The sequence below is a fragment of the Ruminococcus albus AD2013 genome (assembly GCF_000526775.1).
Taxonomy (GTDB): Bacteria; Bacillota; Clostridia; order Oscillospirales; family Ruminococcaceae; genus Hominimerdicola; species Hominimerdicola alba_A.
This window is the reverse complement of sequence record NZ_JAGS01000001.1, coordinates 2,708,833-2,765,069: the sequence shown is the minus strand read 5'-3', so window position 1 is coordinate 2,765,069 and position 56,237 is coordinate 2,708,833. Positions and strand designations below refer to the sequence as shown.

Here is a 56,237-nt window from a genome sequence, read left to right as displayed (position 1 = left end):
TTCTTCGACGGTATGTACTAATTTCCCCTGAAACGAACGGCAGGTGAGAACCTGTCGGGAGACTTCGGAAAAGCTCACATTCAAGAGTTCCCGCGGAACTCCGTAAACACCGAGGATAACGCGGAAAGGCTTTGCGAGGCGGCGAGGACCGCTTTTGATACGACCGCAAAGCGTAGGTATGGAAGGGTACTTGGCGTAACGCTTTGACCTTTTCGCAAAACCATATTAAGGAGTGAATTATAATGGCAATAAAGACTTACAAGCCCACGACTCCCGGTAGAAGAGGCATGACTGTCATCGACTATTCCGGTCTGTCTAAGGTTGAACCTTGCAAGTCCCTTCTCGAACCTCTGAAGAAGAATTCGGGAAGAAACAGCTACGGTAGAATCACTGTTCGTCACAGAGGCGGCGGAGTTAGAAGAAAATACCGTGTAATTGATTTTAAGAGAAACAAGCTCGATATGAACGCTACTGTTCAGACTATCGAGTACGATCCTAACAGATCTGCATTCATCGCACTCGTTCAGTACGAGGACGGTGAGAAGAGATACATCATCGCACCTAACGGTCTTGCTGTTGGCGATGTTATCAGAGCAGGCGCTGATGCTGATATCAAGCCCGGCAACGCTCTGACACTGGCAGATATCCCTGTTGGTACTTTCATCCACAACATTGAGCTGTATCCCGGCAAGGGCGCTCAGCTCGTTCGTTCCGCTGGTAACATGGCTCAGCTGATGGGCAGAGAAGGCGCTTACGCTCTCGTAAGACTTCCTTCAGGCGAAATGAGAAAGATATCTGTTAACTGCATGGCTACAATCGGTCAGGTAGGTAACATCGACCACTCTAACGTAAACATCGGTAAGGCAGGTAGAAAGCGCCACATGGGCTGGAGACCTACCGTAAGAGGTTCCGTAATGAACCCCTGCGATCACCCTCACGGTGGTGGTGAAGGTAAGTCACCTGTTGGTAGACCTTCTCCTGTTACTCCTTGGGGTAAGCCTACTCTGGGTTACAAGACCAGAGCTAAGCACGCTCGTTCCGATAAGTTCATCGTAAAGCGCAGAAACGGCAAGTAACCTGAAAGGAGGACAATGATAAATGGGCAGAAGTGTTAAGAAGGGTCCTTACGTTCAGGAGGCTCTTTATAAGAGAGTAGTTGCTATGAACGAAGCAGGCGAGAAGAAAGTCCTCAAGACATGGAGCAGAGCTTCCACGATCTTCCCTGACTTCGTAGGTCATACATTCGCAGTACACGACGGCAGAAAGCACGTGCCTGTATATGTAACCGAGGATATGGTAGGCCACAAGCTTGGCGAGTTCGCTCCCACAAGGACCTACAAGGGCCACGCAGGCTCCAAGACCTCGAACAACGGTAAGAAGTAATTAAGGAGGATCAGACATGGAAGCAAAGGCTATACTGAGAACAGCTCGCATTGCTCCTCGTAAGGTACAGATCGTCCTTGATCTTATCAGAGGTAAGGATTACGAAATAGCAATGGCTACTGTTAAGAATACACCAAAGGCTGCAAGTGAATATCTGGAGAAGCTCCTCAAGTCCGCAGCAGCAAACGCAGAGAACAATCACAACATGGATAAGAACAACCTCTATGTTGCTGAGTGCTACGTTTGCCCCGGACCTATCATGAAGAGGATCATGCCCAGAGCTCAGGGCAGAGCATATAGAATTCTGAAGAGAACATCTCACATCACTGTTGTTCTCAAGGAAAAGGATTAAGCTGAAAGAGGAGGTAAACTATGGGCCAGAAAGTTAATCCGCACGGACTTAGAGTCGGTGTGATAAAGAATTGGGATTCCCGCTGGTTTGCAGATAAGAGCACTTTCGGCGACACTCTGGTTGAGGACTACAACATTCGTAAGGATATCATGAAGGACCTCAACAGAAGATCCAAGAACCCCGCTGACAAGTGCGTTTACGCAGGCGTTCCCAAGGTTGAGATCGAGCGTTTTACCGGTAAGGACGGCGCTCAGAAGGTTAGAATACACATTTACTGCGCTAAGCCCGGTATGGTTATCGGTAAGGGCGGCGCTGAGATCGATAAGCTCCGCGAGAGCATCGAGAAGAAGATCGGCAAGAGCGTTGCTATCAACATCGTTGAGGTAAAGAACCCCGACATCAACGCTCAGCTGGTAGCTGAGAAGATCGCTCACGATCTGGAGGACAGAATCTCCTTCAGAAGAGCTATGAAGCAGTCCATCGGCAGAGCAATGAAGCTGGGCGCTAAGGGTATCAAGGTAAAGGTAAGCGGTAGACTTGCCGGTGCCGAGATCGCTAGAAGCGAGAGCTATCACGAGGGTACTATCCCGCTGCAGACCATCAGAGCAGATATCGACTACGGTACTGCTGAGGCTCACACAACTTATGGTCGTCTGGGCATCAAGGTATGGATCTACAGAGGCGAAGTTCTCAAGGGTGAGGTTGCTGCAAGCGACAGACGCGACGTAAGCGACAAGAACGATAAGAAGCGCAGACCTCGCAGAGACGACAGGTCTAAGGATAACCGCAGAGACTTCAACAAGGCTCGCGGCATGAAAAGAGAAGGAGGTAACGCATAATGCTGCTTCCAAAGAGAGTTAAGTTCAGAAAACAGCACAGAGGTCGTATGACCGGTAAGGCACTGAGAGGAAACAAGGTTTCTTACGGTGATTTCGGTCTTCAGGCTCTCGAGCCCGCATGGATCACCTCTAACCAGATCGAGGCTGCCCGTATCGCTATGACAAGATACATCAAGAGAGGCGGTCAGGTTTGGATAAAGATATTCCCTGACAAGCCTGCAACAAGAAAGCCCCTGGGTACCCGAATGGGTAAAGGTAAGGGCGCTCCCGAGTACTGGGTAGCTGTTGTTAAGCCGGGCAGAGTAATGTTCGAGATCGCAGGTGTTCCCGAGGAGACTGCTAGAGAGGCTATGAGACTCGCTATGCACAAGCTCCCTATCAAGTGTAAGTTTATAGTAAAAGAAACGGGTGGTGAGCAGTAATGAAGGCTAATGAGATCAAGGAAATGACCGCAGACGAGCTTAACACCAAGCTCGCTGAGCTTAAAGAAGAGCTGTTCAATCTTCGTTTCCAGCACGCTGTGAACCAGCTGGAGAATCCCAAGAGACTTCAGGCTGTGAAGAAGGACATTGCTCGTGTTAAGACATTCATTCGTAAGCATGAGTCCGAAGCTCAGTAATAAAGGAGGAGGATCACTGTGAGCGAAAGAAATCTGAGAAAAACCAGAGTCGGTACTGTTGTATCGAATAAGATGGATAAGACTATCGTAGTTGCCATCAAGGATAACGTTCAGCACCCTCTGTACAAGAAGATCATCAAGAAGACTGTTAAGCTGAAGGCACACGATGAAAACAACGAGTGCGGTATCGGCGATACAGTAAAGGTAATGGAGACAAGACCTCTTTCCAAGGATAAGAGATGGAGACTTGTCAACATCATCGAAAAGGCTAAGTAATACATTTATGAGTGCAAGGTACTTTGGCAGAGCGGTCGCCGCTTCTGCCGCGGTACTGAGTCCCAGTGATTTGAAAGGAGGAGCGCTTCAATGGTACAGATGCAGACTTACCTGAAGGTTGCAGATAACTCCGGTGCTAAGGAGCTTATGTGCATCCGTGTTCTCGGCGGTACGAGAAGAAAGTATGCAAACATCGGTGACGTTGTAGTTTGTTCTGTTAAAAAAGCAACACCAGGCGGAGTTGTTAAGAAGGGCGATGTAGTTAAGGCTGTCATCGTTCGTTCAGCAAAGGGTCTGAGAAGAGCGGACGGTACTTATATCCGCTTCGATGAGAACGCTGCTGTAATAATCAAGGAAGACAAGAATCCCAGAGGTACACGTATATTTGGACCTGTGGCTAAGGAACTGAGAGATAAGGATTATATGAAGATCCTGTCCCTGGCTCCCGAAGTTCTGTAATGGAGGTGTCGTTGAAATGAATAAGGTACACGTTAAAACCGGCGACACAGTCGTTATCCTGTCCGGTAAGGACAAGGGCAAGCAGGGCAAGGTACTTCAGGTTGCCCCCAAGGAAGGCAAAGTGATCGTTGAGGGTCTGAACGTTGCAAGAAAGCACGTTAAGCCCAGAAACGCTCAGCAGCAGGGCGGTATCGTTGATGCTGAGGCAGCTATGTACGCTTCCAAGGTAATGGCAGTTTGCCCCAAGTGCGGCAAGCCCACAAGAGTAGCTCACAAGTTCCTGGAAGATGGAACTAAGGTAAGAGTTTGCAAGAGCTGCGGCGAAGAATTCTAAGAAGGAGGAGTTAGACATGGCTGCAAGACTTAAAGAACAGTATGTTAGCACAGTAGCTCCTGAACTGATGAAGAAATTCGGCTACGCTAACGTAATGCAGATCCCTAAGCTGGATAAGGTAGTTATCAACGTCGGCTGCGGCGCTGATAAGGATAATAAAAAGGTCATCGATGCTATCATGACCGATCTGGCTGCTATAACCGGTCAGAAGCCCATCGTTTGCAAGGCTAAGAAGAGCGTTGCTAACTTCAAGCTGAGAGATGGACAGATCATCGGTGTTAAGGTTACACTGAGAGCGGAGAAGATGTATGAATTCGTTGACAGACTGTTCAACGTTGCATTCCCCCGCGTAAGAGATTTCAGAGGTATCAACCCCAATTCCTTCGACGGCAGAGGAAATTACTCCACCGGTCTGAAGGAGCAGCTGATCTTCCCTGAGATCGAGTATGATAAGATCGACAAGGTTAGAGGTATGGATATCAACTTTATCACTACCGCTAAGACCGACGAAGAAGGCAAGGAGCTGCTCAGACTGATGGGCGCACCTTTCGCTGAGAAGTAATGAGGAGGATACGTTAAATGGCAAAGAAGGCTATGATAAATAAGCAGCAGGCTGCTCCTAAGTATTCCACTCGTGCTTATAACAGATGCAAGATCTGCGGCAGACCCCATGCATATCTGAGAAAGTTCGGCGTTTGCCGTATCTGCTTCAGAGAGCTGGCTCATGACGGTCAGATCCCCGGCGTTAAGAAGGCAAGTTGGTAAAAAGGAGGTAGGCACAATGCAGATTACAGATACTATTGCAGATCTGTTAACAAGAATACGTAATGCTAGCACTGCTAAGCATGCGACTGTCGATGTACCTGCATCTAACATGAAGAAGTCTATCACACAGATCCTCGTAGATGAGGGCTATGTAAAGAACTTCACCGTTATCGAAGACGGCAAGCAGGGTATCATCAGGATCACACTCAAGTATGATGAGAACAGAAATTCCGTAATAACAGGGCTGAGAAGAGTTTCCAAGCCCGGTCTGAGGATCTACGCAAGCTGTGAGGATATGCCTAAGGTAATCAAGGGCATGGGTATCGCAATCGTATCCACCTCCAAGGGCGTTATCACCGACAAGAAGGCAAGAGAGCTGAATGTCGGCGGCGAAGTCCTCGCATTTGTATGGTAATAAGGAGGGCTGAGAAATGTCAAGAATAGGATTGAAGCCCATTACTGTTCCCGCAGGTGTAGAGGTAAAGGTTGCTGATGGCAACGTAGTTACAGCTAAGGGTCCCAAGGGCACACTTACAAAAACATTCCATAAGGATATGATCATAAAGGTTGACGGCAGCACTGTTACAGTTGAGCGTCCTTCCGAGGATAAGCTCCACAAGAGTCTGCACGGTCTGACCAGAACACTCGTAAACAATATGGTTGAGGGTGTTGCAAACGGTTTCTCTAAGAAGCTCGAGATCGTTGGTGTTGGTTACAGAGCACAGAAGCAGGGCAAGAACCTGGTTATGAACCTGGGTTTCTCTCATCAGGTTATCTTTGCGGAGACTGACACTATCAAGATCGAAGTTCCCGATCCTAACCACATCGTAGTATCGGGCTGCGACAAGCAGGAAGTAGGTCAGTTTGCTTGTGAGATCCGCGAGAAGCGTCCCCCCGAGCCTTATAAGGGTAAAGGTATCCGCTACGAAGGCGAGTACATTATCCGTAAGGAAGGTAAGGCCGGTAAAGGCGCTAAGAAGTAATAAAAGGAGAGAATCACTATGGTTAAAAAGCTTGACAGAGCTAAGGCTAGAATCAAGAGACATCAGAGAATCCGCAACAAGATCAGCGGTACTCCCGAATGCCCTCGCCTCAACGTATTCCGCTCCTCTAAGCATATATATGCACAGATCATTGACGATGTTAACGGCGTAACACTGGCTTCCGCTTCCTCTATGGCTAAGGGCTTTGAGGGCAATGGCGGCAACAAGGAAGGCGCTCGCAAGGTCGGCGAGATGATCGCAGAAGCTGCTAAGGCAAAGGGAATTGAAAATGTCGTATTCGACAGAGGCGGTTTCCTTTATCACGGCCGTGTGCAGGAGCTTGCAGACGGTGCCCGTGAAGGCGGACTTAAATTCTAAGGTAGAGGAGGAAATACAATGGCTTTAATAGATGCTTCAAAGATCGAAGAGCTGCAGGAAAAGGTCGTAGCAATTAACAGAGTATCCAAGACTGTTAAGGGCGGCCGTATCATGAAGTTCTCCGCACTTGTAGTAGTTGGCGACGGCAACGGTATCGTTGGCTTCGGCATCGGTAAGTCGGGCGAAGTTCCCGACGCTATCAGAAAGGCTATTCAGGACGCTAAGAAGAACCTGGTAAAGATCTCCCTGAAGGGTACAACAATTCCTCACGAGATCGTAGGTAAGTTCGGCGCAGGTGAGGTTCTCCTCAAGCCCGCCGCTCCCGGTACAGGTATCATCGCAGGCGGCACTGTGAGAGCAGTGGTTGAAGCAGCCGGCATAAGAGATATCAGAGCAAAGTCGCTTCGCTCTAACAATCCTTACAATGCAGTAAGAGCAACAATCAACGGTCTGACCAGCGTAAGAAGCGCTGAGGCTATCGCTGAACTGAGAGGCAAGACTGTTAAGGAAATATTTGAATAAGGAGGATAAACAGTATGGCTAACCTGAAAATTCAGCTGACTAAGAGCCTGAGTGGCAGAAGCGAAAAGCAGATCGCCACTGCAAATTCTCTTGGTCTGAGAAAAATCGGGGATACGACCGAGCAGCCCGACAACGCTTGTACACAGGGCAAGATCAAGCTGGTATCCCACCTTATTAAAGTAACCGAAGCGTAAGCAGGGAGGTGCGACAACATGAAGCTTCACGAATTATCACCTAATCCCGGCGCAGTAAGAGACGTTAAGCGTGTGGGCAGAGGTCACGGTTCAGGAAACGGTAAGACTGCAGGTAAGGGTCACAAGGGCCAGAAGGCTAGATCCGGCGGCAGCATCAGACCCGGCTTCGAGGGTGGTCAGACCGCTCTTGCAAGAAGAATTCCTAAGCGTGGATTCAATAATATATTCGCAACTAAGTATGCGATCATCAATGTATCCGATCTTGAAAAGTTCGTTGACGGCACAGTAGTTGATTTTGAACTGCTGAAGGCATCCGGCGTCCTCAAGGAGGAGTATGATGGAGTAAAGGTCCTCGGTAACGGAGACCTCACCAAAAACCTTACCGTCAAGGCTGCTAAGTTCTCAGCAGCAGCTAAGGAGAAAATCGAAAAGGCAGGCGGGAAGGCTGAGGTGATGTAATTGTGATAGAGACATTTCGTAATGCCTGGAAGGTTCCGGAATTAAGAAGAAAGCTTCTATTTACATTTTTCATCATCGTAATATACAGGATAGGCGGTTCCGTTCCGGTCCCCTACCTCGATTCTGCAGCACTGAACACATGGTTCCAGGGCAGCAAAGATTCAGGTGACTTCTTCAGTTACCTGAACGTCCTCTCGGGCGGTAACTTCTCAAAGGCAACACTGATGGCTCTGTCCGTTGGTCCTTACATCAACGCTCAGATCATCATTCAGCTGCTGACCTACGCACTTCCTCCTCTGGAGAGACTCTCCAAGGAAGGCATGGAAGGCAGAAAGACTCTGAACAAGATCACCAAGTACACAGCACTTGGTATCGCACTGTTCCAGGGCTGGGCTTACTACAGAACTCTGATGAACGTTGACGGTCAGCAGATCGTACTGTACACAGGTCAGACCTTTGAAAGATACTTCACTGAGATCATCATTGTCCTCTGCTTCGTAGCAGGAGCTTCGCTGACTATATGGCTGGGCGACAGGATCAATGAAAAGGGAATAGGCAACGGCGTATCCATGCTGCTGTTTGCAGGTATCATCGCAAGAGGACCTGATGCTGTTATCAGCCTCTGCAAGATGATGGCTACAGGCGACGCTAAGAATATGATACTCGTTCCTATCATCATCGTAGTATTCATCCTGATGATCGCGTTCATAATCTTTATGAACAACGCTGAAAGAAGAATACCGATACAGTATGCCAAGCGCGTTGTAGGCAGAAAGCAGTACGGCGGTCAGAACACATTCATCCCGATCAAGATCGCGATGAGCGGCGTTCTCCCTATCATCTTTGCGATGAGCTTTATGTCTATACCTGCAACACTCAAGCTTTTCACAGGCGCACCTAAGCAGGGTACATTCTACGCAGGTCTCCTGAAATGGTTTGAGTATGATCATCCGTTCTACGCAAGTCTGTACTTCGTTCTCATAATCGCGTTCAACTACTTCTACGTAAGTATGTCATACAACCCGATCGAGATCGCTAATAACCTCAGACAGAACAACGGCGGCGTACCCGGTATAAGACCCGGTAAGCCTACCAGCGACTACTTCCAGAAGATACTCAGCAAGATCACTCTGGTCGGCGCTGTGTTCCTGGGTATAATCGCTATCTTCCCTATCATATTCACCGTTATCACAAAGATGAATATCGCAATGGGCGGTACCTCTATACTCATCGTTGTAAGCGTTGCGCTTGAAACAGCAAGAACTATGGAATCTCAGATGATGATGCGTCATCACTCGGGCTTCCTGAAATAATAAAGTCCGATCGAGAAAGGGGTAAGACTAATGAACAATATCATTCTTTTGGGCGCTCCCGGTGCCGGCAAAGGCACTCAGGCAGAGAACATCTGCAAGGAGCTGAACATTCCTACCATTTCCACAGGCAATATGCTCAGAGCTGCTGTTAAGGCAGGCACAGAGTATGGTCTGAAGGCGAAGGCAGCTATGGACGCAGGCGCACTTGTTTCCGATGATATCGTTATCGGTATCCTCAAGGACAGAATTGCTGAGCCTGACGCACAGAATGGCTTCATTCTCGACGGCTTCCCCAGATCTGTTCCTCAGGCCGAGGCTCTGGACGCTATGGGCGTTCAGATCGACAAGGTCATTGAGATAGACGTTGCTGATGAAACAATTCAGCAGAGACTTTCTGGCAGAAGAGTTTGCCTCGACTGCGGCGCTACCTACCATGTAGAGTTCAAACCCTCCAAGGTAGAAGGCATCTGCGATGTATGCGGCAAGCCCATCGTTATCCGTAAGGACGACGAGCCCGAGACTGTTAAGAGCAGACTGGACACATATCATAAAACTACCGAGCCTCTCAAGGGTTACTACGAGAAGCAGGGTAAGCTGACCTCTGTAAAGGGCCGCGAAACTGTTGAGGAGACTTCCGCAGCAGTTATGGCAGTTCTCAAAGGTTGATTGTAATAGAAAGCGCGATATAAATGATATGTATTAAATCCAATAAGGAAATTGAAAAGATGCGTAAGGCAGGTCAGCTGACCGCCGGAGCATTAAAGGCAGCAGGTGAAGCACTAAGACCGGGCATGACTACTCATGAACTGGACAAAGTGGTAGAGAAGTTCATTCTCTCCCACGGTGCTAAGCCGGGATTTAAGGGTTACGGCGGATTTCCCGCTGCAGCCTGCATATCCGTGAATGACGAAGTTATCCACGGTATCCCCGGCGGCAGGAAGATCATGGAAGGCGATATAGTTTCTGTTGATACAGGAGCTTTCGTGGACGGATATCATGGTGATTCCTGCATGACATTTGCCTGCGGCAAGATCTCGGACGACGTACAGGCACTTCTTGATTCCACCGAGCAAAGTCTTTATGAGGCCATCAAAATGGTGAAGCCCGGAGTAAGGATAGGCGACATCGGTGCCGCTATACAGAAGTACAATGAAGACAGAGGTTTTTCAGTCGTCAGAGAATACTGCGGACACGGACTGGGCAGAGATCTTCACGAAGATCCCGAAGTTCCTAACTACGGTAAAGCAGGTCATGGCGTAAGGCTTCAGGCAGGCATGGTCATCTGTATCGAACCTATGATAAATATGGGCGGTGCAGGAATAAAGGTAATGCCTGACGGCTGGACAGTCAAGACACTGGACGGAAAATGGTCCGCACATTTTGAACACACTATCGCTGTTACACAGGACGGCTGCGTGATACTCAGCAAACTGTGATGACAGAGGGTGTTATACAGGTCGGTTCACTGGTATGGGCGACAGCAGGCCGTGAGAAAGGCTCCTGCTATGTTGCAGTGGGAGTAGACGGCGGCTTTGTGTATATCGCGGACGGCAGACACCGAAAAGTCGGCAGTCCGAAAAAGAAAAACATAAAGCACATTTCACCTGCGGACGCTCCGTTATATACGGGTGATCTGACTGACAAGAAGTTAAGACGGCTGATCTTTCGGTACCTGACCCATACCGATCGGCAGCAGACAAGACCTTAGAGTGGGGAGGTTTTTTAATGTCGAAAGAAGATGTACTTGAAGTTGAGGGAACAGTCGTTGAGGCACTGCCTAACGCGACATTCCAAGTTGAACTCACAAACGGTCATAAAATTCTTGCTCATATTTCGGGTAAGCTGCGTATGAACTACATTCGTATCGTGCCCGGTGATAAGGTCACAGTCGAGATGTCGCCTTATGACTTGACAAAGGGAAGAATAACCTGGAGAGCTAAGTAAGCAAAGCGGTTGCTGCAACGGCTTTCCCTTATACGTATGAGAGCCGAGAGGCTCGGATAATCGAAGGAGGTATTTCAATGAAAGTAAGACCTTCAGTTAAGCCTATCTGCGAAAAGTGCAAGATCATCAAGAGGAAAGGCAAGATCATGGTTATCTGCCAGAACCCCAAGCACAAGCAGCGTCAGGGCTAACAAACCAATAATGGAGGTGCAGCTAAATAATGGCTCGTATTGCTGGTATAGACCTGCCCAGAGATAAGAGAATTGAAGTCGCTCTTACCTACGTTTACGGCATTGGTCAGAAGACTGCTACTAAGATCATCAAGGAAACAGGCGTTGATCCCGACGTAAGAGTTAAGGATATGTCTGAGGATGACGTAGCTAAGCTTCGTGAGTATATAGATCACAACCTGACTGTTGAGGGCGACCTGAGAAGAACAGTTGCTCTGAACATCAAGAGACTGACAGAGATCGGTTGCTACAGAGGCCTTCGTCACAGAAAGGGTCTGCCCGTTAGAGGACAGAGAACCAAGACGAATGCAAGAACTCGTAAGGGTCCTGTTAAGACCATCGCTAACAAGAAGAAGTAAGGGAGGGTATGAAGCATGGCTCAGGCTAAGAAGAAGACGACTGTACGTCGCCGTCGTGAAAGAAAGAACATTGAACAGGGACAGGTTCATATCCAGTCCACATTCAACAACACCATCGTTACCATCACTGATATGCAGGGTAACGCAATTTCTTGGGCTTCCGCAGGCGGACTCGGTTTCAGAGGTTCCAAGAAGTCTACTCCCTTCGCTGCTCAGACAGCCGCAGAGACTGCTGCAAGAGCTGCTAAGGAGCACGGTCTGAAGGTCGTTGAGGTATTCGTTAAGGGACCCGGCGCAGGCAGAGAAGCTGCTATCAGAGCGCTGCAGTCCGAGGAGCTGGAAGTAAGACTTATCAAGGACGTTACTCCTATCCCTCACAACGGTTGCCGTCCCCCCAAGAGAAGAAGAGTGTAATCATAAGTTATTTGAGTTTGCAGTTTAACTCAAAGTCGGGTAAAGCAGCATAGACGTAAGACTTAAAGCCCGATATCAATTTAGAAAACGGAGGTCATTAAAATGGCAGTAAACAGAGAACCAATACTCAAGAGATGTAAGTATCTTGGCATCAGCCCCATGGTTATGGGCGTTGCTAAGGAGACTAAGCGTGACCCCAACGCTAACAAGCGTAAGAAGGTTTCCGAGTACGGCCTTCAGCTGAAGGAAAAGCAGAAGCTGAGATTCATCTACGGCGTACTGGAGAAGCAGTTCCATCACTATTTTGAGATCGCTCAGAAGATGGAAGGTCAGGCAGGTACCAATCTGCTGACAATACTCGAGTCCAGACTCGACAGTGTTGTATTCAGAATGGGTCTGTCCATGACAAGACGTGAGGCTAGACAGCTGGTTGTACACGGTCACTTCCTCGTAAATGGCAAGAGAGTTGATATCCCCTCTTACAGGATCAAGGCTGGCGACGTTATCTCCCTGAAGGAGAACAGCAAGAAGAGCCCCAAGTTCAAGCAGATCATCGAGACTACTGCCGGCAGAGTAGTTCCCACTTGGCTCGATATGGACAAGGAGAACCAGACTGCAAAGGTAGTTCGTATGCCTGTTAAGGAAGACCTCGATTACGAGATCGAAGAACACCTGATCGTAGAGCTGTATTCCAAGTAATAAGTGTAAGGTTCTCGGAGCGCTGTACCTTTTATGGGTACAGCTCCGCAGAAGCTGCATGAAATCTGGAACTTTCGGACACATTACAATTCATGTTTGAATACAGGAGGGTTACTAATGCTTGAAAAGATAGAAAAGCCAAAGATCGAAACGCCTGAGCTCAAAAGCAACGGAACATACGGCAAGTTTATTCTCGAGCCTCTGGAGCGCGGCTATGGTATAACTCTCGGAAACAGTCTGAGACGTGTACTGCTCTCCTCTTTACCCGGTGTAGCTGTTACTTCTGTAAAGATCGACGGTGTACACCACGAACTCTCAACAATACCCGGTGTTAAGGAAGATGTCACTGAGATAATCCTTAACCTCAAGGGTCTGACTGCAAAGCTTTACGGTGAGGGTCCCAAGACTATCTACATTGAGGCTGAAGGCGAATGCGTAGTTACCGCAGGCGACATCAAGGCTGATTCCGAAGTAGATATCCTGGTTCCCGATATGCACATCGCAACCCTGGGCGCAGGCGCTAAACTGTATATGGAGATCACTATCGACCGCGGCAGAGGCTATGTTTCTGCTGAGAAGAACAAGTCCCTTATGCAGAATGCACCCATCGGCATCATTGCTGTAGACAGTATCTATTCGCCGGTATTAAAGGTAAACTACACAGTTGATAACACCCGTGTAGGACACATTACCGACTTTGACAAGCTCACGCTGGAGGTATGGACTGACGGTACTATATCTGCAAAGGAAGCTGTATCAATGGCAGCCAAACTCCTCAACGAGCATCTTAATCCTTTCGTTGATCTCTCCGAAGAGACCAACGTTGTGGAACTTATAGTTGAAAAGGATGATCAGGGCAAAGAAAAGATCCTTGAGATGACCATTGAGGAACTTGACTTATCCGTGCGTTCATTCAACTGTCTGAAGCGCGCAGGCATCAACACAGTCAACGATTTGATTGAAAAGTCAGCAGAAGAAATGATGAAGGTACGTAACCTCGGTAAGAAGTCATTCGACGAGGTTCGTGAGAAGCTTCATTCTTTGGGCTACGAGCTCAATTCTGAGGAAAATGATTAATGTAAGGAGTGAAAATCTATGCCAGGCACAAGAAAGCTGGGAAGGACCAGTGACCAGAGAAAAGCAATGCTGAGAGCTATGGTTACTTTCCTTCTGGAAAACGGTAAGATTGAAACAACTGTAACCAGAGCTAAGGAAGTTGCTGCTATGGCCGAGAAGATGATAACTCTCGGTAAGGCAGGCGATCTCCATTCCAAGAGACAGGTATTCGCTTATGTAACTAAGGAAGCTGTCGCTAAGAAGCTCTTTGATGAGATATCACCTAAGTACGCAGACCGTAAGGGCGGTTACACCAAGATCATCAAGATCGGACCCCGCCGCGGTGACGCTGCTGAGATGGCTATCATACAGCTGGTTTAATATACTAACTATAAAGACCGTACCTTCGGGTGCGGTCTTTTTTGTATCGCTATAAATATATCTGTCTGTCTGTTTTTAGAAAGCCGGAACTATAAATAAAAGCGCAGTACGATAAATACTGCGCTTTATTAGTATGGCTCTTTACATCACACCGAGCGTCTTGTGAAACCGTCCCATGCAGTAAGCAGAAATACTGCCATATGGGCTATGACTACTACGACCGCAAAGCCCAGACTGTGCTGTGGGAATGGCGAAGCACCATTGTATATGGTTTGCAGATCGGTATTTGCAAATATCAGATATCTGCCCCAGTCCATCTTGAAAGTCACCATTATAGCTATCAGGGGGGTACCTATTGAATTTAAGATAAAGCCTGCAACTATCGCAAGGCCGGTACTTCTCATCAATGAGGATATCATAAATGCCAGCGTGGTGGTTATCATTACCTGAACGCTTTTCAGCATGAAATTCTTGATAAGGAATACGAATGTACTTTGTGCCACAACCTCGCCGTCTACCAAACTGAGATACGGTAAGGATATACCCTTGAATCCGAAGAGAAGCCCTACCATTGGTATATTTATAAGGAACATCATCAGCATCATCAGAAAACCGAGGGATATCACGGTAAAGTATTTTGCCGCCAGTATCTTGCTGCGCTGTACAGGGCTTATCAGCAGGAATTTTATCGTACTCTGACTGAATTCGCTCGCCACTATGCCGCCTGCTATCATCAGCATTATTATACCTATAAAGCTTTCCACATAGGGTATCTTCAGCATAACGTCCCAGAAATCAAAGGGCTCGTAATGGTCCATATCTAGTAATGGAACATTCTTATCCGAGGTATTATCGTATATCTCGTGTTCGAGCTGATACATACCTATGGCAACGACTTCCTCTGCTGATTGACTGCCATATTCATTGCCTTCCAGTGCACTTCCGATTTTAAAAAGGAGTGCGTTCTTCTCATTGAATTCTTCACCGTAGCCTATATCGTGTTCCAGTTTGTATTTGTAGACCCATTTATCTCCTTTGCTTTCGCTGTTATCTATATTGTATTTGCAGAAACCGCGCCAGTCATCGGTCTTACAAAGCATGGTCATGGTCTGTACCTCTCTCTTTGAATCAGTGTACATGCCTTGACGGTAAGCTCCAGCCTGCCAGTCTGAATCGGTGTCTACCGCTTCTATCAGTGCCAGTCTTTCCTCACGCAGGGGCATATCAGGAGAGTTCTCGATTTCTCTCTTCTTGTCTTTCAGCGAATTTGCCAGACGCTCCGAATCAGACATATCCATTGATTCTGAAGCGTAATCTTTGATACCCGAGTTGTTTATCAGCTTCATCAGCGGTGCAAAGCACAGGCATACCGCCAGGAATATCACCAGCAGTATCCTCGATGATGTTTTTTTGTATATCTTTATATACTCGTTTTTTACAAGTGCAAAGAACTTATCCAATCTGTCCATCTCCTTCCCTGCCTGTAAGCTCAATGAATACTTCTTCGAGCTTTTTGCTTTCCTTGGGGTGTACGGAGTAGATGTTTATGCCGCTCCCTGCCAGTTTTCTTATCGCTTCCGCGATGTCAGCCTTTGCACTGTCGGTTTCCAGTTTCAGGTAAAGCATATCGCCCTGTGCGGAGATATTACTGCCTTCCAGAATTTCCAGTGCTTTTTCGGAATCGTCTGTTTCAATGGTATATTCGGTGATGCTTTCCTGTGACTGTGAGATTATCTCTTCCATAGTGTAGGTGCCTATCATGCTGCCGTTTGCGATTATGCCCACTCTGTCACACATAAGCTCCATCTCGCTCATAAGGTGAGAGGATACAACAACGCACACACCGTCCTTGTGTGCAAGCTCTCTCAGGATATCACGAAGTTCCTTTATGCCCTGTGGGTCAAGACCGTTTGTCGGTTCGTCCAGTATCAGAAGCTTGGGTTTGTGCATAAGTGCCTGTGCCACGCCAAGACGCTGTCTCATACCCAGAGAATACTTTGATACTTTGTCGTTTATGCGGTTTGAAAGCTTAACCATTTCGACCGCCTTGTCTATCTCCGAAAAATCCAGACCCCTCATTCGTGCATACTGTCTGAGATTTTCCCTGCCCGTCATGAACTTGTACATCTCGGGATTTTCAACGATGCCGCCAACATTTTCCATAGCGGCTTCAAAGTCTTTGGTTATATCGTGTCCGCAGACCTTTACTTCGCCTTCGTCCAGCAGAAGAAGTCCCACCACCGTCTTGATGGTAGTGGTCTTGCCCGCGCCGTTAGGTCCCAGAAAACCGAACACCTCACCCGCATAACATTCCATGTCGATATCATGGAGTATCTGCTTCTTGCCGATGGTCTTGTTCAGTCCCTTTATGCTCAGAACTACATTATTCTTGTCCATCAGCTTCACCTCCCTCATTTCCGTCGGGGTATTCGATATTCATTTTATAGGGGTTTTCATCGTAAGTTACTGTGAGAACTTTCCATACTCCGTTATCTTTCTGCATTACCATATTGCACGAACCTTTTATTTCGACTATTTTATGTAGCGGCTTGTCACTGCTTTTGCGAGCTTCATAGGCGGGGTTCAGCAGACCGATTGGTGAAAGAAGCAGCGGAATACCATCACATTCGCAGTTTATGATATAATCCACCTGAACGGTTGCGCCGTCAACGCCCCATTTTGATACAGATGTACTTATCTGCTTGTATTCGGTGGAATATACCTTATCGCAGCCCGTCTGGTCGGGTTCCATAGTTTCAACTTCAAAAATCAGGGAGGTCCTGGTTACGGCGTCTAAATCTTCTTCACCTGTGGAATGTGAATAGGGCGTATTTATAAAATTATCCTGTATACAGGAAGTCAGCATACGCTGAACACCTTTCCGGTTATCGCCCGTGTTGGTCTCTGCCATGCTTCGGCAGATCTCCTCGGCGCGTGCCGATATCTCGGGGATATTGTTTTTGAACATTGCGTTCTGCACCATAACATAAACCGCAGTGCCCGCACCGAGCGCAAGCCCGAGTACAAGACCGCGGTTTATATGGTTCCATTTGATCTTAGGGATCTTCATACTGTGATTCTCTTCTTTCTTAGGATTTTGACATTGTTAAATAATTTATCATGTTCTCTAATTATGATTATAACATAACTGTAACGAAAAATCAATATTATCATCACCATACTAAGAAATAATTAAGATTCTTTTATGAAATGCTTATGGCAGAGAATAAACTGCCTTTGAAGCAATGCACAAATATAACGAGAAAATAAGTCCGTATTTTTTCGCTTTTTGTTTAAAAAAAGGTTGACCTAGGGGGAAATAAGTGGTATAATAACTGTATATGACCGAATTCTGCGGCTTTGCGCTGAATTATGGCAAAAAATTGAAATTTTTAGGATTAGGAGTAATATAACGTGGTTTTTGCAGATCTGCTTTTTCTGTATTTCTTTCTTCCTGTGTGTCTGATATGTTATTTTATCACACGCAACGCTAATATACGAAATATAGTGCTTATAGTATTCTCTATGATATTCTACGCATGGGGCGAACCTGTGTGGGTCAGCATACTTGCCGTATCCGCGCTGGTGGACTATTACAACGGACGAGTCATCGAGAAACACCCCGAAGGCTGGCAGGCTAAGCTTGCGCTGGCGTGGTCGCTGATATTCAATCTGGGACTCCTCTTCGGATTCAAATATACGGGATTCTTTGTGGAAAACCTGAACAATGCCGCAGGGCTGAATATTCCCGTGCCCCACATAAAACTGCCCATAGGCATATCTTTCTATACATTCCAGACTATATCCTATACCATAGACTGCTATTGGGGCAAGGTTAAACCCCAGAAGAGTTTTCTTAAATTCCTGATGTACGTATCTCTCTTCCCGCAGCTGGTGGCAGGACCTATCGTAAGGTACTCCGTCATAGCCGAGGAGATAGAGGACAGAAAGACTACCATCAACGATATATCCGAAGGTTTTTCACGTATAATACTGGGTCTCGGAAAAAAGGTGCTTATCGCCAACAGCCTGAGTACAGTAGTTACCTCGCTTTTCGGTAATGCCGATAACAAGTATTCCGCCATTGATTCTCTGTCCGTACTGGGCACATGGTACGGCGCTATACTTGTGGGACTCTGGTACTACTTCGATTTCTCGGGCTATTCCGATATAGCTATCGGTCTGGGACGTATATTCGGATTCCACTTTGATGAGAACTTTAAATATCCTTTCATCTGCAAGACTATCTCCGAATTCTGGCAGAGATGGCACATCTCCCTGAGTTCGTTCTTCCGCGATTATGTGCTGTATATCCCGATATTCGGCAAAAGGCGCAAGTACGGCGGACTTTTCCTTGTATGGTTCCTGACAGGTCTTTGGCACGGTGCAAGCTGGAATTTCGTTTTCTGGGGACTTTACTACGGTCTGTTCATCATGATGGAAATGATGATAGGCAAGAAGAAAATGAAGAAAATGCCCGTACCTGCGGCACATATCTATACCAAGACGATAATATTCTTAGGCTTCGGCATCTTCTATTTCGAGAGCCTGCCCAAGCTGTGCAAGTTCTTCAAGGGACTTATAGGACTTAACGGCAACTCCTTCTGCGATGCTTATACCGCAAATATCTTTATGGGCAATATCTTCCTGTTCATCGCAGCGATATTCTTTGCAATGCCCGTTATACCCAAGATACGCGAAAAGGCATTCAGGAAGCCCGGAAGTGCTTATATCTTCCAGTCAGCAGGCGTTATTTGCAACGCGCTTATACTCATTGCAAGCAGTCTGCTGCTGCTGAACAACACAAACAATCCGTTCCTTTATTTCAGATTCTGAGCAGGTGAGCTAAATGATGGATAATAAAAATGAAAAGCGCTCTCCCGCTTTTGATCTGGAGGCGCTGACAAAAGCATATGAACAGTCGCTGAACGATGTTACTCTCGGCGGTAAGGATATACCCACACCCGAATCAAGACGGACGGCAAGAAACACCAAGCCCATAGGCGAGCTGAAAAGCTTCGTGCCCGAGGATTTCACACCCGCAGGCGAGGGTGCTGCCGAGCATGACAAGATAGTTGATAAAATAAGGGAAGACCGCCGCAAGCGCAGTCACAGCATCTGGACGGACAGCCCTTTGCTGAAACCCAAAAAGAGCGTCTGGATAGACGGCGAAGACGAACCCGAAGAAACACAGCAGGCGCCTGTCACTCGTCCTGTGTACAGCACCCCTGTACAGCCTGTATCTCCCGTACAGCAGCAGGCTCCCGTGAAAAGACAGCTGCCACCCGATTTCGTTGCTCCCTTGCCTGTGATGACACAGCCACCCAAGCCCGAACCCGTACCTGATTTCGGCGAGGTAGTCGGTGCTGCTATGGGCGTGCCCCATAAGCAGGAACTGGTAATGAACGTTGACTCTCACGGCGATGCAAGAGTACGTGAGGTGCCACACAGGAACGGCAGACAGAAAGCGGCAGATTCTCCCAATAAGCGCACAGTATCGCTGAAAATGCCTATTTCTAAAATGAACCTCGATGATCTGCGCGACCCCGTTCCCGAGAAGAAGCCCGAAGCACCTGCTAAGGCTGAAACTCCCGCTGTTACCGAAACAGTACAGCCCGCCGAAACAGTTCAGCAAGCTGAAACAGTTCAGCTCACTGAACTGGAAAAGACGGCTGAATTCAGTGTGGTAAAGGAAAAGGCTGAAAAGCTTGAAGCAGAGAAGATGCCTGTTTCAGAGGTGAAGCCCGTGGAGAAAACTCCTGCCGAGGTAAAGCAGCCTGTTGCCGCTAAGCCCGCAGAAAAGTCACCTGAAGCCGCACCTGTAAGCAGAAAGCCCGTATCCGCAGAGACAGCTGATGAGGTATATGACTTTGCGGAGATGATACACAAAGTCCGCAGCGGAAAAACAGAAAAGGCTCACAGTGTTCCCGAAAAGGGCAGCCGCAGTGAAGCTGCAAAGAAGTCACATTCAAAGCGCAAAAAGGCCAAGACCCATGAGCTGGAATTCCACTTCATAAACTGCATCATGTGCTTGGGCATGATATTTGCCATTTTCTTCTCCCTGCTTTTCATGGAAAGGGAGAGCGGCTTTATAAATTCCGAGAACAGAAATCTGGCAGAGTTCCCCTCTTTCAGCATAAAGGATTATTTTTCGGGAAAGTATACCCGTGCGATAGATGATTATTTCACCGATACTATCCCCGGTCGTGAAGAACTCAAAAAGTTCGGTGCGGCTTATGACCGCCTGAAAGGTATCGACCTTGGCGGTGCTAAAGTAAGCGGTACTCACAAGAAAGCCGAAAAGGAAACTCTCGATGAAGAGAAGCGCGCAGCTGTTACCACAGTTACCGCCAATACTGACCCCAAGGCAGCTACCACTACAAAGGCTAAGGACAAGGACGGCAAGAAGACTACCACCAAAAAGGAAGAGGTAGTAAAACTCCCCGAGATACTCGATGACGGCGAGCTTGAGGGCGAAGTTATAGTATTCGGCAAGGGCAAGGATGTACGTGCTGTTGCGGGCTACTATGGTATGTTCGAGACAGGTGCGCTCTATGCCAAGACTATCAACAAGTATAAGGAAGAAATGCCCGAGGTCAATGTATACAACATGACCATACCTACTTCTGCGGCTTACTATATGCCCAAGAACTTCAAGGACATAGTTGCCGACCAGAAGGATAATATCGACAATATCGCTTCCGAACTCAGCGGTATAATCAATGTTGATGTATACGATGCAATAGGCGCTCACACCGATGAGTATATCTATTCACGTACAGACCACCACTGGCAGCCCCTTGGTGCTTACTACGCAGGCAAAGTATTTGCCGATAAGGCAGGCGTTAAGTATGCCGATATCAAGACCTACGAGAAGTGCAAGATAAACGGCTTCCTGGGTACGATGTACGCTTACAGCAACTATGACAGCGAACTGGAAGCAAATCCCGATACTTTCATCTACTATAAGCCCGATAATGAATATACTACCAAGTACTATAACACCGATTTCACCTACGGTGAAGAGGGCAGTCTGTTCTTTGACTTTGCCGAGGGCGTAAACTGCTACTCTGCAATAATGGGTAAAGATGAAGAGATAACCGAGATAACCACCGATGTCGATAACGGCAGAACACTGGTCATCTTCAAGGACAGCTTCGGCAATGCGCTGGTACCTTTCCTGACACACAGCTTTGAGAAGATATACGTGTGTGATTTCAGATACTTCGACGAAAACGCGATAGAGTTCTGCCGTGCGGTAGGCTGTACCGACCTGCTGTTCTCCATCTCAATAACCTCCTGCTCGACTGAAACGCACATCACCGCGATAAACAACAACCGCGTGCAGGATTCCGCAGTACCGCTGGAGATACAGTCCGATGAACCCGAGGAGAGTCAGCCCGAAGAGAAGACTGATGATAACGAGTCAAAGTCCGGGGACGGAAATGCCGACAGCACTGCTGAAAATAATGAGAATACCGATAATGCCGATGGCGGCTATGAGGATTAGTTATGAAAGAACTTGAATACCCCTTTGACAGCGGGTATATAATGAAAAAGAAAAAGTCGCTGAAAAGGCGGCTGACCGAAGAGGTAACGCCCGTGCTGACAAAGCGCATAGCTGTGCTGGGCGGGTCTACCACCTCGGATATAGTATCGGTGCTGGAACTTTTCCTGCTGAACTATGGCATAAAAGCTGAGTTCTACGAATGTGAATATGCCCAGTACAGGCAGGAAGCACTGTTCCCCTCTGAGGAACTTCTGGCTTTCAAGCCCGAGATAGTATTTCTGCATACGGGACTGAGAAATCTTACATTCAAGCCGACACCCAAAATGTCTGAAGCTGATATAGCCGAGGGTCTTGAAAACGAGATAGCGGGCTATAAGCAGATGTGGGAAAGCCTGAAAGCGAACTTCGGCTGTGCTGTGGTACAGAACAATTTTGAACTGCCGAGTTTCAGACTTCTGGGCAACAGCGACGGCAGTGATAAAAGAGGTCTTGTAAATTACGTCACAAGGCTGAATATCAGGCTGGCAGAGGAGATAAACGCCGCAAGCGGAGTATATCTCAATGATATAAACTACCTTTCGGCAGTATGCGGACTTGATGTCTGGAGCGATCCGCAGTACTGGTATCTTTACAAATACAGCCTGAATATCCGCTTTATACCCGATCTCTGCTTTGAAGCCGCAAAGGTCATAAAAGCCATATGCGGAAGAAATAAAAAGGTGCTTGCCCTAGACCTCGATAACACCATCTGGGGCGGTATCGTCGGTGATGACGGTGCTGAGAACCTCACAATAGGGCAGGAAACTGCCGAGGCTATGGCTTACTATCAGTGGCAGGAATATGTCAGATCGCTCAAAGACATAGGCGTGCTTTTGACAGTATGTTCAAAAAACGAGGAAGAAAACGCCATCGCGGGACTTGAACACCCCGAGGGCGCATTGAGACCTTCGGATTTCACCCTGATAAAAGCAAACTGGGAACCCAAAAGCGAGAACCTTATAAATACCGCGAAAGAGCTTGATATACTGCCCGATGCCATTGTGCTTGCGGACGATAATCCCGCCGAAAGGGAGATAGTCCGCGGAAGCGGATTTGCAGCTCCCGATATGGATAACGTGGCAGACTATATCCGAAACATCGACCGCTCGGGATTCTTTGAGGTGGTAAGCCTTTCAGCAGATGACCTTAAACGTACCGAGATGTATGCCGCAAATATGCAGAGAAAACAGGAGCAGTCAAAATTCGCGGATTATGACGACTATCTCAGGAGCCTTGAAATGTTTGCCGAGATAGCACCTTTTAAGCCCATGTATGTACAGCGTCTGGCTCAGCTGGCGGGAAAGAGCAATCAGTTCAATGTTACTACCCGCAGATATACCGTCACCGAAATGGAAGAACGCATGAACAGCGATGAGTACATCACACTGTATGGCAAGCTTGTGGATAAGTACGGCGATAACGGCGTAGTATCCGAGGTCATAGGCAAAGTGAACGGCAATAAGCTCGACCTTGAACTGTGGCTGATGAGCTGCCGTGTGCTCAAAAGGGGCATGGAATACGCTATGCTTGACGAACTGGTGAAAGCTAGTAAGGAAAAGGGCATAGCCGAGATATACGGCTACTATTACCCCACCGCGAAAAATAAGATGGTGGCTGAACTTTTCGGGGAGCTGGGCTTTGAAAAGCAGAGCTCCGATGATGATGGCAATACCGTCTGGAAGCTGGAAGTTTCAGCACATAGCGAAAGCAAAAATACAGCAATAAATGTCAATACGGAGGAACAATAAATGGACGCTAAGGAACTTAAAAAAAGACTGACAGAAGTTTTCAGAGATGTTTTTGATGATGACAGCATAGTTATAACAGCCGATACCACTGCTGATGATATCGAGGACTGGGATTCAATCGAGCATATCACGCTGATAGGCGCTGTTGAAGACGAGTTCGGTATGAAGTTCAAGATGGGCGAAGTATCGGGCATGAATAATGTTGGCGAAATGATGAAGATAATCGCCGCAAGAGGAAAGTAAGCGAAACTAGCGGCGACCCATGCCACCACGCAAACAAAAATGTTACACGCGGAACATTTGTTTTAGATCAGCGAACGGATGAGGATGGATGCGACCGCATACCAATAACCCTAAAAGGAGGGATACCAATGGCTTTTCAATTTTGTCAGGGAGTAAGCGCACCCGCCGCAAAAGATATTGAAAGCGGATACAAATTCAAGGACGGAAGCTTTACGGGTATAATCAGCGCCGAACTTATGGCAGACCTTGCCGAGGGTTTCATCGAACTGGCGGACGAGCCTGTATTCTTCCTGCTTGAACTGCCCCGCGAGGACAGCGAGGAGTATGACGTGTACTATCTCGATAACTGCACAAAAGCCGTGGCAAGAGCAATAATGAAGCGCTACGGAGAACTGCTTATACAGGACGGTCTCAGCCGTTTCGGATTTGGATCTAACAAGACCGAGGAAGAGCTGTACTTCATGGACTATCAGGAGTTCATGCTTTATACCCCGAAAAAGGACAAGGCTGAGATGCTTCTTAAAAAGCTGGGCATATCAAAGACCGATACTCCCTGTTCCATGTGGGATTCTTTTACCGATGAACAGCAGGGCAGTCTTTCAGCGGTTGAGCTGGAGGGCGAGACTGTATTCGATATACCCGAAGCACTTGAAGAAGTCGGAATGTATCTGGCAGAATAAAGGTATAAGGCAGAAATGATCTGTAAATTTATGGAAATAACAACAGGGAGGTAGAGATATGAATATCTGGCATGACATATCACCAAAGGCGATATCAAAAAACAAGTTCACAGCTGTTGTTGAGATATCAAAGGGTTCAAAGGTAAAGTACGAGCTGGACAAGGCAACGGGACTTCTGAAAATGGACAGGATACTTTATACCTCGACTCACTATCCTGCGAATTACGGATTTATCCCACGTACCTACGCCGAAGACGGCGACCCGCTGGACGTTCTGGTGCTGTGTTCCGAAACGCTTCAGCCCCTTTCGCTGGTGGATTGCTATCCTATCGGCATGATAATGATGATGGACAACGGTGCGGCAGATGAAAAGATAATCTGCATACCTTTCAACGACCCCACCTACAATGTATACAAAGATATAAGCGAACTTCCCAACCATATCTTCGAGGAAATGAAGCACTTCTTTACGGTATACAAAGCCCTTGAAAACAAGGATACCGTTATCGATGATGTGAAGAACGTAGATGAAGCTGTAAAGACCATCGAAAGCTGTATTGACAGGTATATCGAGTGCTTTTGCAAGTGATATATGAAAGATAGGAGCGATAGATATGTCATTTTTTGGAAAACTGTTCGGCAAAAAGGAAAAGCCTGTCGAACAGCCGGTCCTTAAAGAGGGTCAGGTAGCTACTCCGCTGGGTATATTTACCTTCGTTGATGACGAATATATCTACGAGGGTTTAGTGAAATGGTATGATGACGACGAATATCAAATTGATGCTTACATAGAGACGGTCGCTGAAGGTTCGGACGATATGGGCGATGGCGTGGAAAGGTTCATACAGCTGCTGAACAACAAGGAAGAAATGGACTACCGTGTAAAAATGGCTGCCCTTGACCATTTTGCGGACGAGTCGGGACTCATAATGAGTGAATCGCAGCATATGCTGATGTCAAAGGAACTTTTCCTTGAAAATTTGAAGATCGAAGACATAGGCATACATCGCGATGGCAGTGTCTGCTTTACAATATTTGATACGGATATACAAGACATAAGATCGATCTACATAACGTACACCGATAAAGGCACATTTGAGTTTGAGACCAATAAATACGATTGGGAATAAAAACAAAAAGGCACTTCTGTCATCATGACAGAAGTGCCTGAATTATTTATTCGATAGCTATGCGCTTGGTCTCGGGGAGAGCCTTTTGTGGCTCTTTCTTGGGAACATACAGGCTGAGAACACCGTTCTCAAACTTCGCCTTGATATCTTCCTCGGTGAGCTCCTTGCCTACGTAGTAGCTTCTCTGCATTGCGCCCGCATAGCGCTCCTGCCTTATCAGCTTGCCCTGCGGGTCTTTGTTGTCCTTATCGAGCCCCTTTGCGGCACTCACGGTCAAATATCCCGAACGCAGGTTTATTTCGATCTCATCTTTGGTAAAGCCGGGCAGATCGATATCTACCTCGAAGCTGTCATCGTGCTCGCGCACATCAGTTTTCATAACTCTGTCGGCGTGTTTGCCGTAAAGCTTGCGGTCAATGTCTCCGAAATCGTCAAACCTCGGAAAACTCATCATATCATCGAACACGTCATTTCCAAAAATACTGGGTAGTAACATAGGTCAGTCCTCCTTTTCATCATACAAACATATTATGACCTTTTGCCGAATGTTTATACCATGAGCAACGGGACGGATAGTTCAGACCTCCGCGGCAGTCTGTTCTGTTCCTTTGTTCTGATTATATTATACCACTAATTTTAGCACTGTCAAGGGGAGAGTGCTAATTTTCACATACTTTTCACAATCGTGCTAACATCGGGCTATGCCGTGGAAAATATATCGCACGGACTGCGGGACTTATTGGGGGAAAACCCTTTTGGAAAAAAGGGTTATTCCCCCAAACCCCCTTTCCTAAAACTTCTGTTTCTTTTTGGCAGGGGGCAGCTATCTTTATAAAGTTCAGTATATGATCGTACACAGCTATACTTTGTAAGAATGTCTGCCCCCTGCCAAAAAGAGTTAAAAGTCTTTGGAAAGGAGTCTGAGGGATAACCTTTCTTCAGAAAGGTTTCCCTCAGTGACCCCGCAGTTCGTGCGATATAATATTTTTCCATGACATAGCCTGATGTTAATGGGGTCATGTCACTGTTTTGTTTTTGCCTGTTTGTTTGCCTTGATAGAGGTGCTTGTCGGCGAGGGATATCACTTTTTCGATATCATCACCAGGGTTGCCGCGGCAGACGCCTACGGTCATTGTCACGCGGAAGTTACCGTTATCTGATTTGAAATTCTTTTTATATATATCCTCGCGTATCTTTTCGGAAAGTTCAGCACCGCATGAAGCGTCGGCATTTGGTATAATGAACAGGAATTCCTCTCCGCCCCATCTTGCGGCATAGCCTTCGGCGGGAACGGTTTGTGCTATCACTGCGGCTATCTGCCTGAGAACTTCGTCGCCCACTGAATGACCGTGCTTATCGTTGACTTTTTTGAAATCGTCGATATCACCGATACAGACTGCATATCCTTTGCCTGAACGTTCGCAGTTATGCTGAACGAGTTTGAGGTATTCATTCATGGCGCGGCGGTTGAAAAGCTGTGTCAGGGGGTCGATGGTCGCCAGTTTTTTCAGGCTTTCGTTTTTGTTGGTAAGCTTGAACCGCATGAGTTCGCGGCTGAACATATATATCGATGAAATATAGAGCAGTATCAGTGCCGCAAATGAGATGTTTATATAGTATACAATGTTGTTTATCGTAGGATCTTTGAAGGTGTAGAGTTCAGCAGAAGGGTTCCTGAATTTTACCAGTGCAGCTATCACTACATACAGCGCAAATGGTATCAGTGAGAACAGATACGGTGTTATCAGCTTTCTCAGCGGCAGATAAAAGGGGATCGGTATCAGGAAAAGCAGCATCGTCCCGAAGCCCATATCCCAGCCCATGGTATAGCAGCCAAGGCAGGAATGTACCATTACTTCCACCAGCGTTGCCAGCACAAGGCGCTTGCGGTAATGACTTTTATAAAGCAGGATAAGCATACATATATAAAAAGTCACGCTGAATATATTATAGTATATCATCGGTTTTACTGACAATATCGAGAAGATAGCCAGATATGCGATGTGCGACACGAGCAGTGATATGCCGCCGATAGCGTAGACAGTGTGTTCGTTCAGATTATCAAAACGCATTATGTTTATGCCTGATTTTTTTATTCTTCTCAAATAGCTGCACCCCTTTCATCACATTGTATAATAAATTATTAATTGTATATACACTTATTATAAATTATTAAGAAAATATTTTCAAGATGTTATTTTCACAAATTTGACATAGAATTTTCGTGAAAGTCATCAAAAATGATCTTTGAGATCATGGCTGTACTGTCAAATCAGCACGAAAATACGCGGGTTATGGTTTTAAAACAGTGGTGAAATGATGCGGTTGTGAGAAGTTGCTAAAGTAACGCATTGATTTTTGTGTGGTTTTTCTTACACTTTATGATGATGTGAAAATGTTAAGCATATGTTAATATACTAATAAGAGATCAATTGATCCGGTCGCCTTTACTCTATCCTTTCATAATAGCGTGATCGCCGCTGTCGGGTAACTTTCGACTGCGGCGATTGTCGTTTTATCTTACGGACTGCGGGTTCTGCTGGGGAAAACCTTTCTGAAGAAAGGTTATTCCCCAGACCCCTTTCCAAAGACTTCTCTCTCTTTTTGGCAGGGGGCAGGAATCTTTATAAAGTTCGCCAAGTGCGGTCACTAACTGCACTTTATAGAAATAGCTGCCCCATGCCAAAAAGAAATAAAAGTTTTCGGGGATGGAGTCAACATCAGCAGAGCTGACGTTTGAGGAGGACCCTTTTTCAAAAGGGTCTTCCTCAACAAAGTCCGCAGTTCGTGGGACAGAACGTCAGGCGGAGTGGTTTTGTTTCAGGCGCTTGAAGTAGTCTTTTGTTTCTCTGCTTACTGTGCCCGAGAGGAAGACTATGGCTATGATATTCGGAAGTGCCATGAGTCCGTTGAAGATATCTGCAAGGTTCCACACAGCTTCTACGGTGAGGTAGGGTCCTATGAAGACGAAAGCTATGTATACCCATTTATACACTGCTGTAACTGACTTTTTTGAACCTGTGAGGTAGGAAAGACAACGTTCAGAATAGTAATTCCAGCCGAGTATGGTTGTGAATGCGAAAACTGCCAGACAGCACATCAGCATGAATGAGGAGACTTTTTCGGGGAAGGGCAGACCGTGGCGGAAAGCATCTGTGGTTACGGCTACGCCTTTAAGATCTTTTTCATGGCTGCCTGCTATAACGATGGAAAGTCCTGTCATGGTGCATACTATGATAGTATCGATGAAAGTGCCTGTCATGGTGACAAGACCCTGACGGACAGGTTCGTTGGTTCTTGCGGCGGCTGCGGCGATAGGTGCTGAACCCAGTCCTGCTTCGTTGGAGAAGATACCTCTTGAAACACCGCTGCGCATGGAAGCTTTCATAAGTGCAAAGCCTGAAAGTCCGCCTGCAAGGGGTCGTAAACCGAATGCACCTTTAACTATCTGTGATACTGCATCGGGGATATCATACAAATGGGTGAAGATTATCAGCAGACAGCTTCCGACATAAATCAAAATCATAGCAGGTACTACGACCTCGGAAACGGTCGCTATCCTCTTGATGCCGCCGATTATTATCAGTGCGGCGAATACTGTTATCATTATGCCCGCGATGATGGTGGTATATGTATAATCGGTGCCTAAAATGTTCACGGTATGTGTGCTGTCTGGGTCGAAGAAACCGTTGGCGGCTGAAGTTATGCCGTTTATCTGGGTTATGGTGCCTATGCCCATAAGTCCTGCCAGGACACCGAACAGCGCGAAAAGTTTTGCCAGCCATTTCCATTTTTCGCCCATGCCGCTCTCTATGTAGTAGAAAGGTCCGCCAAGCATACTGCCGTTTTTATCCTTGCGGCGGTACTTTATGGCAAGCAGACCCTCGGCGTACTTTGTTGCCATGCCGAGGAATGCGGCTATCTCCATCCAAAAGAGCGCACCCGGTCCGCCTGCGCACAGTGCGGTTGCTACACCTACGATATTACCTGTGCCGACAGTTGCGGAAAGTGCGGTGCAAAGTGCCTGAAATCCCGATACTTCACCGCTGCTGCCCTCTTCGTCCTTGAACATATATTTCAGTGCAAGACCGAGTTTCCTTATTTGCAGCAGACCAACGCGGACAGTAAGCAGAAGTCCGCAGAACATTATAATTACAATAAGCGGGATGCCCCAGACACAGTCATCTATCTCGTGGACGATCTCGTTGAATTTTTCCATAATGATCCCCTATCTTATCTTAAATGCATGACCATTGGTCATTGCTCGGTGTATAAAAATCCCCCCGCTGTAAGCGAGGGGAAGATGATCTTAGCCGTTCAGACTTTCAAGTGCCTTAGCCAGAGTAGCTTCATTCTCGATATTTACAGCGTTTTTACCTTTGAGGGTCTTCTTGACAAGACCTGTAAGTACCTTGTTGGGTCCCAGCTCGATGAAATTCTCGTAGCCTGCATTTTCCATCTCAGCGAGTTCCGATGTGAACTTAACGGGCGAAACGATGTGCTTTGCCAGAAGTTCGGGCATATTGGAGAAATCGGTGAGCTTGGTGCCCAGTACGTTGGAATAGAATTCCTTTTCGGCGGGGTTGAATGTTATCTCCTTAGCGGCAGTGATGAATTCATCGGCTGCGGGCTGCATCAGCTTGGAGTGGAATGCGCTGGCAACGTTCAGCTTGATGGCTTTTTTCTTCATCTCGGCGAACTTTGCGGCTGCTGCTTCGCAGGCTGCGGTATCGCCCGCGATAACTGTCTGTACAGACGAGTTATAGTTTACGGGAACTACATAGCCCTCGGTCTCTTCGCAGATCTTCTCGACCTCGGAAGCCTCAAGACCGATTATAGCGTACATTGCGCCGCTTGCGCTCTCGGCTGCTTTCTGCATAGCGGAAGCCCTTGCCTTTATCAGCTTGAAACCGTCCTCGATGGAAACAACTCCTGCTGCTACCATTGCGGCATATTCACCCAGAGAGTGACCTGCAACGCCGTCAAAGGTGATGCCCTCGGCTTTTGCGGCTTCAAATGCGGCAAGAGAGCACGCCATTATGGCGGGCTGAGAATTGATGGTCTTGTTGAGCTCCTCATCGGGACCGTTGAAAGCGATATCGGCTATATCGTAGCCGAGTACTTCATTCGCCTTGTCGAACACTGCCTTTGCAGCAGGATATTTCTCGCAAAGCTCCTTAGCCATGCCTGTGTACTGTGAGCCCTGCCCTGAAAATAAAAATACATTCTTTGCCATAATTGTTCCTCCTATACATTATATGTTCGTATGCTGTACTGTCATTCATCAATGGTATATGTTCACTGCGTATAATTTACGGCGGATTAACTTGTGCGAAGTGACTTTAATTAAATAAAAAAACTTTTGCAAATAAATTTCAAAAACGGTCACAAAATATTAACTAACCCCCGAGATTCTATGAAAAATTCCTTGAATTTTCAGAAAGCGACCCAGTTGTTCATAATTTGTTAATTGAATTGGCAGTAAAAAAAGGTTATAATTGAAAGGTAGGCTGCGTTATAGGGATATAATGCCCTCGTGGCAGTACCGAGATATAATTATAACACAGTTTCAGCGATATTGCAAGGCTTTTGTATGTTTTTTCAGTACGGTAACGGAATATTCAAAATGATGCATAATGATGAGTTGTTTCGGGCATCGCGAAGAGGGGATATTATCCGTTCCATACATAACGTAAAATAAGATACAGATATCCGCAGACGGCGAATTTACGGATCTTCGGGTAAATGCGTCCGCGGTGCCGATGCGGGATTATATATGATACAGACAGATATAGTTTTTTCAAGGAGGATATTACATTGTCACAAGTGAATAAGGTAACGGGAGTAAAGGTGCTGGGCATAGGCAAGTATGTGCCCGAGATGATAGCTGATAATGAGGATTTCGCAAAGATAGTGGATACCAGCGATGAGTGGATAACTCAGCGCACGGGCATAAAGACACGCCACATCACAAACGGTGAACCCACCTACTGGATAGGTACAAGGGCGGCGGAAAAAGCTCTGGAGGACGCAGGTCTTAAAGCGGAGGACATTGATCTTATCATCTGCTGTACTGTTACTCCCGATTATTATACCCCCTCCACTGCCTGCCTTATACAGCGCGAGCTTGGTGCTATCGGCTGTATGGCAATGGATATCAACTGTGCCTGCACAGGCTTTGACTATGGTCTGGATATGGCGAGAAGATATCTTGTGGCTGAGGACGATGTGAACAGGGTCCTTCTGGTATCGGCTGAGGAACTTTCAAAGTTCACTGATTATACCGACAGATCGAGCTGCATACTCTTCGGCGACGGCGCTGCGGCATTCGTGCTGGAGAGAAAGCCCGATACACTGTGGTCATCTTTCCTGGGGGCTGACGGTAACGGTGCAAAATTCCTGGTGTCAAGGGCTATGAAGTCCGAGAACGTATTCCGCAAGAACAAGGAAGACTTCGATATGGGTATGCCCGAGACCAAGCTTCACTACTTCACTCAGGACGGCAAGGAAGTATACAAATTCGCAACAAAGGCTCTGCCCATGGCAGTATCCAAGGCTTGCGAAAAAGCAGGCATCACTCCCGAGGAGCTTGATGCAATAGTACCCCATCAGGCAAATGTCCGCATAATAGAGACTGCCGCAAAGAATCTCGGCGTATCTATGGATAAGATGGTGGTATACATAGACCGCTACGGCAACACATCTTCGGCATCTATACCGATAGCTTTCTGTGATGCAGTGGCAGAGGGCCGCATAAAGCGCGGCGACAAGGTATGCTTCGTAGGCTTCGGCGGTGGTCTGACCTACGCGGGCATAATCTTTGAGTACTGATGGGTTCGAGACTTATGCATTTAGCCTTAGGCAAAACACTTGCCGACAGGCTGGATATAGAAGACAGGGACGGTCTGATAATAGGGAGCATACTTCCCGATGCTTTGCCACCTAAGGTGAAGCAGGAGAGGAATTCCCATTTTATAACGGTGTTTGATGAGGGAAGGTACAAGTGGTTCGACAGCCTGGCTTTTTATGACAGATATGCTGATGAACTGAGAACAGATGCGATATATCTGGGATACTACTTTCATCTGATATCGGACAATATTTTCAGGCAGACATTCTACATCGACATGGGGCTGATAACTCGCCGCGGAGAGAAAAGTCTGTTTGAGGAGTTTTATAATGACTACAATCTGCTTAATCCGCAGATAACAGCGGGATTCGGACTGAAGAAAAATATCCCGGTGCCCGAAAGGCTCAGGAAAACAAGGCTTTACAAGGATTACGGCTTTGAACCTGAAAATCTGATAAGCGATCTGTATGCGGATATGGATATGCATATCGAGGGTACGCTCCGACATTTCAGCATGGATATAGTGCGCGGCTTTGTTGAGCGCAGTGCTGACCTCTGCATAAGTGAACTTGAAGCTATTGAGAGTGGCAGAGGGCATATCTATGACAGATACGAAATGGCGATAGAAAATCATTATTCGGATAAAAAATAAGGAGTTAAGCTAAATGAAAAAAGGCATACTCTTTGACCTTGACGGTACACTGTGGGATTCTTCCGAACAGGTAGTACGTTCATGGAACAAGTGCATACGCGAAAAAGCAGGCAGAGAGGAACAGATAACATCCGAGTTCATGCGCTCGCAGTGCATGGGAAAGACCCTGCCCGAGATAGCGGCGCTGATATTCCCCGATATGGAGGAAGCTGAAAGATTACGGATATTGAAAATGTGTTCCGAAGATGAGCTTGACTATCTGACCGCTCTGAAAGAGGGTCTGCCGACCCTTTATCCCGAGGAATGCGAGATAATAAAGGCTCTTGCAAAGGAATATACCCTTGGCATAGTCAGCAACTGTCAGTGCGGATATATCGAGGTATACCTTTCACAGATAGATTTTGCGGAATGTTTTTCGGATATCGAATGTGAGGGCAATACAGGTCTTTCAAAGGGAAAGAACATTCGTCTTATGATGGAAAGACAGGGCATTGAAGAGTGTGTATACGTGGGCGATACTCAGGGTGATGCAAATGCCGCAAAGGAAGCGGGAGTCCCTTTTATACACGCGGCTTACGGCTTCGGTAAGGCAGACAGCTGTGCGGCTGTGCTCGATGACATAAGAAAGCTGCCCGAGATCGTTAAGACCCTATTATAAAGCAGAGGAAGATATTATGGATACTTTGCTTGAAAAACTGGAGAGCCTTGTGGGCTCGGACGATTTTGAGTATGATTCGGAAGAAATAATATCGGAGATGGAAGCAGAAGGAGCGGGCTTTGAAACTGTTGAGGCTCTGCTGGGTATTATGGAGCGTCACCCGCTGGCGGACTTTGGTATGCCCGGGGCGATGGTACATTTTATCGAGCGTTTCTATCCGCAGTTCGTTCCGCTGCTTATCTATTCGGTAAAGCGTGCACCGTCACTTCACACGGTATGGATGCTGAACAGGTGCATAAACGGGGCATCGGACAAAAGTGAGCTGCTGTCCGTGCTTGAGGGCGTTATCAACAATGAAAATGCCGATAACGCAGTAAGGGACAATGCAAAGGAATTTTTTGAATATCAGTCGGGCAGCGTGAACTGACCCGAAAAAATAATAAAAGAGAGGTAAGTAGAATGACTACCACAAAGACAAGGATAACCGAGCTTCTCGGTGTAAAGTACCCCATACTTCAGGGCGGCATGGCATGGATAGCTGAACATACCCTTGCAAGTGCCGTAACAAATGCAGGCGGCGCAGGTATAATCGCAGGCGGTTCTGCACCGATAGATTATCTTCGTGAGCAGATAAGGCTTACAAAGGAAGCTGTTGGCGACAAGCCTTTCGGCGTGAACATCATGCTGATGAGCCCCAATGCGGAAGACCTTGCTAAGCTCGTTATTGAAGAGGGCGTACCTTTTGTAACAACAGGTGCGGGCAATCCCGGAAAGTTCATGGAAGGCTGGAAGAATGCAGGTATTAAGGTAATACCCGTAGTTCCCTCTGTTGCACTGGCAAAGAGAATGGAAAGAAGCGGTGCTGACGCAGTTATCGCTGAGGGTACCGAATCCGGCGGACATATCGGTGAGAACACAACCATGTGCCTTGTACCCCAGGTAGTCGATGCGGTTGAGATACCTGTTATCGCGGCAGGCGGAATAGCTGACGGCAGAGGTATCTGCGCAAGCTTTATGCTGGGTGCTGAGGGCGTACAGGTAGGTACACGTTTCCTTGCGGCTGAGGAGTGTCAGATACACCCCACCTACAAGGAACTGGTCGTAAAGGCTAAGGACACCGACAGCGTAGTTACGGGACGTACAACAGGTCATCCTTGCAGAAACGTAAAGACCAAGTTCTTGAAACAGCTGGCTAAGCGTGAGATGGAGGGCGGTATCGACCCCGACGAGTTCGAGAAGATAACCCTCGGCGCACTGAGAAAGGCTGTTCAGGACGGCAACCTCGATGAAGGTTCATTCCTCTGCGGCGCTATCGCGGGCATGGTAAACGAAGTAAAGCCTGCAAAGGATATAATCGAGGAAATGTTCGCACAGGCAGAAGAGATACTGAGCAGATAATATGGAAGATAAGAAATACCTGGAAGAGCGTTCGTTCAGGATATGCCCGCGGTGCGGTGGAAAACTCAGAAGCGGACGCATATCTGTTCCGACGGACAAAAAATATGCGACTTTTGGACCGACAAAGGTACTGCTTCGGGAAACTTCGGAAATACGGTGGTATTCCAACAAAACTATCAGGAATCATCGTAATAAGAGTTTTTTATCAAAGCTGCTACCCGCGCGTGCGGACAGATATTGTTATCTGGATGTCAGAGATAAATACCCTGCACTCGCAAAATACTGCAAAAACTGCAATAAGATATTTGCAGAGTTTGATGTATATAAAAAAAGATGACCCGATTTTGAAACGATAAAAACGGAGGAAAATAAAATGGCAACTGCATTTATAACCGGTTCGGCAAGAGGTATCGGTGCGGCTATCGCACTGAGACTTGCCAAGGACGGATTTGATATAGCTCTCAATGATATCAGCGAGGCTATGTTTGAAGATAACGACATAATGGAAAAGATAGCGGCTGAGGGCGTTAAGGTACAGAAGTTCATATGCGATGTATCCAATTATGCTCAGGCTGAGGAGACTGTAAAGGCTATCAAGGCTGAATTCGGTTCTATCGATGTACTGGTAAACAATGCAGGCATCACCCGCGACGGTCTGATGGCAAGAATGAGCGAGGAGCAGTACGATCTGGTAGTTGCTGTAAATCAGAAGAGCGTATTCAATATGTCCAAGTTCGTGGGCAACGTTATGATGAGACAGAAGTCGGGCAGGATAATCAATCTGGCTTCCGTGGCTGGTGTTTACGGCAATCCCGGACAGATAAACTATTCGGCTACAAAGGCAGCTATCATAGGTATGACCAAGACCGTTGCCAAGGAGCTGGGTTCCCGCGGCGTAACCTGCAACGCAGTAGCACCCGGATTTATTAAGACACCTATGACAGATAAGCTGACTGATGACCAGAAGAACGCTATGCTCGGACAGATAGCTATGAAGCGTTTTGGCGAAGTTGAGGATATCGCAGGCGTGGTATCGTTCTTAGCTTCCAAGGATGCGGCTTATGTTACGGGTCAGGTCATTGAGATAAGCGGCGGCATAATGATGTAACAGGACATAAAGCGAGGAGTGTTTGAATTGAGCAGAAGAGTAGTTATTACGGGTATGGGTACTGTTAACCCTCTCGGCAAGAATGTAGATGAGTTCTGGGAGAATATCAAGGCTAACAAGATCGGTCTCAGCTATGTAGACCAGTTCGATGCCAGCGATTTCCCCGTTAAGATAGTAGGCGCAGTAAAGGATTTCGATCCTTCGGCTTACATAGACAAGAAGGAATCCCGCAGAATGGACAGATTCACACAGTTCGCTCTGTATTCGGCAAAGCAGGCACTTGAGAATGCAGGCAGCGACCTCAAGGATCTCGATCCTTACCGTGTGGGCGTTATAATCGGCGTAGGTATCGGCGGACTTAACATGACCGAGGCTGAAGTAACAAAGTTCAACGAGAAGCCCGACAAGGTATCGGTATTCTTTATACCCATGATGATAGGCAATATGGCAGCAGGTACCGTTGCTATGAAGACAGGCTTCAAGGGTGACAACTACTGTACCACAACAGCCTGTGCATCGGCAACACACGCTATCGGCGAAGCTTTCCGCAAGATCAAGGACGGCTATCTGGATGCCTGCATATGCGGCGGTTCAGAGGCTTGTATCTCCAGATTCTCACTCAGCGGCTTCAACAACATGAAAGCACTTTCACAGGCTACCGAGCTTGATAAGGCTTCAACACCTTTCGATGCCAACAGACAGGGCTTTGTTCTCGGTGAGGGCGCAGGTATGCTGGTGCTGGAGGAGTATGAGCACGCAAAGAGCAGAGGAGCTAACATCATCGCTGAGATAGCAGGCTACGGCGCTTCGGGCGATGCTTTCCACATGACAAGCCCTTCTCCCGAGGGTGATGCTGCGGCACACGCAATGAAGATGGCATACACCGAAGCAGGTCTTGCACCCGAGGAAGTTACTTACATCAACGCACACGGCACTTCCACAGGTCTTAACGACAAGTACGAGACCAAGGCTATAAAGCTGGCACTGGGTGAGGACGCTGCAAGAAAGACAGTTATTAACTCTACAAAGTCCATGATAGGACACCTGCTGGGTGCTGCGGGCGGCGTTGAAGCTATAATCACAGCACTGTCGGTAAAGAACGACTTCGTACACAGAACTGTCGGCTATACCACCCCCGACCCCGAGTGCGACCTTGATTATGTTACAGAGGGCAACCGCGAGATGACCGTGAAAGCAGCCCTTTCAAACTCGCTGGGCTTCGGCGGACACAATGCTACTATTTGTATTAAAAAATGTGATTGATCACAGGAGGAGAATCCACAGATGAGTGAAAAGATATACGGTCAGTTTGACCTTGAAACTATTGAAAAACTCGCTGATATAATAAATGCCAAAGAACTTTCAGAGCTGACTATAACAGATGGCGACAAGACCATCACCATAAAGGGCAAAAGGTGTGTTCCCGCACCTGCCCCCATGCCTGTGATGCCCCCGATGGGTATGCCTCCTATGGGCGCACCTGCACCAATGGGCGGTGAAGCTCCCGCTCCTGCTGCGGTATCGGGCACTAAAGTAACTGCTCCGATAGTTGGTACATTCTATGCTGCACCCTCACCTGACAGCAAGCCTTTTGTAAAGGTAGGCGACAGGATAAAGAAGGGCGATGTTATATTCATCATTGAATCCATGAAGGTTATGAGCGAAGTGCCCAGCGAATTCGACGGCGTGGTAAAGGAGATCTGCGTACAGAACGGCGATGCTGTTGAGTTCGGACAGACTGTTATGATACTGGAGTAATGCAGTATCCCTGAAAGGAACAGGCTTTGTGATGCTCGGAGGTGACGTTATGTATCAGAATGAACTTCACCCAAGGCGAAATTTTATGTTTTTCTGTTTTTGGGGACATATTTGCGGAGCTTTTGCTCCCGTGGCATTAAGCTTATTTGATGATGAGGTGCCGAGGGATCTGGTGGAGCTCATTTGTATACTTGTACTGCCTCTGCTGGTAATGCCTGTATGTTATCTGATATTCTATAACAGTTTCACGGTAGAAGAAGACAGTGCAGTGGGCAAACATTTCAAGGAAATAGGCATATGGCTGGCGTTTGTGTTTCCCATAGGCATTATAATGAATTTAATTCTTGATTCTGATTCAGTATACGCGTTGGCAAATTGTACTTATGTGGAAGAAATATATACGGTATATCTCGTAGTATACTCACTGAGTATTATTTTCGTGACACCGTTTTTCAAACTCGGACGAATGATAGCTAAATCAGTCAAAGCGGCAAATATGAACGATATGTACGATTATCACAATGAAAACAGTAAACACATATAACGGAGGAATAGATAATGGCAGTTCTTATGAACAAAGAACAGATAATGGAAATTATCCCTCACCGCGATCCTTTCCTGCTCATCGATGAGATAAATGAGCTGGAGATCGGCAAGAGGGTAAAGGCTACAAAGTATATAAAGGCAGATGATTTCTGGTTCAAGGGACATTTCCCCGAGTACCCTGTAACACCCGGTGTGCTGATGGTAGAGATGTGCGCACAGGCAGGCGCAGTGGCTCTGCTGGCACTTCCCGAGAACAAGGGCAAGATAGGATTCTTCGGCGGTATCAATGACTGCAAGTTCCGTCAGCAGGTAGTACCCGGTGACACACTGGAGATCGAAGTTGAGATAATCAAGGTAAAAGGTCCTATCGGCGTGGGCAAGGCGCTGGCTACCGTCGGCGGCAAGAAGGCTGTATCCTGCGAGATAACTTTTGCCATAAAATAAATAGTCTTTGAAGGAGCATAGATATGTTTAAAAAGATCCTTATTGCCAACCGCGGCGAGATAGCGGTGCGCGTAATACGTGCTGCCCGTGAGCTTGGCATAAAGACTGTGGCAGTATATTCTACTGCTGATAAGAACGCTCTCCACGCTATGCTGGCGGACGAAGCCGTGTGCATAGGCGGTGCCCAGAGCAAGGACAGCTACCTGAATGTACGCGCGATAATCTCCGCCTGTGAGATAACAGGGGCTGAGGCTATACACCCCGGCTTCGGATTTCTGTCGGAGAACCCCGCATTTGCCAGAATGTGCGAGAAGTGCGGTATAGTATTCATAGGTCCCCGTGCCACATCCATAGAGATGCTGGGCGACAAAGCGCAGGCTAAGGAGACCATGAAGGAAAACGGCGTGCCCGTAATAATGGGCAGTGACGGCGCGATATCCAATATACACGCGGCTAAGACCCTTTCCCGCGACCTGGGATATCCTGTGATGGTCAAGGCTTCGGCGGGCGGCGGCGGACGCGGCATAAGGATAGTACACTGTGAGGAAGAACTTGAATCTCAGATGAAAGCCGCAAGACAGGAAGCACTGGCTTGCTTCGGCAATGACGAGGTATACATAGAGAAGTTCATCGAGAACCCCAAGCATATCGAGATACAGATACTTGCTGACGATTACGGCGATGTTATCTATCTCGGCGAGAGAGACTGCTCGATGCAGAGAAGAAACCAGAAGGTGCTTGAAGAAGCGCCATCGCCTGCGCCGTTCATGACTCAGGAACTCCGTGAGAAGATGGGCAAGGCGGCTGTTACCGCGGCAAAAGTATGCGGTTACAGAAATGCGGGTACTATCGAATTTCTGGTGGATAAGAACGGCAATTTCTATTTTATGGAAATGAATACCCGTATACAGGTTGAGCATCCTATAACCGAGGCTGTAACAGGTATCGACCTTGTTAAGCAGCAGCTGCTGATAGCTTCGGGAGAAAGGCTTTCCATAAAGCAGGAGGACGTAAAGCTTACAGGTCACGCTATCGAGTGCCGTATAAATGCCGAAGACCCCACCAAGGACTTCAGACCTTCCCCCGGAAAGATAAATTCCATGTTCATACCCGGCGGATTTGGTGTGAGAGTGGATACGGCAGCATACGTTGGCTACGAGATACCGCCTTATTACGATTCCATGATAGGCAAGCTGATAGTTCACGGCAAGGACAGGGAAGAGGCTATCGCCAAGATGAACTGGGCTCTGGCAGAGTTTATCGTTGACGGTGTTGCCACCAACGTGGATTTCCAGCTGAAACTTATACGCCGCCCAGAATTTATCGCGGGCGATTACGACAACGGTTTTCTTAACCGCACGGACATCTTAGCCGATGAAAGAGGTGAAGGCTGATGCAGTTTGAGGATTTTTTCTCAGTTGTGAGGGAACGTCTCGGAAGCGATAAGAATGATGACGGTTCTTCCAGAAAAAAGACGGATATCCCCACGGGGCTGCTTTTCAAATGTCCCAGATGCAGGAACGTGACCTTCATCGAAGAATTCAATCAGAACGGCAAGGTATGTCCCAACTGTAATTATCACTCGCGCCTGACCGCCAAGGAAAGGCTGAAGATAACCGTTGATGACGGAAGCTTCCGCGAGTTCGACAGAAAGATGATATCCAAGAACCCCATAAACTTCCCTGGCTATGACAACAAGCAGAAGGAGCTCCGTGAAAAGACAGGGCTTACCGATGCTGTGCTGACAGGCAGGGCTAAGATACGCGGTGAGGATATCGTTATAATAGTTATGGATTCAAACTACATGATGGCTTCCATGGGCAGTGTTGTCGGTGAAAGGATAACACGCGCCATTGAGTACGCCACAGCCCACAAACTTCCCGTTATCGCCTTTACGGCTTCGGGCGGAGCCAGAATGCAGGAGGGAATAGTATCCCTTATGCAGATGGCTAAGACTTCGGGTGCTGTTGCAAGGCACAACGAGGCAGGCGGACTTTACATATCGGTAATGACCGACCCCACCACAGGCGGCGTTACAGCAAGCTTTGCTTCGCTGGGCGATATCATAATCGCCGAGCCCAAGGTGCTTATCGGCTTTGCGGGCAGACGTGTCATCGAGGGTACTATCAAGCAGAAGCTCCCCGATGATTTCCAGTCGGCTGAATTCATGCTTGAAAACGGCTTTGTTGATATGATAGTCGAGCGCAATAAGATGAGAAGAGTTCTTGCTCACCTTATCAAGCTCCATAAAAGTCCCGAGGTAAAGGAGGTCGCTGAAAATGAGTGAACAGCTTTCGGCAAGCCGCAGGCTTGATATAATCAGGCACAAGGGCAGACCTACCGCTCTGGACTATATACCGATGATATTCGATGAGTTCTTTGAGATGCACGGCGACAGGCTGTGCGGCGATGACAGAGCTATAATCGGCGGTGTGGCTTCTTTTGAGGGTACTCCTGTAACGGTCATAGCAGAGGTCAAGGGACGCGACCTTGAAGAAAATCAGGAGTGCAACTTCGGTATGCCCCATCCCGAGGGATACCGCAAGGCTTTAAGGCTGGCACGTCAGGCTGAAAAATTTCACAGACCTGTTATATGCCTTGTTGATACCCCCGGTGCTTACCCCGGTGTTGAGGCTGAAAAGAGAGGTCAGGGCGAAGCCATAGCCCGCAACATAATGGAGTTCATGACGCTGAAGACCCCTGTGATATCAATAATACTGGGTGAAGGCGGTTCGGGCGGCGCACTGGCGCTGGCTGTATGCGATGAACTGGCTATGCTTGAAAACGCTCTGTACTCGGTAATATCTCCAAAGGGCTTTGCAAGTATCCTCTGGAAAGACGCTTCCCGCGAACGTGAAGCCTGCGATATCATGAAGATCACCGCGGAAGATCTTGTAAAATTAAAGGTGTGCGATCACATCATTCCCGAGGCTGACGGAGGGGCGCATAATGACCCTACTCAGACCGCGGAAAACATTTCAGCGTTTATTTCAGAAAGTCTGCAAAATTTACAAAGAAAATTTCAAAAAGGGCTTGACGAAATGATAAATAGTCGCTATAATAAGTTTAGGGTTGTCGGAGACTTTGAAGAGTTTCCGCATTCTGATACGAAGCAGGATGAAAGTCTTGCTGAGAATTCCAGTAATGTATAGAATGGAGGGAAATGAACATGGTATTTGACAAGATTCGTGAGATCATTGTTGAGCAGCTCGACGTTGACGAGGATAAGGTAACTACAGACGCTTCTATCACTGAAGATCTGGGTGCTGACTCTCTGGACGTTGTTGATCTGGTCATGAATATTGAAGAGAGCTTTGATCTTGAGATCCCCGATGAGGAAGTTGAGAACATCAAGACTGTTGGTGATATCGTTAAGTTCATCGAGGCTAAGACCGAGGAATAATTTTCCGAGATTTATAAAAGTCCGCATATGCGGGCTTTTTTATTTTGTACGCAATATAAAGAACAAAGGCACTCCCGCGCAGGAGTGCCTTTTGCTTATATCAATCCTCGGTATCTTTTTTTGCCTTAGCTTTCTTGGATTTATCCTTTGTGGCTTTTTCTTCCTCTTTCTTTATCTCCGTTGCCATAGTCATCAGGTCGGGGAGTTTATCACGGGTGATGGTGAGGTCGTTGTTATACATGGTTATAAGGTCTTTCTCGGTGTTGAATTCTTCCGACAGACCGCCTTCTTCGTTTACTATACAGCTTCCGCCCCACTGCCCGATATACGCCCACATAGCGTGTTCATCGGCTAGATTTTGTATAAGCGGCATACGGTCGCATTCGCTCATAGCTATTGGCTTGCCGCCTGCAACACTTTGCAGATAAAGCAGTGCATTCACCTGACCGCTCTTATCGCTGCCGTATACGTCCGCAGAGAGGACATCACAGTAATCTCCGCCAACATACCAGTTGATATTCTGTGCTGACCAAACCCATACCAGGTTATGCAGACCGTGGTAGCCTGTCATGCGGGCATACATCGTCTGCCAGAGCCAAATGTAGGAATCTGCATCTTTGCCCCACCAGTACAGGCCGTTGGAGGCTTCCTGCAAAGGACGCCACAGTACGGGAACACCATCGTCGCGGAGTTTTATCAGCTGTTCGGATACCTTATCTATATCGGTGATTATTTTGAGACATTCATCGGATATAGTACCGTCCTCAGCCATTTGTGCCAGGGTATCGGGGTCAAGGAGAGCTATCGCTTCATCGGTCACTGCCTTAGTTATATTGAATTTTGCGTTCTCGGCATATACGCTCTCATTGTCATCGGGGTTGTTTGGTGAAGTCCAGTTCCACATATATCCCACAATACCGCCGTCCTTGTACCATTTGAGGGCTTCCGCTATCTCGGCGGCGGACTGGTCGGCGTGCTTGGTGCTTGTTACATACATCATGTCACCCAGCCGTACAGCGGGGTATTTGCCTGTAACTTTATGTATCAATTCACTTTCGTAATTCGTGCCTGCTGTATCATTCTGGGCGAGAAGCACTCTTGTGCCGTAGTTATTGCATATAAGCCTGTACAATGCCTTTGCGTTGTACTCGGCTTCTTTATCGGAGAGCACTGCGCCTGTGGCATTAAGGCTCAGCTTGTTTATCTCGTCGTTGGCAGTCACCTTCACCTGGTCGATATCTACTATACCTGTATCGGGTATGAATGACACCTTGTGCTTGCCCTTTTTCAGCTTGACATTCTTGAAGGAGATATTTTCGAATCTGCCTTCGTTGTCCTCGTTTATTACGGTGAACTCGCTGTATTTGCTGCCGTCAAGGCTGAATCCGCCGCTTGCTGCTTCGTCCGAACCTACTGTCAGTACTATATTATAGAACTGGTCTGTAGGGACTTCAAATTCAAGTTCCCAGTCGCTTTCCTGAGATATGCCCGAAACATAGCCGCTGCCCTCATAGCCATTGCGCTTGGAGGCTTCTGCGGCAGTGCCGTTAAGCTTGCCTTTCTCAGCCTGATAAGTCTTTTCGTGTTTTTTGTACTTCAGTTCAGCCGCCTTTATCTTGACTTCCTTGAAGCTTTTGACCTCGTCTTCGGTCTTTTCTTCTTCGGGTACGGGGGTGACTGCTTCTTCCTTGGTAGTCTCCTCGTCGGTGGTATCCTCGTCTGCTGTCAGCAGGTCAAGTTCGGCGGTGACATCTTTGTTATTGTGTATCTCATTACCGCACGCCGCCAGACAGCCTGACATAAGTACTGCCGCGATAACGGCTGATAAAAATCTCATCTTCATTTTACTGTTTACTTTCCTCTCTTGCTACATTCAGATATCGGGCAGCCAGCCGCTGTCCTCATCCCAGGTAAGGTCCATATCATCAATATTTACGTGCCATTGGCAGCCTTGAAGATATCTTGTCAGCTCTGTCAGACATTCGAGCCAGTAACATAGTATATCATATACGATGTCGCTGCCTGCGGGCAGGGCTGTTGAGCCTTGCAGCACGGTTTCTTCGGAGTCAAAAGGCTCACTGTACAGGCAGAAGTCTTCGTACTTTTCTTCAAATGGGTACTTTGCGCAGTATCTGTCAACTATCGCACTGACCTCTGCCTTTTCTTCATCGTTCAGCTTATGCTTTCTTTCGGCTTCGTAATATATCGACACCGACATCGTAGTTCACCTCTTTATATAATTTTATCCGAACATTATCTCGAAACTTCTGCCCGCTTTGGTGCTTACCACGATGCAGTCGCCGCAGTATTCGTGGTCTGCGCTGACTGACGTTGGTTTGCAGTCCTTGGGTAGAACAATGGTGCATTTGCCGTCCTGTATCGGGGTCACGGTGCATCGGGTGGGTCGAGAGTTCTGCCATACACAGTCCACCGTGTATCCGCCTCTTGCATGAAGTCCCCTGAAACTGCCGCTTTTCCAGTCGGGGCTGAGTGCGGGGAGAAGCTGTATCTCACCGTTATGGCTTTGCAGCAATGACTCCGCAATACCTGCAGCCGCACCGAAATTTCCGTCTATCTGGAAAGGCGGGTGCATATCGAACAGATTGTCCGAAGTCGAATTCGACAGCAGAGCCGCGATATTCTCCTTGACCTTTTCACCGTCGTGCAGTCTTGCCCAGTGGTTTATTATCCACGCCCTCGACCAGCCTGTGTGTCCGCCGCCATTTGCAAGCCTTCGCTCGATAGTTGCTCTTGCCGCCTTTGCGAGTTCAGGAGTATGCCTTACGGATATCATATCCGCAGGGTACAGCGCGTAAAGCTGGCTGATGTGCCTGTGCCCCGGCTCGGCTTCATCGTAGTCCACTGCCCATTCCTTTATCTGACCGTACTTGCCTATCTCGGGCTTGGGCAGTTTATCCCGCATGGTGCGGAGTTTTTCTCCGAAAGCTTTATCTGTATCAAGTATTTCTCCCGCTTCGATAACTGCGGTGAAAAGCTGATAGATTATCTGGCTGTCCATGGAAGGTCCTATACATACAGAACCTTTCGCGCCGCTTTCGGTGATATAGGTATTCTCGGGTGATACCGATGGGGCGGTGACAAGTCTGCCGCTGCCGTCATCTATAAGGAAATCCACGAAGAACTTTGCGGCTTCTTTCATGGTATCGTATTTCTGTGCAAGGAATTCCTTATCCTGCGTAAAGAGCCAGTGTTCCCATATATGAGTGCACAGCCACGCCGCGCCTGTGACCCACTGTGTGCCCGGTATCCATATATCCTGCGGAGCGGTATCGCCCCAGATATCCGTGTTGTGGTGGCAGACAAATCCGCCGCAGCCGTACATCTCACGGGCGGTATCCCTGCCATGCGGCCGCATACGCTCGATATGGTCAAACAGCGGCGTATGCAGTTCCCCGAGACCGCAGGTCTCCGCACACCAGTAATTCATCTCGGTGTTGATATTCACCGTGAATTTTGAACCCCATGCAGGCCACATATCCTTGTTCCATATCCCTTGCAGATTCAGGGGTAGAGTGCCCTCACGGCTGCCCGATATCATCAGGTATCTGCCAAAGTCGAAATACAGCGATACAAGTCCGTTATCAACTCCGCCCGCCTTTACTGCCGCAAGCCGTTCATCGGTGGGCAGGGTGTTATCGGCAGTATCTTCAAAGGTTATGGAAGCTCTGTCAAAAAAGCTTCGGTAATCCTCGGTGTGTTCTTTCAGAAGTTCATCGAATGTCTTTTCAGCAGCGGTGAGAACATCAAGCTCAGCCGCTTTTTTGTAGTCGGTCACACGGAAGCTTGTCTGTGCGCCGAGTATTATTGTCACGCGGTCGCAGCACTCGGTGACGATGCTGCTGCCCCATCTGAGGACTGTGCCGCCTTCGCCGATAACGCGGATATAGGCGGCAAAACATATTCCATCTTCGGAGCCGCTTCCGCCGTAATAGAGGATATCGGTGTCGTTTATGGGAGTGTTGTCATCAAAATAGTCATCTCGCCCGCCGATGCCGACCTTTACGGATACAGAAGCAGGCTTATCGGCTTCGATGCATATAGCCATGACCTGTGCAGGCTCGGAGCATATGACGCGCCTTGTGAAGTTTGTACCGTTGATAGTATAGCGTGTTTCACAGACGGCATTTTCAAGGTCGAGGGAACGGCTTATGTACTCGCAGGTGCCCTCTTTATAATGGTATATGGTGAGGTCACCAAGTGGCATATAGTGGCGCTGACTTTCGGGAGTGCCGCAGAAAGCTTCGGTGACTATCTTTTCGGCTTCGGCTATCTTTTCCTCGCGTAGAAGCTGTCTGACCTTTTCGAGATTCGGAAGAGCGGAAGCGTTATTGCGCCTGCGGTATCCGCCCGACCATATGGAGTCCTCGTTGAGCTGTATGATCTCGCAAACAGGCTTGCCGAAGCACATACCCCCTATCCTGCCATTGCCCACAGGCAGAGCAACATTCCAGTCATCTGCGGGAGTTTTGAACCATATCTTTTTGTTGACCATAAGCTCACCGCCGTTCCTTTGAAAAGACATATATATAATATTATATCATATTCTCCCATAAATGTAAAGTCCTGTTTTGCGCGGGTCGAACAAGTTAGCGTCTGAGTATGCCAAAGAAAAAAGAGCGCGGTGTAGCAAAAATGTAATCGGTTACAACTTGTATTATATGACAAAAACGGTGTCAAAAGACTGATTTTTTTAGCTGTAAAAGTGGGTAAAAAATCGGCTCGAAACGGGTCGAAAATACTGATTTTTCGGGGATTTTCTCTTTTGAGCAATGATTAAAATATATAATTAAGTTCAAAATATGGTCAAAAAATCGGCTTTTTTATTGTGTATGATAAACAAAAAATGAGGTTAATCATGCGTTTGAAGTGTTTACAAAATGGAAAACCAATGTAACCTTATTGTAATCTTTGGTGAAATGTGTTATTATAGTCATCGTGAACAAAAGAGAGAGATTAATAACCACAGATAAATGAGAAAGGATTATAATATGACTAAACTTAAGATCGCAGCCGTTATAGTATGCATGGTAGCTACAGGAGCTTTTGCAGGATTTACATATCAGGCAGCAAACAATAGCGGCAGCGCAGATGAAAATGTAACTGTCAAGACATACTCGGAACTGACCACAGATGACGAGGATACCACTGATGATGAAACTACCTCAGATGAAACTGTTACTGATGAGGAAACTACATCTGAAGAAGCAGCTGAGGACAAGATCACTGTTGTGACAACAGCAGTTACTACTAAGAAGGCTGAAAAGAAGACCGAAACTACTAAGGCTTCCAAGAAGACTGCCAAGACATCTGCAGAAGAGAAGAAGGTCGAGAAGAAGGCAGCATCTGCACCCGCAGTTACTACCGTTCCTGTTGTTGAGGAAATTCCCGAGACAGTAAGTGAGGAATATTACGAAGAGCCTGTTTATGAGGAAGTTCCGGTATACGATGAGCCCGAGTATGTTGAGAGCGAGCCTGTTTATGAGGAACAGCCTGAGGAAACTTCTTCCGAAGAGCCTGCACCCGCTGAGGAAACTCAGGCAGAGGAACAGCAGGACAACGGCAGAAAGATACAGGTAACAGATGAAGAATACATCTGGCTGTGCAACGTTGTAGGTCATGAGTACGGTGCTAACTGGATAAGCGAGTACGAAAAGGCTAAGGTCGTTGAAGTCGTAATGAACAGAGTTTACGATTCCAGATTCCCCAACACCATATGGGGCGTACTTACTCAGCCCAACCAGTTCTCAGGTCTTGAATGGACACTTTATCTGGGTACTTATTCCTATCAGGTAACACCCAGCGTTAAGGCAGCTGTTGATATGTACCTTGAACATCCCGAGGATTTCAACCACGGTTATCTCGGTTTCTGGGGCGATGGCAGCATGAACCACTTCTATTCCATATAAGGTATAAATTTCCTGTTCTATATAAATCAAGAGAGACTGCTTCGGCGGTCTCTTTTTTATGCATAATAAAAGGCGCTTCTGTTATTGAAGCAACAGAAGTGCCTTGCTTTTTCTTATGAATATCAGCGGTAACTGCCATGCTGTTCTTTGAATCGCTTTTTATCCTCGTACATTGCCTGATCGGCGCGTTTGAACACAAGCTCGAAAGTGTTGTCATCGGAAGCGAGATCAGCCATACCCACGGCGGCTGAGTAACGAAGCCATGGGTCAAGGTCTTCGTTTGAATAAGATTCGTTCAGGTCGTTTCTAAGACGCTCTAAAAGGCTTTGCTTGTTTTCAAAATCGGGACCCTGCAGTATCGCCACGAATTCATCGCCGCCAATGCGGAAAACAGGGGAGTGCTTGAAAGTCTCGCATAGCAGATGACAGCAGCCTTTTATGTATTGGTCGCCCGCTTTGTGACCGTGAACATCGTTTATTTTTTTGAGGTCGTTTATATCCATCATTACGATAGCAAAATCACACTTGCCGTCGGGTATAGCCGCATTGATCTCCTTTACCCTCTTGGAGTAGGCAGTCTTGTTGCCGACACCTGTGAGTATATCTCTGTAAGCTTCTTCGCTTATCTGACCTATCTGGGCTTCTTTTGACCTGATGTCGTTTTCTGCCTGGTTCAGGTTACGCATATAATTCAGGTTGTTTTTCATGAATTCTATAAACAGCTTGTATATTACTTCGATCTCGTCACCTGTATTGATACCCAGTTCTTCCATGATACGTATATTATCCTGGTGATCGGATTCTTTTTCGTATGAGAATTTATCGGTGGCGTTTTTTATGCGGTCTATGGGACCTGTGATGTTACGTTTCATATACATGATATCCAGCGCTGTAATAATTATCATGACAGCGATAAGGGCTAATAGCAGACCCAGCACAAATCGCAGATCCTGCTTGTGAAGATCTTCCATTGAGAAATCCACGCATACATGGCAGGCGTACTCGCCTTTGCTGTTGAATACGGGACGCATATATGTGAGCATATATCCGTCTTCGGTATCGCCTGTCATGGCAGGCACCTCTTTGCCGGAACAGAGATCGTCCATATATTCCAGAACAGCAGGATCCGGATCATACAGCGTACCGGGCGGGTCGGCGTCAAGGTTGTAATCGCTGTCCAGATCGAATATGACTTCACCGCCTTCGGGGATAAAGTGGTATATGTACATATACATTACATCGGGGTAGTTCTTTTTCAGCATAATGAGTTCTTCGCGTATATCATTGTACTCTTCGAGTTCAAAATTTTTTTCAAGGTACAGCGGCATCTTATCTGCGTCGAATGTATTTGTCATAAGCTGTGTGGCACTTTTACCCATGGCAGTATATTCTTCGACAGTTCGTTTTTCAAACCTGAGATAGACCATGACAATGACCGTTATGATTATCAGAAGAAAGCTTGTGATGATCAGCAGCGGTAATCGTATGGAAACTGAAAGCCTTGTTTTAACAGATGATGTGTTTTCGGTATTATTCATAGCATATCACCTTCTGACATTTTATTTCAACATTACATAGGCAAATGCTTAATCGGGCATATCATATGCCTGCAATTAGTTACATTTAAGATATTATATCATATAATCTCAAAAAAATCAATATATTTCATATATAATTTTGTGAGATAAATATTTTAAATAGTACAAATGCGAAATAACTGTCAGACAAAAGGGGCGTTATGAAAAAAATATAGATTTGTTCTACTTTTTGAAAGTATATTAGATTGACATTTTCAAATAAGATGATATAATGGTAAAAAGTAACTTTTCCCGAAAGGAGAGATACTATGGATAAGAAATATTTTGACAGCTCAGCTGCTGAGATAAAATATACGCCTTTCGGTATATTTGTGGATCAGGCGGGGTATACTCCCGACCGCAGAAAGATAGCGGTCATGCCTTTTGATGCTGAGGATTTCACGGTATGTGATGATAAGGGTGATACTGTCTTTGAGGGCAAGACCGTTTATTTCGGCTATGATGAGGATTCGGGAGATACAGTTCGTACTGCTGATTTTTCCGAACTTAAAACAGAGGGAATATACCGTGTTCACGCAGGCGGCAGGACTTCTGCGCTTTTCAGGATAGGCAGCGATGCTTATGACAAGCTGTTGTATGATATCTCGAAAGCATACTACTATCTGCGGTGCGGTTGCGCCCTTGAACCCGAATATGCGGGCGTATATCACCACAAGCCATGCCATTGTTCGGCAGCTACACTGTATGAAGACAGCAGTGTCACGCTTGATGTTTCGGGCGGCTGGCATGATGCGGGAGATTACGGCAGATACGTTACAGCGGGGGCAGTAGCGGCGGCGCATCTGCTTTATGCTTACAAGCTTTTTCCGAATGTCTTTGACGGGCTGAAACTGGATATCCCCGATGGAGGTATGCCTGATATCCTCACCGAGATACGTTATGAGCTTGAATGGCTGCTGAAAATGCAGCGTGAGGACGGCGGGGTGTACCATAAGGTCACGACCATGCATCACGCGCCCTTTATCATGCCTGAAGAGGATAACGCTCCGATTGTGGTGTTCCCTGTGTCATCGATGGCTGTGGCTGACTTTGTAGCTGTCACTGCCCTTGCAAGCGGGATATATAAAAAGTTCGACAATAACTTCGCGGAGACTCTGTGCAAAGCGGCGAAAAAATCTGCCGACTGGCTGGAAGAACACCCTGAGTTTATAGGCTTTAAAAATCCCGAGGGCTGCAATACGGGCGGATACTATGAGCGTGACGATAACTCGAACAGGTATTGGGCTTATTCCGAGATGTACGCGCTGACGGGGGATACATTATATAAAGACAAGATGCTGGCGCAGATGGAGAAGGATTTCCCGCTGACAGAATTCGGCTACGGAGAGGTTGGCGGACTCGGTTCGCTGGCTTACCTGCTGGCAGAGCGGGGAAGTTACGATGAAACCGCGGATAAGTTGAAAAAGACTTTTGCCGATCAGGCGGAAGTACTTAAAAAGCTTTCGGCAAAAAGCGGATACGGTCTGGCGCTTGAACGAAGCGGTTATCACTGGGGAAGCAATATGACTGTCATGAAAAACGGCATGATTTTCGCTGTGAACTGTCTGCTGAACGGAGATAAATCAGCAAAGGAATATGCGGCTAACCAGCTTGATTACCTGATGGGCAAAAATGCTCTGGGTATAAGCTATGTATCCGGCACGGGAGAATTCCGTGTGAACGAACTGCATCTTCGTCCTGCATTTGCTGACGGCATAGATGAATGTATGCCCGGCATGGTATCGGGCGGCCCTAACAAGGGGCTGAATGATCCCTTTGCACAGGCAGTGATACCGTCGGATACTCCGCCTATGAAATGTTTTGCAGATCTCGCCGCAAGCTACTCTATGAACGAGATCACGATATACTGGAACTCGCCTGCGGTGTTTGTGCTGGCGTTTCTGAAGTAAGATAATAAATAATTAAGCCGTGCAGGTCGTGATGACTTGCACGGCTTAATAAATTTTTGCTTATATCTGCTCTGAAATGCTTATGGAGATCGTGCAGATATGGTCACGGTATCTCCTTCCACAAGATCGTGGCGGTTCTGGAATTTCAGATAAGACTTATCAGAGTCAAAGGCTGTTACAGTTGCTGTGAGCGCCGCAGAGGCTGCTGATGCTGTAACATTGTATGCAGTGATGATTATCTCATCTTCGATAGTATATGCGGGTGATGCAGTATTCAGTACAGTATTTTCGGCCTCGGGATAATAGTAGTATTCAAGTATCGTATCCGATGCTGTATCTGCAAAATATCTGCTGCATATCTGTGCAGTTGATGCGTTGAGATGTTCTGTATCGGTGCCGCGATAGTATGTCACGTTATTTCCATCTGTGATACGCTGTACCATCAATGTTCCCGCATAATCCTTAATAGTTACGGTTTCAACAAGTCTGGTTTCAGATGTACTTGTGTCACTAAGTGCGGGGTCTGAGGTAACGGTCTGATCCTCGCTTACGATCTCGATATTACCTGTTTGAGTAATGGGTATGATATACGCTTTATACTCATCATCGCTGAACCTTACTCCTGCGGGCAGAAGATAGGTCGTGGTGATGATCTCCATTTTCTCCCGCGTAAGGATCGAATCGCCCTGATGTGTGGAGATATCCAGATAAAGCAGATAAGCGCCATTTTTGCCCGCTACTGAACCCAGTGCGTATTCACCTGCGTTTACAGGTATCTCGAAATAGTATACTCTGTCTGCTATAATATTGCTGGGATCGGTCAGCCAGGCTGTATCGAACACCTTTGTGCCGCTCGACGGTGCATTTTCGCCGTTATAACGATAGATATACGTGCCGTCTGTATTCTTGTAGATCTCCTTGATCTCTTTGATCTCAGTGATCTCATTCTGTTCATTGCGGAATATCTGATGCAGTGAGAAGAAACACTGTACATTTGATCCGCTGAAATACGAACCTGCAAAGAAATTGATGTATCCCTGTGAGCGCAGTGTGAAGTCGATACAATCCTCGGGAACGGTATAATTGGTATAGGTCTGACCATTTATGGTCGCCGAGGGAAGTGTAACGAGATGATTTTTGCTTATCTCGGCGTTCATGAAATGAAGACCATATATTTTTCCGTTTCCTGCGTCAAGAGTTTCCTGTAACTGGGATTTTGCTGTCTGGTACTTGTAGAATCTGTCGATACCGTACTGCGTCAGTATCTGCTGTCCGTTGGCGCCGATCGTAAGTATCTTTCGGTTATCGAGGGAGCCGCTCGTCAGAGAATTACTGATATACGGGTCACTGTTATATCTTGATACACGTATATCGCCGGGCGGATCATTGCCCGGATAATTCGCACCGCTGACAACATAGCCTGTGTTGGCATCGGATACACCTGTTTCGTCCGAATTCAGAGTAAGAGGAAAATAAGTGGGATATGAGTTCAGTGCGACAGATGTTGTTTCGGTGAGGTTCTCCTCGTATGTCAGGGTAGTTTCGGTTCTGCTGACAGCTGTGGGAACAGTGTTTGTAAACTTAGCGTTGCCCTCAGGGGCTTTTACGCTGCCGCCCGTGCCGATATCCAGATAAAGCAGATAAGCACCTGTACCGACGTTAACAGAGCCCAGCGCATATTCGCCTGCATCTGTGGGTATCTCGAAGTAGTAAACAACGTTATTGGTCAGTGACTGTTTTTTTATCCATGCGGTATTGAAGATGCTTTCATACCCGTCGGGGAGTTCCGAAAGGCTGTTGTATACATGGTGCTCTTTTATATTGCCGCTTTTGTAGTAAGACCAGCTCTCATAGTCAGTATCGGAGAATTTGTAGATATACGGATCGCGTCTTTTGCCTGTGCCGTATATTTCCAGTATCTCCTTGATCGATGAGATATCGTTGTTTTCGTCACGCTCTATTCTGTGAAGTGAGAAGAAGCTGTTGTTGTTTGTATAGTAAGTACCTGCCAGAAAATTGATATAGCCCTTATCCTTCAGACGGAAATCGATGCTGTCCTTTGGCATCTGATAATTTTCATATACGTTCTCATTGATCGTTACCGAAGGCGCTGTCACCAGATTATTTATACTGATGCTTGCATTCATGAAGTGCAGACCATACACATTGTTCACACCGTTGATAGTATTATTGAATTCTTCGCTGGTAGCCTCATACTTGACGAGCTTATCCAAACCGTAATTTGAAAGTGTCTGCTTTTTACCATCCATAAAGGTGTAAACTTTGGTCGGATCAAGAGCATTTTTATTGTTTGTCAGAGAAGCTTCGATATCTCTTTTTTTGTCTGGGTCTTGGGTGGTTGAATCGACTTTGGGATATTCTGAAACACGGATATCACCAAATCCATTAGTATAGCCGCTGATTACATAACCTGTGTTCAGCGGATTTACAGAAAATCTGTCCGCACCTGTCTTGCTGCTGTCCACATCTATCTGCAGCGGAAAATACGTCTGACCCACAGGCTCCGAACCCATCGTCACTGTGAATGGACGGTATGTGGTGTCAGTACGCTGAACTGACATTCCGTATGCGGTATCCCCGGGATTTCGAGTAGTATTCTGTACGTTTGCTGTAGTCACGTTAGATGTTATTGTTTGCTTTGTAAGCTGTGCATTACCCGAGTTCTGATTAAGTGTCCATCCATTTGAATAGTTAAGATAATATTTCTTGTTACTACTACTGCCCCAAGCACCCTGCTCATTTTGAATAACATAAAGATTGCTATCATCACGAATCCAGATTGTTTCAGAATCAATAAATCTATAAGTATATGAATAACCAGACCAGCTAAATGATGATTGCTGCTGAACACCTAAAGAGTAGTTCCCACTAGAAATTGTAAAACCGTCTCCACTATCAGTAAGTGTCCAATGTGTAGCAGAATTAATATTTGTAACGTTACTAATTGAATTATTTGATAGAGATATGAAATTGTTGTTATATTTAATAATGTAATCATACGCATCTTTCCATACGAATTCACCATTCTCAAAATCCAGCATTTTATTATTATCGTCATCAATGATCCTGCCGTCTTCAACGCGATAGGAGTATGTTGTGTTATCTTCGTAAAAAACGATTGTGTTTCCATTCACAATAAAGTCAGTAGCTTCATCCGAATTACCGACTGTACTGAGTGTATCACCTGAAATGTTTAAATACCATTGCCCATTTTCATCAGAGACGTAGATAACATTTGCATTCTCCCGTTTCAGCATCCACTGGCTGCCGAATGCCAGATAGTAAGTATTATCGTCCGATGTACAGTATAACCTGTTGTTGACATCATCGTATGTCCATATGGTAGATGCTGTATTTGTTGCAGTCAGTATTCCTTCCGAAGCATTTAAATACCGCCGTTCAACCGAGGTCGTGCCTTCCACATCAACATATATATGACCGCTTTCGTCAATGACCCACTTGGTTGCAGCTGCTTCATTTGAAGACTCTAAACCATTCTGATTCTCGTTCAGCTTCAGATAATTATTGCCGATTTTTATATAGTTAGCGGTTCTTTCCTCATCAAGCAGGTGAACATATTTGATAGCAGTGCTGTTCTGCATATCCGTCATATACATAAATCTGTTTGCTTTACCGTCGGTATACGTGAATTCACCAAATCCTTCCTTAATATAATGTTTGCGGTTAAATGTACCATCATCACTGACGATTGTTGGCAGTGTGCTGTTTACATGATCTCGTTCAGTTATCTGCCCCGTTTTGTCATCGATCTCGATCGTCTTGGAAGCAACGTAATTAGTAGTAGCTAGGTTGTTTTGTAGGATATACAACAGATTTGTATACATCTCCTTCATCGGTATGGACACGCCCCATTCGTTGCCTATGCCCGAGCCCGATGCTGTTTCCTGGAAGTCGGTCAGCAGCCAGTTGTCTTCCTCTTCATCGTAGTAAAGAGCATAGCCGTTACCCTCTTCGTCACCCTCGATAAGTGTATAGATCTTCGCTGGCTGGTCGTCTTCCTCCAGACTTTCATGTACAGCTTCCTTGAATAACCAAAGCGTAGGAGAAGCCGCATTAGCGGTGAGTTCAAGCTCACCCTCGTGCTGTGTCAGATAGTATGTGGTGCTGCCGATATTGCAGGAGATGGTAAACCGCTCTTTGTCGTCAACGGTATCGATGACAGTTTTGTTCCACATTATCGGATCGGAAGAAGTGTTCTGTATGGTATTGTTCTGTACCGTCATGAAATGAGGAGCGCCTTCTTCCGGCTCGTCCGTGATAGATACCTGCTGCATAAGCTTCCAGGTGCCGTCATAATTAAGATAATAGCCGTTGCTGCTGATGGCTGTTTCGGTAACTGTCCATTCGGTAACAGAAGCGGGTATCTCAGAATTTGCATTTACCGCCTGATAACCCAGCGTATTTCCGTTATTTATCAGGAAGTAATATATATAGGTATTACCGTTCTGCAATGCGGTATATATCCTCCCGCTGCTGTCTATGATCCAGCCTGTTGCTTCAGAAGCTGTGGTGGTATTGGAGAAGGCAGTCCCGTTGAACTTCAGATAATTGCTGTCCTGATGGATACGGTAGGCACGTTCGATATAACGATTGGTCGTATTGACAGTGCGGTTGGTCTGCTGTCGTGACTTACCGTATAGATACATATAATCGTG

General features: G+C 46.9%; 65 protein-coding genes (2 of these 65 only partly in view). 53 read left to right on the top strand and 12 right to left on the bottom strand.

Annotated elements, in window-relative coordinates; translation table 11 throughout:
• The 29 genes from rplW to rplQ all read left to right on the top strand — a co-directional run.
• Positions 1-21: the end of a 50S ribosomal protein L23 gene (gene rplW, locus N773_RS0112345; RefSeq protein ID WP_024858068.1), read on the top strand. The gene continues 270 nt to the left of window position 1, outside the view; only the last 21 of its 291 coding nucleotides appear in the window; the start codon falls outside the window, past its left edge; it ends in the stop codon at positions 19-21.
• A 221-nt stretch (positions 22-242) separates the two neighbouring features.
• Positions 243-1,076 carry a 50S ribosomal protein L2 gene (gene rplB / locus N773_RS0112340; protein ID WP_024858067.1) on the top strand — a complete coding sequence of 278 codons (834 nt, stop codon included), beginning with the start codon at positions 243-245 and terminating at the stop codon, positions 1,074-1,076.
• 22 nt (positions 1,077-1,098) lie between these two features.
• Complete coding sequence (gene rpsS, locus N773_RS0112335; RefSeq protein ID WP_002847829.1) at positions 1,099-1,383, top strand: 30S ribosomal protein S19; 285 nt, start codon at positions 1,099-1,101, stop codon at positions 1,381-1,383.
• 16 nt (positions 1,384-1,399) lie between these two features.
• Positions 1,400-1,735, top strand: a complete 336-nt coding sequence (rplV, locus tag N773_RS0112330; protein WP_013496804.1) for a 50S ribosomal protein L22 — start codon at positions 1,400-1,402, stop codon at positions 1,733-1,735.
• 20 nt (positions 1,736-1,755) lie between these two features.
• Positions 1,756-2,574, top strand: a complete 819-nt coding sequence (rpsC, locus tag N773_RS0112325; protein ID WP_024858066.1) for a 30S ribosomal protein S3 — start codon at positions 1,756-1,758, stop codon at positions 2,572-2,574.
• The gene (gene rplP / locus N773_RS0112320; protein WP_013496806.1) at positions 2,574-2,996 is read left to right on the top strand and encodes a 50S ribosomal protein L16; all 423 of its coding nucleotides are present in this window, start codon (positions 2,574-2,576) and stop codon (positions 2,994-2,996) included. Before rpsC ends, rplP begins: the two co-directional genes overlap by 1 nt.
• Positions 2,996-3,193 carry a 50S ribosomal protein L29 gene (gene rpmC / locus N773_RS0112315; protein WP_002847971.1) on the top strand — a complete coding sequence of 66 codons (198 nt, stop codon included), beginning with the start codon at positions 2,996-2,998 and terminating at the stop codon, positions 3,191-3,193. Before rplP ends, rpmC begins: the two co-directional genes overlap by 1 nt.
• A gap of 18 nt (positions 3,194-3,211) precedes the next feature.
• Positions 3,212-3,469, top strand: a complete 258-nt coding sequence (rpsQ, locus tag N773_RS0112310) for a 30S ribosomal protein S17 (protein WP_013496807.1) — start codon at positions 3,212-3,214, stop codon at positions 3,467-3,469.
• A 90-nt stretch (positions 3,470-3,559) separates the two neighbouring features.
• The gene (rplN, locus tag N773_RS0112305; protein WP_002847897.1) at positions 3,560-3,928 is read left to right on the top strand and encodes a 50S ribosomal protein L14; all 369 of its coding nucleotides are present in this window, start codon (positions 3,560-3,562) and stop codon (positions 3,926-3,928) included.
• Between the two features lie 16 nt (positions 3,929-3,944).
• Complete coding sequence (gene rplX, locus N773_RS0112300) at positions 3,945-4,262, top strand: 50S ribosomal protein L24 (RefSeq protein ID WP_024858065.1); 318 nt, start codon at positions 3,945-3,947, stop codon at positions 4,260-4,262.
• Positions 4,263-4,278: 16 nt separating this feature from the next.
• Positions 4,279-4,824, top strand: a complete 546-nt coding sequence (rplE, locus tag N773_RS0112295) for a 50S ribosomal protein L5 (RefSeq protein ID WP_024858064.1) — start codon at positions 4,279-4,281, stop codon at positions 4,822-4,824.
• 17 nt (positions 4,825-4,841) lie between these two features.
• Positions 4,842-5,027 carry a type Z 30S ribosomal protein S14 gene (locus tag N773_RS0112290; RefSeq protein WP_002847856.1) on the top strand — a complete coding sequence of 62 codons (186 nt, stop codon included), beginning with the start codon at positions 4,842-4,844 and terminating at the stop codon, positions 5,025-5,027.
• A gap of 16 nt (positions 5,028-5,043) precedes the next feature.
• Positions 5,044-5,442 (top strand): 30S ribosomal protein S8, encoded by a 399-nt coding sequence (gene rpsH, locus N773_RS0112285; RefSeq protein WP_024858063.1) that lies wholly within the window; start codon positions 5,044-5,046, stop codon positions 5,440-5,442.
• 16 nt (positions 5,443-5,458) lie between these two features.
• Positions 5,459-6,010, top strand: coding sequence for a 50S ribosomal protein L6 (gene rplF, locus N773_RS0112280; RefSeq protein WP_024858062.1), 552 nt, complete (start codon positions 5,459-5,461; stop codon positions 6,008-6,010).
• 18 nt (positions 6,011-6,028) lie between these two features.
• Positions 6,029-6,388: a 50S ribosomal protein L18 gene (gene rplR, locus N773_RS0112275; RefSeq protein WP_024858061.1), complete on the top strand. Its 360-nt coding sequence runs from the start codon at positions 6,029-6,031 to the stop codon at positions 6,386-6,388.
• An 18-nt stretch (positions 6,389-6,406) separates the two neighbouring features.
• Entirely contained in the window at positions 6,407-6,910 is a 504-nt protein-coding gene (rpsE, locus tag N773_RS0112270; RefSeq protein WP_013496812.1) for a 30S ribosomal protein S5, read from the top strand.
• 14 nt (positions 6,911-6,924) lie between these two features.
• A complete protein-coding gene (gene rpmD / locus N773_RS0112265) occupies positions 6,925-7,104 on the top strand; it encodes a 50S ribosomal protein L30 (protein ID WP_013496813.1) in 180 nt (59 codons plus the stop codon).
• 18 nt (positions 7,105-7,122) lie between these two features.
• Positions 7,123-7,563 carry a 50S ribosomal protein L15 gene (gene rplO, locus N773_RS0112260; RefSeq protein ID WP_024858060.1) on the top strand — a complete coding sequence of 147 codons (441 nt, stop codon included), beginning with the start codon at positions 7,123-7,125 and terminating at the stop codon, positions 7,561-7,563.
• Positions 7,564-7,565: 2 nt separating this feature from the next.
• Positions 7,566-8,876 carry a preprotein translocase subunit SecY gene (gene secY / locus N773_RS0112255; protein ID WP_024858059.1) on the top strand — a complete coding sequence of 437 codons (1,311 nt, stop codon included), beginning with the start codon at positions 7,566-7,568 and terminating at the stop codon, positions 8,874-8,876.
• A 30-nt stretch (positions 8,877-8,906) separates the two neighbouring features.
• The gene (locus tag N773_RS0112250) at positions 8,907-9,542 is read left to right on the top strand and encodes an adenylate kinase (RefSeq protein ID WP_024858058.1); all 636 of its coding nucleotides are present in this window, start codon (positions 8,907-8,909) and stop codon (positions 9,540-9,542) included.
• Between the two features lie 23 nt (positions 9,543-9,565).
• Positions 9,566-10,312 (top strand): type I methionyl aminopeptidase, encoded by a 747-nt coding sequence (map, locus tag N773_RS0112245; RefSeq protein WP_024858057.1) that lies wholly within the window; start codon positions 9,566-9,568, stop codon positions 10,310-10,312.
• Positions 10,312-10,584 (top strand): KOW domain-containing RNA-binding protein, encoded by a 273-nt coding sequence (locus tag N773_RS20225; protein ID WP_043537866.1) that lies wholly within the window; start codon positions 10,312-10,314, stop codon positions 10,582-10,584. Before map ends, N773_RS20225 begins: the two co-directional genes overlap by 1 nt.
• 17 nt (positions 10,585-10,601) lie before the next feature.
• Positions 10,602-10,820 (top strand): translation initiation factor IF-1, encoded by a 219-nt coding sequence (infA, locus tag N773_RS0112235; protein ID WP_013496819.1) that lies wholly within the window; start codon positions 10,602-10,604, stop codon positions 10,818-10,820.
• Positions 10,821-10,897: 77 nt separating this feature from the next.
• The gene (gene rpmJ / locus N773_RS0112230; protein ID WP_002847757.1) at positions 10,898-11,011 is read left to right on the top strand and encodes a 50S ribosomal protein L36; all 114 of its coding nucleotides are present in this window, start codon (positions 10,898-10,900) and stop codon (positions 11,009-11,011) included.
• A gap of 29 nt (positions 11,012-11,040) precedes the next feature.
• Complete coding sequence (gene rpsM, locus N773_RS0112225) at positions 11,041-11,409, top strand: 30S ribosomal protein S13 (RefSeq protein ID WP_013496820.1); 369 nt, start codon at positions 11,041-11,043, stop codon at positions 11,407-11,409.
• Positions 11,410-11,424: 15 nt separating this feature from the next.
• Complete coding sequence (gene rpsK / locus N773_RS0112220; RefSeq protein WP_002847929.1) at positions 11,425-11,823, top strand: 30S ribosomal protein S11; 399 nt, start codon at positions 11,425-11,427, stop codon at positions 11,821-11,823.
• Between the two features lie 102 nt (positions 11,824-11,925).
• Positions 11,926-12,522 (top strand): 30S ribosomal protein S4, encoded by a 597-nt coding sequence (rpsD, locus tag N773_RS0112215; protein ID WP_013496821.1) that lies wholly within the window; start codon positions 11,926-11,928, stop codon positions 12,520-12,522.
• 117 nt (positions 12,523-12,639) lie between these two features.
• A complete protein-coding gene (locus N773_RS0112210; RefSeq protein WP_024858056.1) occupies positions 12,640-13,599 on the top strand; it encodes a DNA-directed RNA polymerase subunit alpha in 960 nt (319 codons plus the stop codon).
• Between the two features lie 18 nt (positions 13,600-13,617).
• The gene (gene rplQ / locus N773_RS0112205) at positions 13,618-13,959 is read left to right on the top strand and encodes a 50S ribosomal protein L17 (RefSeq protein WP_024858055.1); all 342 of its coding nucleotides are present in this window, start codon (positions 13,618-13,620) and stop codon (positions 13,957-13,959) included.
• A gap of 146 nt (positions 13,960-14,105) precedes the next feature.
• On the opposite strand, the gene N773_RS21310 is transcribed toward rplQ, so the two are convergent.
• Genes N773_RS21310 through N773_RS0112190 form a run of 3 tightly spaced genes read right to left on the bottom strand, consistent with a single transcriptional unit; the run spans position 14,106 to position 17,029 of the window.
• Positions 14,106-15,428, bottom strand: a complete 1,323-nt coding sequence (locus tag N773_RS21310; RefSeq protein WP_080678337.1) for an ABC transporter permease — start codon at positions 15,426-15,428, stop codon at positions 14,106-14,108.
• The gene (locus N773_RS0112195) at positions 15,412-16,356 is read right to left on the bottom strand and encodes an ABC transporter ATP-binding protein (protein ID WP_024858053.1); all 945 of its coding nucleotides are present in this window, start codon (positions 16,354-16,356) and stop codon (positions 15,412-15,414) included. The genes N773_RS21310 and N773_RS0112195 overlap by 17 nt, the downstream gene beginning before the upstream one ends.
• Positions 16,343-17,029 (bottom strand): hypothetical protein, encoded by a 687-nt coding sequence (locus N773_RS0112190; RefSeq protein ID WP_024858052.1) that lies wholly within the window; start codon positions 17,027-17,029, stop codon positions 16,343-16,345. The genes N773_RS0112195 and N773_RS0112190 overlap by 14 nt, the downstream gene beginning before the upstream one ends.
• Before the next feature lie 344 nt (positions 17,030-17,373).
• Between N773_RS0112190 and N773_RS0112185 the strand changes: the two genes are divergently transcribed.
• The 7 genes from N773_RS0112185 to N773_RS0112155 all read left to right on the top strand — a co-directional run bounded on the left by N773_RS0112185 (position 17,374) and on the right by N773_RS0112155 (position 25,309).
• On the top strand, positions 17,374-18,795 hold the full coding sequence (locus N773_RS0112185) for an MBOAT family O-acyltransferase (RefSeq protein ID WP_024858051.1): 1,422 nt from the start codon (positions 17,374-17,376) through the stop codon (positions 18,793-18,795).
• Positions 18,796-18,808: 13 nt separating this feature from the next.
• The gene (locus N773_RS0112180; RefSeq protein WP_024858050.1) at positions 18,809-21,469 is read left to right on the top strand and encodes a DHHW family protein; all 2,661 of its coding nucleotides are present in this window, start codon (positions 18,809-18,811) and stop codon (positions 21,467-21,469) included.
• A 2-nt stretch (positions 21,470-21,471) separates the two neighbouring features.
• Positions 21,472-23,256 (top strand): HAD-IIIC family phosphatase, encoded by a 1,785-nt coding sequence (locus N773_RS0112175; protein ID WP_024858049.1) that lies wholly within the window; start codon positions 21,472-21,474, stop codon positions 23,254-23,256.
• Positions 23,257-23,499 (top strand): acyl carrier protein, encoded by a 243-nt coding sequence (locus N773_RS0112170; protein WP_024858048.1) that lies wholly within the window; start codon positions 23,257-23,259, stop codon positions 23,497-23,499.
• A 128-nt stretch (positions 23,500-23,627) separates the two neighbouring features.
• Entirely contained in the window at positions 23,628-24,179 is a 552-nt protein-coding gene (locus N773_RS0112165; RefSeq protein WP_024858047.1) for a hypothetical protein, read from the top strand.
• A 58-nt stretch (positions 24,180-24,237) separates the two neighbouring features.
• On the top strand, positions 24,238-24,768 hold the full coding sequence (locus N773_RS0112160; protein WP_024858046.1) for an inorganic diphosphatase: 531 nt from the start codon (positions 24,238-24,240) through the stop codon (positions 24,766-24,768).
• Between the two features lie 25 nt (positions 24,769-24,793).
• Positions 24,794-25,309, top strand: coding sequence for a DUF2262 domain-containing protein (locus tag N773_RS0112155; protein WP_024858045.1), 516 nt, complete (start codon positions 24,794-24,796; stop codon positions 25,307-25,309).
• A gap of 46 nt (positions 25,310-25,355) precedes the next feature.
• Here the strand turns inward: N773_RS0112155 and N773_RS0112150 are convergent, their stop codons facing one another.
• The 4 genes from N773_RS0112150 to fabD all read right to left on the bottom strand — a co-directional run bounded on the left by N773_RS0112150 (position 25,356) and on the right by fabD (position 30,545).
• Positions 25,356-25,805, bottom strand: coding sequence for an Hsp20/alpha crystallin family protein (locus tag N773_RS0112150; RefSeq protein ID WP_024858044.1), 450 nt, complete (start codon positions 25,803-25,805; stop codon positions 25,356-25,358).
• A 520-nt stretch (positions 25,806-26,325) separates the two neighbouring features.
• The gene (locus tag N773_RS0112145; protein ID WP_024858043.1) at positions 26,326-27,414 is read right to left on the bottom strand and encodes a GGDEF domain-containing protein; all 1,089 of its coding nucleotides are present in this window, start codon (positions 27,412-27,414) and stop codon (positions 26,326-26,328) included.
• A gap of 695 nt (positions 27,415-28,109) precedes the next feature.
• Entirely contained in the window at positions 28,110-29,528 is a 1,419-nt protein-coding gene (locus tag N773_RS0112140) for an alanine/glycine:cation symporter family protein (RefSeq protein WP_024858042.1), read from the bottom strand.
• Positions 29,529-29,618: 90 nt separating this feature from the next.
• Entirely contained in the window at positions 29,619-30,545 is a 927-nt protein-coding gene (gene fabD / locus N773_RS0112135) for an ACP S-malonyltransferase (RefSeq protein ID WP_024858041.1), read from the bottom strand.
• Between the two features lie 590 nt (positions 30,546-31,135).
• Between fabD and N773_RS0112130 the strand changes: the two genes are divergently transcribed.
• From N773_RS0112130 to acpP, 15 genes are all read left to right on the top strand, one after another.
• Complete coding sequence (locus N773_RS0112130) at positions 31,136-32,140, top strand: 3-oxoacyl-ACP synthase III family protein (protein ID WP_347494404.1); 1,005 nt, start codon at positions 31,136-31,138, stop codon at positions 32,138-32,140.
• 14 nt (positions 32,141-32,154) lie between these two features.
• Positions 32,155-32,811: a zinc dependent phospholipase C family protein gene (locus tag N773_RS20215; protein WP_043538244.1), complete on the top strand. Its 657-nt coding sequence runs from the start codon at positions 32,155-32,157 to the stop codon at positions 32,809-32,811.
• A 13-nt stretch (positions 32,812-32,824) separates the two neighbouring features.
• Positions 32,825-33,469: an HAD family hydrolase gene (locus N773_RS0112120; protein ID WP_024858039.1), complete on the top strand. Its 645-nt coding sequence runs from the start codon at positions 32,825-32,827 to the stop codon at positions 33,467-33,469.
• Positions 33,470-33,485: 16 nt separating this feature from the next.
• A complete protein-coding gene (locus tag N773_RS0112115; protein WP_024858038.1) occupies positions 33,486-33,896 on the top strand; it encodes a hypothetical protein in 411 nt (136 codons plus the stop codon).
• A 32-nt stretch (positions 33,897-33,928) separates the two neighbouring features.
• Complete coding sequence (gene fabK, locus N773_RS0112110) at positions 33,929-34,867, top strand: enoyl-[acyl-carrier-protein] reductase FabK (RefSeq protein ID WP_024858037.1); 939 nt, start codon at positions 33,929-33,931, stop codon at positions 34,865-34,867.
• 1 nt (position 34,868) lies between these two features.
• On the top strand, positions 34,869-35,204 hold the full coding sequence (locus tag N773_RS0112105) for a PF20097 family protein (RefSeq protein WP_024858036.1): 336 nt from the start codon (positions 34,869-34,871) through the stop codon (positions 35,202-35,204).
• Positions 35,205-35,240: 36 nt separating this feature from the next.
• Positions 35,241-35,975: a 3-oxoacyl-[acyl-carrier-protein] reductase gene (gene fabG / locus N773_RS0112100; RefSeq protein ID WP_024858035.1), complete on the top strand. Its 735-nt coding sequence runs from the start codon at positions 35,241-35,243 to the stop codon at positions 35,973-35,975.
• A 27-nt stretch (positions 35,976-36,002) separates the two neighbouring features.
• Positions 36,003-37,238 carry a beta-ketoacyl-ACP synthase II gene (gene fabF / locus N773_RS0112095; protein WP_024858034.1) on the top strand — a complete coding sequence of 412 codons (1,236 nt, stop codon included), beginning with the start codon at positions 36,003-36,005 and terminating at the stop codon, positions 37,236-37,238.
• 21 nt (positions 37,239-37,259) lie between these two features.
• Complete coding sequence (accB, locus tag N773_RS0112090) at positions 37,260-37,733, top strand: acetyl-CoA carboxylase biotin carboxyl carrier protein (protein ID WP_024858033.1); 474 nt, start codon at positions 37,260-37,262, stop codon at positions 37,731-37,733.
• A gap of 130 nt (positions 37,734-37,863) precedes the next feature.
• Positions 37,864-38,277 carry a hypothetical protein gene (locus N773_RS0112085; protein ID WP_155250892.1) on the top strand — a complete coding sequence of 138 codons (414 nt, stop codon included), beginning with the start codon at positions 37,864-37,866 and terminating at the stop codon, positions 38,275-38,277.
• Between the two features lie 14 nt (positions 38,278-38,291).
• Complete coding sequence (gene fabZ / locus N773_RS0112080; protein WP_024858031.1) at positions 38,292-38,723, top strand: 3-hydroxyacyl-ACP dehydratase FabZ; 432 nt, start codon at positions 38,292-38,294, stop codon at positions 38,721-38,723.
• A gap of 23 nt (positions 38,724-38,746) precedes the next feature.
• Positions 38,747-40,117: an acetyl-CoA carboxylase biotin carboxylase subunit gene (locus N773_RS0112075; protein WP_024858030.1), complete on the top strand. Its 1,371-nt coding sequence runs from the start codon at positions 38,747-38,749 to the stop codon at positions 40,115-40,117.
• A complete protein-coding gene (accD, locus tag N773_RS0112070) occupies positions 40,117-41,010 on the top strand; it encodes an acetyl-CoA carboxylase, carboxyltransferase subunit beta (RefSeq protein ID WP_024858029.1) in 894 nt (297 codons plus the stop codon). The genes N773_RS0112075 and accD overlap by 1 nt, the downstream gene beginning before the upstream one ends.
• On the top strand, positions 41,003-41,875 hold the full coding sequence (locus N773_RS0112065; protein WP_024858028.1) for an acetyl-CoA carboxylase carboxyltransferase subunit alpha: 873 nt from the start codon (positions 41,003-41,005) through the stop codon (positions 41,873-41,875). The genes accD and N773_RS0112065 overlap by 8 nt, the downstream gene beginning before the upstream one ends.
• Before the next feature lie 17 nt (positions 41,876-41,892).
• Positions 41,893-42,126 (top strand): acyl carrier protein, encoded by a 234-nt coding sequence (gene acpP, locus N773_RS0112060; protein ID WP_013499722.1) that lies wholly within the window; start codon positions 41,893-41,895, stop codon positions 42,124-42,126.
• Positions 42,127-42,226: 100 nt separating this feature from the next.
• On the opposite strand, the gene N773_RS0112055 is transcribed toward acpP, so the two are convergent.
• From N773_RS0112055 to N773_RS0112045, 3 genes are read right to left on the bottom strand one after another with little or no spacing between them, the layout of a single operon-like run.
• Entirely contained in the window at positions 42,227-43,969 is a 1,743-nt protein-coding gene (locus tag N773_RS0112055) for a glycosyl hydrolase (RefSeq protein ID WP_024858027.1), read from the bottom strand.
• Positions 43,970-43,999: 30 nt separating this feature from the next.
• Positions 44,000-44,344: a hypothetical protein gene (locus N773_RS0112050; protein ID WP_024858026.1), complete on the bottom strand. Its 345-nt coding sequence runs from the start codon at positions 44,342-44,344 to the stop codon at positions 44,000-44,002.
• A 24-nt stretch (positions 44,345-44,368) separates the two neighbouring features.
• Entirely contained in the window at positions 44,369-46,639 is a 2,271-nt protein-coding gene (locus N773_RS0112045) for a glycoside hydrolase family 95 protein (RefSeq protein ID WP_024858025.1), read from the bottom strand.
• 496 nt (positions 46,640-47,135) lie between these two features.
• Between N773_RS0112045 and N773_RS0112040 the strand changes: the two genes are divergently transcribed.
• Positions 47,136-48,053 carry a cell wall hydrolase gene (locus N773_RS0112040; RefSeq protein WP_024858024.1) on the top strand — a complete coding sequence of 306 codons (918 nt, stop codon included), beginning with the start codon at positions 47,136-47,138 and terminating at the stop codon, positions 48,051-48,053.
• 122 nt (positions 48,054-48,175) lie between these two features.
• Here N773_RS0112040 and N773_RS21305 read toward each other — a convergent pair whose 3' ends face one another.
• The gene (locus N773_RS21305; RefSeq protein ID WP_024858023.1) at positions 48,176-49,591 is read right to left on the bottom strand and encodes a sensor domain-containing diguanylate cyclase; all 1,416 of its coding nucleotides are present in this window, start codon (positions 49,589-49,591) and stop codon (positions 48,176-48,178) included.
• Between the two features lie 308 nt (positions 49,592-49,899).
• Between N773_RS21305 and N773_RS0112030 the strand changes: the two genes are divergently transcribed.
• Complete coding sequence (locus N773_RS0112030) at positions 49,900-51,540, top strand: glycoside hydrolase family 9 protein (protein WP_051454284.1); 1,641 nt, start codon at positions 49,900-49,902, stop codon at positions 51,538-51,540.
• Between the two features lie 80 nt (positions 51,541-51,620).
• Here N773_RS0112030 and N773_RS0112025 read toward each other — a convergent pair whose 3' ends face one another.
• Positions 51,621-56,237 carry the 3' portion of a hypothetical protein gene (locus N773_RS0112025; protein ID WP_024858021.1) on the bottom strand. It continues 1,176 nt past the right edge of the window, so 4,617 of the gene's 5,793 nt are visible here — the last part of the coding sequence; its start codon lies beyond the right edge, outside the window — the gene reads right to left on this strand; the stop codon is at positions 51,621-51,623.

Excerpts from the sequence above, each read along its gene's own strand:
- rplB (WP_024858067.1), top strand. The coding sequence starts at position 243 with ATGGCAATAAAGACTTACAAGCCCACGACTCCCGGTAGAAGAGGCATG.
- rpsS (WP_002847829.1), top strand. The coding sequence starts at position 1,099 with ATGGGCAGAAGTGTTAAGAAGGGTCCTTACGTTCAGGAGGCTCTTTAT.
- rplV (WP_013496804.1), top strand. The coding sequence starts at position 1,400 with ATGGAAGCAAAGGCTATACTGAGAACAGCTCGCATTGCTCCTCGTAAG.
- rpsC (WP_024858066.1), top strand. The coding sequence starts at position 1,756 with ATGGGCCAGAAAGTTAATCCGCACGGACTTAGAGTCGGTGTGATAAAG.
- rplP (WP_013496806.1), top strand. The coding sequence starts at position 2,574 with ATGCTGCTTCCAAAGAGAGTTAAGTTCAGAAAACAGCACAGAGGTCGT.
- rpmC (WP_002847971.1), top strand. The coding sequence starts at position 2,996 with ATGAAGGCTAATGAGATCAAGGAAATGACCGCAGACGAGCTTAACACC.
- rplN (WP_002847897.1), top strand. The coding sequence starts at position 3,560 with ATGGTACAGATGCAGACTTACCTGAAGGTTGCAGATAACTCCGGTGCT.
- rplX (WP_024858065.1), top strand. The coding sequence starts at position 3,945 with ATGAATAAGGTACACGTTAAAACCGGCGACACAGTCGTTATCCTGTCC.
- rplE (WP_024858064.1), top strand. The coding sequence starts at position 4,279 with ATGGCTGCAAGACTTAAAGAACAGTATGTTAGCACAGTAGCTCCTGAA.
- N773_RS0112290 (WP_002847856.1), top strand. The coding sequence starts at position 4,842 with ATGGCAAAGAAGGCTATGATAAATAAGCAGCAGGCTGCTCCTAAGTAT.
- rpsH (WP_024858063.1), top strand. The coding sequence starts at position 5,044 with ATGCAGATTACAGATACTATTGCAGATCTGTTAACAAGAATACGTAAT.
- rplF (WP_024858062.1), top strand. The coding sequence starts at position 5,459 with ATGTCAAGAATAGGATTGAAGCCCATTACTGTTCCCGCAGGTGTAGAG.
- rplR (WP_024858061.1), top strand. The coding sequence starts at position 6,029 with ATGGTTAAAAAGCTTGACAGAGCTAAGGCTAGAATCAAGAGACATCAG.
- rpsE (WP_013496812.1), top strand. The coding sequence starts at position 6,407 with ATGGCTTTAATAGATGCTTCAAAGATCGAAGAGCTGCAGGAAAAGGTC.
- rpmD (WP_013496813.1), top strand. The coding sequence starts at position 6,925 with ATGGCTAACCTGAAAATTCAGCTGACTAAGAGCCTGAGTGGCAGAAGC.
- rplO (WP_024858060.1), top strand. The coding sequence starts at position 7,123 with ATGAAGCTTCACGAATTATCACCTAATCCCGGCGCAGTAAGAGACGTT.
- N773_RS0112250 (WP_024858058.1), top strand. The coding sequence starts at position 8,907 with ATGAACAATATCATTCTTTTGGGCGCTCCCGGTGCCGGCAAAGGCACT.
- map (WP_024858057.1), top strand. The coding sequence starts at position 9,566 with ATGATATGTATTAAATCCAATAAGGAAATTGAAAAGATGCGTAAGGCA.
- N773_RS20225 (WP_043537866.1), top strand. The coding sequence starts at position 10,312 with ATGACAGAGGGTGTTATACAGGTCGGTTCACTGGTATGGGCGACAGCA.
- infA (WP_013496819.1), top strand. The coding sequence starts at position 10,602 with ATGTCGAAAGAAGATGTACTTGAAGTTGAGGGAACAGTCGTTGAGGCA.
- rpmJ (WP_002847757.1), top strand. The coding sequence starts at position 10,898 with ATGAAAGTAAGACCTTCAGTTAAGCCTATCTGCGAAAAGTGCAAGATC.
- rpsM (WP_013496820.1), top strand. The coding sequence starts at position 11,041 with ATGGCTCGTATTGCTGGTATAGACCTGCCCAGAGATAAGAGAATTGAA.
- rpsK (WP_002847929.1), top strand. The coding sequence starts at position 11,425 with ATGGCTCAGGCTAAGAAGAAGACGACTGTACGTCGCCGTCGTGAAAGA.
- rpsD (WP_013496821.1), top strand. The coding sequence starts at position 11,926 with ATGGCAGTAAACAGAGAACCAATACTCAAGAGATGTAAGTATCTTGGC.
- N773_RS0112210 (WP_024858056.1), top strand. The coding sequence starts at position 12,640 with ATGCTTGAAAAGATAGAAAAGCCAAAGATCGAAACGCCTGAGCTCAAA.
- rplQ (WP_024858055.1), top strand. The coding sequence starts at position 13,618 with ATGCCAGGCACAAGAAAGCTGGGAAGGACCAGTGACCAGAGAAAAGCA.
- N773_RS21310 (WP_080678337.1), bottom strand. The coding sequence starts at position 15,428 with ATGGACAGATTGGATAAGTTCTTTGCACTTGTAAAAAACGAGTATATA.
- N773_RS0112195 (WP_024858053.1), bottom strand. The coding sequence starts at position 16,356 with ATGGACAAGAATAATGTAGTTCTGAGCATAAAGGGACTGAACAAGACC.
- N773_RS0112190 (WP_024858052.1), bottom strand. The coding sequence starts at position 17,029 with ATGAAGATCCCTAAGATCAAATGGAACCATATAAACCGCGGTCTTGTA.
- N773_RS0112180 (WP_024858050.1), top strand. The coding sequence starts at position 18,809 with ATGATGGATAATAAAAATGAAAAGCGCTCTCCCGCTTTTGATCTGGAG.
- N773_RS0112175 (WP_024858049.1), top strand. The coding sequence starts at position 21,472 with ATGAAAGAACTTGAATACCCCTTTGACAGCGGGTATATAATGAAAAAG.
- N773_RS0112170 (WP_024858048.1), top strand. The coding sequence starts at position 23,257 with ATGGACGCTAAGGAACTTAAAAAAAGACTGACAGAAGTTTTCAGAGAT.
- N773_RS0112165 (WP_024858047.1), top strand. The coding sequence starts at position 23,628 with ATGGCTTTTCAATTTTGTCAGGGAGTAAGCGCACCCGCCGCAAAAGAT.
- N773_RS0112160 (WP_024858046.1), top strand. The coding sequence starts at position 24,238 with ATGAATATCTGGCATGACATATCACCAAAGGCGATATCAAAAAACAAG.
- N773_RS0112155 (WP_024858045.1), top strand. The coding sequence starts at position 24,794 with ATGTCATTTTTTGGAAAACTGTTCGGCAAAAAGGAAAAGCCTGTCGAA.
- N773_RS0112150 (WP_024858044.1), bottom strand. The coding sequence starts at position 25,805 with ATGTTACTACCCAGTATTTTTGGAAATGACGTGTTCGATGATATGATG.
- N773_RS0112140 (WP_024858042.1), bottom strand. The coding sequence starts at position 29,528 with ATGGAAAAATTCAACGAGATCGTCCACGAGATAGATGACTGTGTCTGG.
- fabD (WP_024858041.1), bottom strand. The coding sequence starts at position 30,545 with ATGGCAAAGAATGTATTTTTATTTTCAGGGCAGGGCTCACAGTACACA.
- N773_RS20215 (WP_043538244.1), top strand. The coding sequence starts at position 32,155 with ATGCATTTAGCCTTAGGCAAAACACTTGCCGACAGGCTGGATATAGAA.
- N773_RS0112120 (WP_024858039.1), top strand. The coding sequence starts at position 32,825 with ATGAAAAAAGGCATACTCTTTGACCTTGACGGTACACTGTGGGATTCT.
- N773_RS0112115 (WP_024858038.1), top strand. The coding sequence starts at position 33,486 with ATGGATACTTTGCTTGAAAAACTGGAGAGCCTTGTGGGCTCGGACGAT.
- fabK (WP_024858037.1), top strand. The coding sequence starts at position 33,929 with ATGACTACCACAAAGACAAGGATAACCGAGCTTCTCGGTGTAAAGTAC.
- N773_RS0112105 (WP_024858036.1), top strand. The coding sequence starts at position 34,869 with ATGGAAGATAAGAAATACCTGGAAGAGCGTTCGTTCAGGATATGCCCG.
- fabG (WP_024858035.1), top strand. The coding sequence starts at position 35,241 with ATGGCAACTGCATTTATAACCGGTTCGGCAAGAGGTATCGGTGCGGCT.
- accB (WP_024858033.1), top strand. The coding sequence starts at position 37,260 with ATGAGTGAAAAGATATACGGTCAGTTTGACCTTGAAACTATTGAAAAA.
- fabZ (WP_024858031.1), top strand. The coding sequence starts at position 38,292 with ATGGCAGTTCTTATGAACAAAGAACAGATAATGGAAATTATCCCTCAC.
- N773_RS0112075 (WP_024858030.1), top strand. The coding sequence starts at position 38,747 with ATGTTTAAAAAGATCCTTATTGCCAACCGCGGCGAGATAGCGGTGCGC.
- accD (WP_024858029.1), top strand. The coding sequence starts at position 40,117 with ATGCAGTTTGAGGATTTTTTCTCAGTTGTGAGGGAACGTCTCGGAAGC.
- N773_RS0112065 (WP_024858028.1), top strand. The coding sequence starts at position 41,003 with ATGAGTGAACAGCTTTCGGCAAGCCGCAGGCTTGATATAATCAGGCAC.
- acpP (WP_013499722.1), top strand. The coding sequence starts at position 41,893 with ATGGTATTTGACAAGATTCGTGAGATCATTGTTGAGCAGCTCGACGTT.
- N773_RS0112055 (WP_024858027.1), bottom strand. The coding sequence starts at position 43,969 with ATGAAGATGAGATTTTTATCAGCCGTTATCGCGGCAGTACTTATGTCA.
- N773_RS0112050 (WP_024858026.1), bottom strand. The coding sequence starts at position 44,344 with ATGTCGGTGTCGATATATTACGAAGCCGAAAGAAAGCATAAGCTGAAC.
- N773_RS0112045 (WP_024858025.1), bottom strand. The coding sequence starts at position 46,639 with ATGGTCAACAAAAAGATATGGTTCAAAACTCCCGCAGATGACTGGAAT.
- N773_RS0112040 (WP_024858024.1), top strand. The coding sequence starts at position 47,136 with ATGACTAAACTTAAGATCGCAGCCGTTATAGTATGCATGGTAGCTACA.
- N773_RS21305 (WP_024858023.1), bottom strand. The coding sequence starts at position 49,591 with ATGAATAATACCGAAAACACATCATCTGTTAAAACAAGGCTTTCAGTT.
- N773_RS0112030 (WP_051454284.1), top strand. The coding sequence starts at position 49,900 with ATGGATAAGAAATATTTTGACAGCTCAGCTGCTGAGATAAAATATACG.